Annotated in this window: 51 protein-coding genes and 1 other RNA gene (2 of these 52 only partly in view); 15 read left to right on the top strand and 37 right to left on the bottom strand. The window is 57.9% G+C overall.

Annotated elements, in window-relative coordinates; all coding sequences use genetic code 11:
• From thyA to rppH, 4 genes are all read right to left on the bottom strand, one after another.
• A protein-coding gene (gene thyA / locus B4M48_RS00890) for a thymidylate synthase (protein WP_039379962.1) crosses the window boundary here: on the bottom strand, nt 1-424 show its 5' portion. The gene continues 371 nt to the left of window position 1, outside the view; the window shows 424 of its 795 coding nt (coding positions 1-424); the start codon lies at nt 422-424; its stop codon lies beyond the left edge, outside the window.
• Nucleotides 421-1,302: a prolipoprotein diacylglyceryl transferase gene (gene lgt / locus B4M48_RS00885; protein ID WP_039379964.1), complete on the bottom strand. Its 882-nt coding sequence runs from the start codon at nt 1,300-1,302 to the stop codon at nt 421-423. The genes thyA and lgt overlap by 4 nt, the downstream gene beginning before the upstream one ends.
• A 112-nt stretch (nt 1,303-1,414) precedes the next feature.
• Nucleotides 1,415-3,661, bottom strand: coding sequence for a phosphoenolpyruvate--protein phosphotransferase (ptsP, locus tag B4M48_RS00880; protein WP_039379967.1), 2,247 nt, complete (start codon nt 3,659-3,661; stop codon nt 1,415-1,417).
• 12 nt (nt 3,662-3,673) lie between these two features.
• Complete coding sequence (rppH, locus tag B4M48_RS00875; RefSeq protein WP_039379969.1) at nt 3,674-4,204, bottom strand: RNA pyrophosphohydrolase; 531 nt, start codon at nt 4,202-4,204, stop codon at nt 3,674-3,676.
• Between the two features lie 685 nt (nt 4,205-4,889).
• On the opposite strand from rppH, the gene mutH reads away from it, so the two are divergent.
• From mutH to B4M48_RS00860, 3 genes are all read left to right on the top strand, one after another.
• Entirely contained in the window at nt 4,890-5,576 is a 687-nt protein-coding gene (gene mutH / locus B4M48_RS00870; protein ID WP_039379971.1) for a DNA mismatch repair endonuclease MutH, read from the top strand.
• 226 nt (nt 5,577-5,802) lie between these two features.
• The gene (locus B4M48_RS00865; protein ID WP_039379973.1) at nt 5,803-6,021 is read left to right on the top strand and encodes a YgdI/YgdR family lipoprotein; all 219 of its coding nucleotides are present in this window, start codon (nt 5,803-5,805) and stop codon (nt 6,019-6,021) included.
• Nucleotides 6,022-6,164: 143 nt separating this feature from the next.
• Nucleotides 6,165-7,205, top strand: coding sequence for an NADP(H)-dependent aldo-keto reductase (locus B4M48_RS00860; protein ID WP_039379975.1), 1,041 nt, complete (start codon nt 6,165-6,167; stop codon nt 7,203-7,205).
• A 221-nt stretch (nt 7,206-7,426) separates the two neighbouring features.
• Here B4M48_RS00860 and lplT read toward each other — a convergent pair whose 3' ends face one another.
• The 4 genes from lplT to B4M48_RS00840 form a co-directional block, all read right to left on the bottom strand.
• Entirely contained in the window at nt 7,427-8,626 is a 1,200-nt protein-coding gene (lplT, locus tag B4M48_RS00855) for a lysophospholipid transporter LplT (RefSeq protein WP_071668557.1), read from the bottom strand.
• On the bottom strand, nt 8,623-10,773 hold the full coding sequence (gene aas / locus B4M48_RS00850) for a bifunctional acyl-ACP--phospholipid O-acyltransferase/long-chain-fatty-acid--ACP ligase (RefSeq protein WP_039379979.1): 2,151 nt from the start codon (nt 10,771-10,773) through the stop codon (nt 8,623-8,625). Before aas ends, lplT begins: the two co-directional genes overlap by 4 nt.
• Before the next feature lie 346 nt (nt 10,774-11,119).
• Nucleotides 11,120-12,850, bottom strand: coding sequence for a penicillin-binding transpeptidase domain-containing protein (locus B4M48_RS00845; RefSeq protein WP_071668559.1), 1,731 nt, complete (start codon nt 12,848-12,850; stop codon nt 11,120-11,122).
• 274 nt (nt 12,851-13,124) lie between these two features.
• Nucleotides 13,125-15,398 (bottom strand): molybdopterin guanine dinucleotide-containing S/N-oxide reductase, encoded by a 2,274-nt coding sequence (locus B4M48_RS00840; protein ID WP_039379984.1) that lies wholly within the window; start codon nt 15,396-15,398, stop codon nt 13,125-13,127.
• Nucleotides 15,399-15,592: 194 nt separating this feature from the next.
• On the opposite strand from B4M48_RS00840, the gene galR reads away from it, so the two are divergent.
• Complete coding sequence (gene galR, locus B4M48_RS00835) at nt 15,593-16,594, top strand: HTH-type transcriptional regulator GalR (protein WP_039379986.1); 1,002 nt, start codon at nt 15,593-15,595, stop codon at nt 16,592-16,594.
• A gap of 627 nt (nt 16,595-17,221) precedes the next feature.
• On the opposite strand, the gene B4M48_RS00830 is transcribed toward galR, so the two are convergent.
• Both B4M48_RS00830 and lysA read right to left on the bottom strand, forming a co-directional pair.
• Nucleotides 17,222-17,674 carry a GNAT family N-acetyltransferase gene (locus B4M48_RS00830; RefSeq protein ID WP_175540455.1) on the bottom strand — a complete coding sequence of 151 codons (453 nt, stop codon included), beginning with the start codon at nt 17,672-17,674 and terminating at the stop codon, nt 17,222-17,224.
• Nucleotides 17,674-18,927, bottom strand: a complete 1,254-nt coding sequence (gene lysA / locus B4M48_RS00825) for a diaminopimelate decarboxylase (protein ID WP_039379991.1) — start codon at nt 18,925-18,927, stop codon at nt 17,674-17,676. The genes B4M48_RS00830 and lysA overlap by 1 nt, the downstream gene beginning before the upstream one ends.
• Nucleotides 18,928-19,036: 109 nt before the next feature.
• Between lysA and B4M48_RS00820 the strand changes: the two genes are divergently transcribed.
• Nucleotides 19,037-19,978, top strand: a complete 942-nt coding sequence (locus B4M48_RS00820; protein WP_094112156.1) for a LysR family transcriptional regulator — start codon at nt 19,037-19,039, stop codon at nt 19,976-19,978.
• Here B4M48_RS00820 and B4M48_RS00815 read toward each other — a convergent pair.
• A complete protein-coding gene (locus B4M48_RS00815; RefSeq protein ID WP_071668563.1) occupies nt 19,954-21,117 on the bottom strand; it encodes an MFS transporter in 1,164 nt (387 codons plus the stop codon). The genes B4M48_RS00820 and B4M48_RS00815 overlap by 25 nt on opposite strands.
• Before the next feature lie 291 nt (nt 21,118-21,408).
• On the opposite strand from B4M48_RS00815, the gene B4M48_RS00810 reads away from it, so the two are divergent.
• The gene (locus B4M48_RS00810; RefSeq protein WP_039379998.1) at nt 21,409-22,035 is read left to right on the top strand and encodes a hypothetical protein; all 627 of its coding nucleotides are present in this window, start codon (nt 21,409-21,411) and stop codon (nt 22,033-22,035) included.
• 51 nt (nt 22,036-22,086) lie between these two features.
• On the opposite strand, the gene lysS is transcribed toward B4M48_RS00810, so the two are convergent.
• The 5 genes from lysS to xerD all read right to left on the bottom strand — a co-directional run bounded on the left by lysS (nt 22,087) and on the right by xerD (nt 28,206).
• A complete protein-coding gene (lysS, locus tag B4M48_RS00805) occupies nt 22,087-23,607 on the bottom strand; it encodes a lysine--tRNA ligase (RefSeq protein ID WP_039380000.1) in 1,521 nt (506 codons plus the stop codon).
• A 9-nt stretch (nt 23,608-23,616) separates the two neighbouring features.
• Nucleotides 23,617-24,715 (bottom strand): peptide chain release factor 2 gene (gene prfB, locus B4M48_RS00800; RefSeq protein WP_104085475.1). Its coding sequence is split into 2 segments (ribosomal slippage): nt 23,617-24,639 and nt 24,641-24,715, totalling 1,098 coding nucleotides; the frame shifts between segments, so codons are not numbered across the junction.
• Nucleotides 24,716-24,809: 94 nt separating this feature from the next.
• Complete coding sequence (recJ, locus tag B4M48_RS00795) at nt 24,810-26,534, bottom strand: single-stranded-DNA-specific exonuclease RecJ (RefSeq protein WP_039380002.1); 1,725 nt, start codon at nt 26,532-26,534, stop codon at nt 24,810-24,812.
• 9 nt (nt 26,535-26,543) lie between these two features.
• The gene (gene dsbC, locus B4M48_RS00790; RefSeq protein ID WP_071668566.1) at nt 26,544-27,257 is read right to left on the bottom strand and encodes a bifunctional protein-disulfide isomerase/oxidoreductase DsbC; all 714 of its coding nucleotides are present in this window, start codon (nt 27,255-27,257) and stop codon (nt 26,544-26,546) included.
• Between the two features lie 22 nt (nt 27,258-27,279).
• A complete protein-coding gene (gene xerD / locus B4M48_RS00785) occupies nt 27,280-28,206 on the bottom strand; it encodes a site-specific tyrosine recombinase XerD (RefSeq protein ID WP_104085473.1) in 927 nt (308 codons plus the stop codon).
• A 68-nt stretch (nt 28,207-28,274) separates the two neighbouring features.
• On the opposite strand from xerD, the gene fldB reads away from it, so the two are divergent.
• Nucleotides 28,275-28,793 (top strand): flavodoxin FldB, encoded by a 519-nt coding sequence (gene fldB, locus B4M48_RS00780; RefSeq protein WP_071668567.1) that lies wholly within the window; start codon nt 28,275-28,277, stop codon nt 28,791-28,793.
• Here the strand turns inward: fldB and B4M48_RS00775 are convergent.
• Both B4M48_RS00775 and sdhE read right to left on the bottom strand, forming a co-directional pair.
• Nucleotides 28,790-29,206, bottom strand: coding sequence for a protein YgfX (locus B4M48_RS00775; RefSeq protein WP_288655760.1), 417 nt, complete (start codon nt 29,204-29,206; stop codon nt 28,790-28,792). The two genes, fldB and B4M48_RS00775, sit on opposite strands and share 4 nt — an antisense overlap.
• A complete protein-coding gene (gene sdhE, locus B4M48_RS00770; RefSeq protein WP_039380010.1) occupies nt 29,181-29,447 on the bottom strand; it encodes an FAD assembly factor SdhE in 267 nt (88 codons plus the stop codon). Before sdhE ends, B4M48_RS00775 begins: the two co-directional genes overlap by 26 nt.
• A gap of 226 nt (nt 29,448-29,673) precedes the next feature.
• Between sdhE and ygfZ the strand changes: the two genes are divergently transcribed.
• Nucleotides 29,674-30,657: a tRNA-modifying protein YgfZ gene (gene ygfZ / locus B4M48_RS00765; RefSeq protein WP_039380012.1), complete on the top strand. Its 984-nt coding sequence runs from the start codon at nt 29,674-29,676 to the stop codon at nt 30,655-30,657.
• A 55-nt stretch (nt 30,658-30,712) separates the two neighbouring features.
• Here ygfZ and trhA read toward each other — a convergent pair whose 3' ends face one another.
• Nucleotides 30,713-31,366 carry a PAQR family membrane homeostasis protein TrhA gene (gene trhA / locus B4M48_RS00760; RefSeq protein WP_104085471.1) on the bottom strand — a complete coding sequence of 218 codons (654 nt, stop codon included), beginning with the start codon at nt 31,364-31,366 and terminating at the stop codon, nt 30,713-30,715.
• 174 nt (nt 31,367-31,540) lie between these two features.
• Between trhA and B4M48_RS00755 the strand changes: the two genes are divergently transcribed.
• Nucleotides 31,541-32,272 (top strand): MurR/RpiR family transcriptional regulator, encoded by a 732-nt coding sequence (locus B4M48_RS00755; protein ID WP_039385630.1) that lies wholly within the window; start codon nt 31,541-31,543, stop codon nt 32,270-32,272.
• A 125-nt stretch (nt 32,273-32,397) separates the two neighbouring features.
• Nucleotides 32,398-33,837: a 6-phospho-beta-glucosidase gene (locus tag B4M48_RS00750; protein ID WP_108570040.1), complete on the top strand. Its 1,440-nt coding sequence runs from the start codon at nt 32,398-32,400 to the stop codon at nt 33,835-33,837.
• A 19-nt stretch (nt 33,838-33,856) separates the two neighbouring features.
• Here the strand turns inward: B4M48_RS00750 and B4M48_RS00745 are convergent, their stop codons facing one another.
• From B4M48_RS00745 to B4M48_RS00710, 8 genes are all read right to left on the bottom strand, one after another.
• Nucleotides 33,857-34,600, bottom strand: coding sequence for an SDR family oxidoreductase (locus B4M48_RS00745; RefSeq protein ID WP_250341156.1), 744 nt, complete (start codon nt 34,598-34,600; stop codon nt 33,857-33,859).
• A gap of 59 nt (nt 34,601-34,659) precedes the next feature.
• Nucleotides 34,660-37,533 (bottom strand): aminomethyl-transferring glycine dehydrogenase, encoded by a 2,874-nt coding sequence (gcvP, locus tag B4M48_RS00740; protein WP_104085468.1) that lies wholly within the window; start codon nt 37,531-37,533, stop codon nt 34,660-34,662.
• Between the two features lie 96 nt (nt 37,534-37,629).
• Nucleotides 37,630-38,016, bottom strand: coding sequence for a glycine cleavage system protein GcvH (gcvH, locus tag B4M48_RS00735; protein ID WP_039380024.1), 387 nt, complete (start codon nt 38,014-38,016; stop codon nt 37,630-37,632).
• 20 nt (nt 38,017-38,036) lie between these two features.
• Complete coding sequence (gene gcvT / locus B4M48_RS00730; protein WP_039380026.1) at nt 38,037-39,134, bottom strand: glycine cleavage system aminomethyltransferase GcvT; 1,098 nt, start codon at nt 39,132-39,134, stop codon at nt 38,037-38,039.
• 600 nt (nt 39,135-39,734) lie between these two features.
• On the bottom strand, nt 39,735-40,937 hold the full coding sequence (gene ubiI / locus B4M48_RS00725) for an FAD-dependent 2-octaprenylphenol hydroxylase (RefSeq protein WP_039380028.1): 1,203 nt from the start codon (nt 40,935-40,937) through the stop codon (nt 39,735-39,737).
• Nucleotides 40,938-40,950: 13 nt separating this feature from the next.
• On the bottom strand, nt 40,951-42,129 hold the full coding sequence (gene ubiH / locus B4M48_RS00720; protein ID WP_283341201.1) for a 2-octaprenyl-6-methoxyphenyl hydroxylase: 1,179 nt from the start codon (nt 42,127-42,129) through the stop codon (nt 40,951-40,953).
• The gene (gene pepP, locus B4M48_RS00715) at nt 42,126-43,448 is read right to left on the bottom strand and encodes a Xaa-Pro aminopeptidase (protein ID WP_082032641.1); all 1,323 of its coding nucleotides are present in this window, start codon (nt 43,446-43,448) and stop codon (nt 42,126-42,128) included. Before pepP ends, ubiH begins: the two co-directional genes overlap by 4 nt.
• A 51-nt stretch (nt 43,449-43,499) precedes the next feature.
• Nucleotides 43,500-44,081 carry a YecA family protein gene (locus B4M48_RS00710; protein ID WP_039380033.1) on the bottom strand — a complete coding sequence of 194 codons (582 nt, stop codon included), beginning with the start codon at nt 44,079-44,081 and terminating at the stop codon, nt 43,500-43,502.
• 169 nt (nt 44,082-44,250) lie between these two features.
• Here B4M48_RS00710 and zapA point away from each other — a divergent pair, with 169 nt between their 5' ends.
• The 3 genes from zapA (at nt 44,251) to B4M48_RS00695 (ending at nt 45,540) form a co-directional block, all read left to right on the top strand.
• On the top strand, nt 44,251-44,580 hold the full coding sequence (gene zapA, locus B4M48_RS00705) for a cell division protein ZapA (protein WP_034823204.1): 330 nt from the start codon (nt 44,251-44,253) through the stop codon (nt 44,578-44,580).
• A 39-nt stretch (nt 44,581-44,619) separates the two neighbouring features.
• Nucleotides 44,620-44,803, top strand: a non-coding RNA gene (gene ssrS / locus B4M48_RS00700) — 6S RNA.
• 134 nt (nt 44,804-44,937) lie between these two features.
• Nucleotides 44,938-45,540, top strand: coding sequence for a 5-formyltetrahydrofolate cyclo-ligase (locus B4M48_RS00695; protein WP_104085466.1), 603 nt, complete (start codon nt 44,938-44,940; stop codon nt 45,538-45,540).
• A 21-nt stretch (nt 45,541-45,561) separates the two neighbouring features.
• Here B4M48_RS00695 and serA read toward each other — a convergent pair whose 3' ends face one another.
• Both serA and rpiA read right to left on the bottom strand, forming a co-directional pair.
• Nucleotides 45,562-46,800, bottom strand: coding sequence for a phosphoglycerate dehydrogenase (gene serA, locus B4M48_RS00690; RefSeq protein WP_039380039.1), 1,239 nt, complete (start codon nt 46,798-46,800; stop codon nt 45,562-45,564).
• A gap of 278 nt (nt 46,801-47,078) precedes the next feature.
• Nucleotides 47,079-47,738, bottom strand: a complete 660-nt coding sequence (rpiA, locus tag B4M48_RS00685; RefSeq protein WP_039380041.1) for a ribose-5-phosphate isomerase RpiA — start codon at nt 47,736-47,738, stop codon at nt 47,079-47,081.
• A 182-nt stretch (nt 47,739-47,920) separates the two neighbouring features.
• Between rpiA and B4M48_RS00680 the strand changes: the two genes are divergently transcribed.
• Nucleotides 47,921-48,826 carry a LysR family transcriptional regulator ArgP gene (locus tag B4M48_RS00680; RefSeq protein ID WP_039380043.1) on the top strand — a complete coding sequence of 302 codons (906 nt, stop codon included), beginning with the start codon at nt 47,921-47,923 and terminating at the stop codon, nt 48,824-48,826.
• A 39-nt stretch (nt 48,827-48,865) separates the two neighbouring features.
• Here B4M48_RS00680 and B4M48_RS00675 read toward each other — a convergent pair whose 3' ends face one another.
• On the bottom strand, nt 48,866-49,600 hold the full coding sequence (locus tag B4M48_RS00675; RefSeq protein ID WP_039380044.1) for an oxidative stress defense protein: 735 nt from the start codon (nt 49,598-49,600) through the stop codon (nt 48,866-48,868).
• 214 nt (nt 49,601-49,814) lie between these two features.
• Here B4M48_RS00675 and B4M48_RS00670 point away from each other — a divergent pair, with 214 nt between their 5' ends.
• Nucleotides 49,815-51,128 (top strand): MFS transporter, encoded by a 1,314-nt coding sequence (locus tag B4M48_RS00670; protein ID WP_071668575.1) that lies wholly within the window; start codon nt 49,815-49,817, stop codon nt 51,126-51,128.
• Here the strand turns inward: B4M48_RS00670 and B4M48_RS00665 are convergent.
• From B4M48_RS00665 to tkt, 7 genes are all read right to left on the bottom strand, one after another.
• Nucleotides 51,112-51,810 (bottom strand): IclR family transcriptional regulator domain-containing protein, encoded by a 699-nt coding sequence (locus tag B4M48_RS00665; RefSeq protein WP_071668576.1) that lies wholly within the window; start codon nt 51,808-51,810, stop codon nt 51,112-51,114. The two genes, B4M48_RS00670 and B4M48_RS00665, sit on opposite strands and share 17 nt — an antisense overlap.
• A 77-nt stretch (nt 51,811-51,887) precedes the next feature.
• Complete coding sequence (gene argO, locus B4M48_RS00660; RefSeq protein ID WP_071668577.1) at nt 51,888-52,508, bottom strand: arginine exporter ArgO; 621 nt, start codon at nt 52,506-52,508, stop codon at nt 51,888-51,890.
• Between the two features lie 131 nt (nt 52,509-52,639).
• Nucleotides 52,640-53,521: a small-conductance mechanosensitive channel MscS gene (gene mscS / locus B4M48_RS00655; protein WP_039380053.1), complete on the bottom strand. Its 882-nt coding sequence runs from the start codon at nt 53,519-53,521 to the stop codon at nt 52,640-52,642.
• 308 nt (nt 53,522-53,829) lie between these two features.
• On the bottom strand, nt 53,830-54,909 hold the full coding sequence (fbaA, locus tag B4M48_RS00650; RefSeq protein ID WP_039380055.1) for a class II fructose-bisphosphate aldolase: 1,080 nt from the start codon (nt 54,907-54,909) through the stop codon (nt 53,830-53,832).
• Nucleotides 54,910-55,011: 102 nt separating this feature from the next.
• Complete coding sequence (pgk, locus tag B4M48_RS00645) at nt 55,012-56,175, bottom strand: phosphoglycerate kinase (RefSeq protein ID WP_039380057.1); 1,164 nt, start codon at nt 56,173-56,175, stop codon at nt 55,012-55,014.
• A 51-nt stretch (nt 56,176-56,226) separates the two neighbouring features.
• Nucleotides 56,227-57,246 (bottom strand): erythrose-4-phosphate dehydrogenase, encoded by a 1,020-nt coding sequence (gene epd / locus B4M48_RS00640; RefSeq protein ID WP_039380059.1) that lies wholly within the window; start codon nt 57,244-57,246, stop codon nt 56,227-56,229.
• A gap of 353 nt (nt 57,247-57,599) precedes the next feature.
• On the bottom strand, nt 57,600-57,671 hold the 3' end of the coding sequence (gene tkt / locus B4M48_RS00635) for a transketolase (protein WP_039380061.1). The gene runs 1,920 nt beyond the window's last position; 72 of the gene's 1,992 nt are visible here — the last part of the coding sequence; the start codon falls outside the window, past its right edge; the stop codon is at nt 57,600-57,602.

The raw sequence follows: 57,671 nt of genomic DNA, 5'->3' as shown, positions 1-57,671 counted from the left end.
CCATCTGATCCAGCTCGCCCACGTTCCAGGCTGAGACAATAATGCGGCGTGAGTCCGGATCGCGTTTCAGCTGCTCAATGACTCTGCTTATCTGATCGATCTCTGCGCCAGAGGCGCTGCCCCAGCTGCGCCACTGCTTGCCGTAGACCGGACCTAAATCTCCGTTTTCATCCGCCCACTCATCCCAGATGGTGACCTTGTTCTCTTTCAGATACTGAATGTTGGTTTCCCCTTTCAGGAACCACAGCAGCTCGTGAATGATAGAGCGCAGGTGCACTTTTTTGGTGGTGACCAGCGGGAAGCCTTCCTGCAGATTGAAACGCATCTGGTGGCCAAAAATGGAAAGCGTGCCGGTGCCGGTACGGTCGGCCTTTTCTGCGCCTTCATTCAGCACATGCTGCATCAGTTCCAGATACTGTTTCATTTTACCTCTCGGGTTTGTTGCTGCGGACGACGACGATACGCCCAGACCATCATGATAATGCCCGCCAGAATCATCGGCACAGAGAGGATCTGCCCCATGCTGATACCGCCTTCAAACAGCCCCAGCTGCGCATCCGGCTGACGGAAAAACTCGACAATAATGCGAAACGCGCCGTAACCAATCAGGAACAGTCCGGAGACACTGCCCATTGGACGCGGTTTGCGAATAAACAGGTTGAGAATAAGAAACAGCACCACGCCTTCCAGACACAGCTCATAGAGCTGGGAGGCGTGACGGGGCAGTACGCCATAGGTATTCAGCAGCTGCTGATACTGCGGGTTATTCACCGCCAGCGCGAGATCTTCACTGCGCGATCCCGGAAAGAGCATCGCGAATTTAAAATCGGGCGCCACGCGGCCCCACAGTTCGCCATTGATAAAGTTACCGAGGCGACCCGCGCCAAGACCAAACGGGATCAGCGGCGCAATGAAGTCAGACACCTGGAAGAAGGTACGTTTCGTGCGACGGGCAAAAATCAGCATGACCACAATCACGCCGATAAGGCCACCGTGGAAGGACATGCCGCCATCCCAGACCTTGAACAGGTAGAGCGGGTTTTCCAGAAACAGCGGCAGATTGTAAAACAGCACATAGCCGATACGACCACCGAGAAAGACGCCGAGGAATCCGGCATAAAGCAGGTTTTCCACTTCGTCTTTCGTCCAGCCGCTACCGGGCTTGTTGGCGCGGCGCACCGCAAGCCACATGGCAAAAACAAAGCCCACCAGATACATCAGGCCGTACCAGTGAAGCGAAATCGGTCCGATTGAGAAGATCACCGGATCGAATTGGGGAAATGAAATGTAGCCGTTATTCATTATTCACCATCGATTTTTCTGCCCAACGTGGGCGTGGCTAAAGGGCCAGACAATAAAAGGCTGCGCATCATAGCACAGCCGCTTTTCACAGTTTCCGCAGAAATGTAAACCGTTAACGACCGCCGCGAATCAGTCCACCCAGACCGCGACGCTCCATAAATGCCGCAACCAGATGACGCACTTCCGAGGCGGTATGCGCTGCAATGCCCTGCTGGCTTAGCTTCTGTACTTCCTCCCGATCCAGATGTCGCAACAGGTACTTCACCCGCGGAATATTTTTGCCGTTCATGCTGAGATGATGATAGCCAAGCCCGACCAGCAGCGCGACACACATGGGATCGCCCGCCATTTCACCACACAGGCAGAGCTCAAGTTTGGCTTCCCGGGCTTCACGCGCAATGGTATGCAGCGCGCGCAGCATGGCGGGATGCAGCGGATCGTAGAGGTTTGCGACCCGGGTGTTGTTGCGATCCACCGCCAGCAGATACTGCGTCAGATCGTTGGTGCCGACCGAGATAAAATCAACGCGGCTGGCCAGATGCGGGATCATAAACAGCATTGAGGGCACTTCGATCATAACGCCGATACGCGGCCGGGGAATGGGATAGCCCAGTACCTCCTCCACTTCACGTCCGGCGCGATCGATCAGCCGGCGCGCGTCATCGATCTCATCAATATGGCTGATCATCGGCAGCAGAATATTGAGGTTTCCGGAGGCGACGTTAGCGCGCAGCATGGCCCGCACCTGGACCAGGAAAATCTCCGGCTGATCGAGCGTCAGGCGAATACCGCGCCAGCCAAGACACGGATTCTCTTCGCTGATTGGCATATAGGGCAGCTGTTTGTCCGCGCCGACGTCCAGCGTGCGCAGCGTGACCGGCTTATCGTAAAACAGCTGCAGCATGCCCTGGTACTGCGCCACCTGCTCCTCTTCTGACGGGAAGCCGCTTTGCAGCATAAACGGGATCTCAGTACGATAAAGGCCGATGCCATCGACCCAGCTGTCCAGCGCCTGCTCATGCTCCGGGCTAAGACCGGCATTGAGCATGACCTGCACCCGCTCCCCGCTTTTCAACTCACCGGGCTGATCCACCACGCCTTCCGCCATTTTGCTCAGCGCGTTCTCTTCGCTGATCAAACGCTGATACTCCTGTACCAGCACCGGCTCAGGATCGATCAGGACTTCCCCGCGATAGCCATCAACGATCAGCTGCCGCTTGTTGAGCTGCACCGGCAGGATATCGGCACCCATCACGGTCGGGATCCCCATCGCCCGCGTCAGGATCGCCGCATGTGAGTTAGCGGCGCCGTCGCGCACGACCACGCCTGCCAGCCGCTCATGCGGCAGCTCGGCCAGCGTCGTGGCCGTCAGCTCATCGGCCACCAGCACAAAGCGCTCCGGCCAGGCGTTGGTTCCCACCAGCGTATCATCAAGATGAAACAGCAGCCGCTGCCCCAGCACCCGCAGATCGCCGGCCCGTTCGCGCAGATAGTGATCCTGCAGGCTGGCAAACTGCGCCGCAAACTTTTCGATCACGGTTTTCACCGCCCACTCAGCCACCGATCCGCGCTCGATCTCCGCAAACAGATCTTTTTTCAGCCGCGCATCGGTCAGCAGATGCGAGTAGAGATCGAAGATTGCCGCGCTCTCTTTCTGCACGCCGGCCGCAAAGCGTTTACTGAAACGGCGGAATTCATTGCCCGCTTCCCCCATCGCCACCACCAGCCGCTCGCGCTCGCGCTGGGGATCAAGGGTTGATGCGGCAGAAACCTGATCCAGCAGCGGCTGTGTTTCATCCACCCAGCCGATCGCCACCGCCACGCCCGGAGAGGCGGCAATCGCTTTAACACGGGTTTGCCGGAACTGGCCAAATAGCTGGCCGAGCTGTGACTGTGAGAGCAGCCCCGCCATTTGCGTGGCGAGCGTCACCAGAAATGACTCTTCACTCTCATCAAACTGACGGTGTTCGCGCTGCTGCACCACCAGCACGCCCAGTAGCTGGCGACGACTGATAATAGGTACACCAAGGAAAGAGCGATAACGCTCTTCTTTTACGGCAGGAATATATTTAAAGCTGGGGTGACTCTGCGCATCGGCCAGGTTAATGGGTTCAGCAAGCCGGCCAACCAGGCCGACAATGCCTTCATCAAACGCCAGTGCGATCGTACGGCCGCGCGGTTTTTTCAGACCGCGGGTCGCCATCAGGTAGTAGCAGTGTCGATCGTGATCGGCGAGGTAAACCGAGCAGACCTCGGTCTCCATCGCCAGGCAGATTTCGTTAACCAGAATGTCGAGTGCTTCATTCAGACGCGGTGCACCCGCCACTTTTTCTACTATTTCGCGCAACTGAGTGAGCATAAGGGGCGTGGCCTATCCTCTTTTACGACGGTGGGCAACAGGGTTATTGCGCTGCCCCACACTCTCCTGCATCGACATTACCACGCCAGCAAACTCTTTCATGACGCGCCGGTAAACATCGCGCTTGAAGGAGACCACCTGACGTACCGGATACCAGAAGCTCACCCAGCGCCAGCCATCAAACTCGGGTGTGCTGCTGTGTTGCACATTGATATCCGCGTCATTACACATCAACTGCAGAAGAAACCACTTCTGTTTCTGGCCGATACAGACCGGCTTTGTATCCCAACGCACCAAACGTTTAGGCAACTTGTAACGTAACCAGTTACGGGTTGAAGCAAGTATTCGAACATCTTTGCGGTGTAAACCCACTTCTTCGAACAGTTCGCGATACATCGCCTGCTCTGCGGTTTCACCCGGATTGATGCCTCCCTGAGGAAACTGCCAGGAGTGCTGTCCAAAGCGCCTGGCCCATAACACTTGCCCCTGCCTGTTGCAGATTACGATACCAACATTCGGGCGGTAGCCATCATCATCGATCACTGGACTACCTCAAAGCTTAATTTGAATGGTCTGATTGTTTCACACTCCTTACAGGCGGTAAACCACTGGATAAGCCGGACCTCCGCAGAATAAAAAAGAGTTAACCCACAGAGATGACTTAACTTATAAACAGTTACCCTGCCTGTTGTGCGATCTTATGCACTTTTTCTGTGGATAGCTTTGTGCAGAACGCGGTAATTAACTGCAGACAGTTTAACGCCAGCGCAAAACAGAGGATTCTTATCCTGATAAATATATGATTATAATTAATAGCTTAATTAAAAAAATGGTGTCAGTCCGAAAGGCTTTTTTTAGCGCGGGTCAGACAAAGAGAGACGTGTGATTAAAAAACAACCGCCGTTGTTTTTATCCACAAGGAATGCCCTAAACCTGGTCAGATGATGCAAAAAAATCGCGCATTGCGGTTCAGCAGGCCCTGTAAATAGAAACAGGGATCGGCTCAGGACGGGCTTATCCCATTTATCTGTGGATAACTTACACTGATATCCTGTTTATTGTGGCGGACAAATCGGGATAAACTGTCTCTCTGAACCGTACCTGCTGCTGCAGTCATTCAAAAAAGCAGTGTGAATCATGCTATTATGACGCCCGTTCAGAAAGAGGCGATGTGGACAACCTGCCTGCCCGCAAACTGATTATTTTTTAACCAACTCAGATATTGATCATGACATTTCACGATCCTTTGCCCGGTTCCCCGATAAGTGAAGAAGAGTTGCTGCAGCGTGCGCATCAGCTGGCCGGAGAGCGGCTGGAAACCCTGGCAGCCCGGCTTAACCTGCCGGTACCTGATAATCTTAAACGCGATAAAGGCTGGGTCGGCATGCTGCTGGAGCTGCACCTGGGTGCCAGCGCCGGCAGTAAAGCAGAGCAGGATTTTGCGCATTTGGGTATCGAGCTTAAAACCATTCCGGTTGATGCTCAGGGCAGGCCACTGGAGACCACCTTTGTCTGTGTGGCGCCGCTGACGGGTAACAGCGGCGTGACCTGGGCGTCAAGCCATGTGCGCCATAAGCTGGCGCGGGTATTGTGGATCCCGGTTGAGGGCGAGCGCACGATCCCACTGGCTGAGCGTCGGGTGGGTACGCCCCTGCTCTGGCAGCCAGACGCAGAAGAGGAGCAGCAGCTGCGCGCCGACTGGGAGGAGCTGATGGATATGATTGTGCTGGGGCAGGTCGAGCGTATTACCGCCCGCCACGGCGCCTGGCTGCAAATCCGTCCCAAAGCAGCCAACAACCGGGCGCTGACGGAAGCCGTAGGTGAGCATGGTGAACGCATTATGACGCTGCCGCGCGGCTTCTATCTTAAAAAGCACTTTACGGCTGCGCTGCTGGCGCGCCATTTTTTACTGTAATTCACTACACGCTCTCTTATACCGCACATTTTCCGACGTCTGGTTTTGCCAGCGTCCGCTAGCTAACGTTACACTCTTCAGGTGCTGAGCAACCAGCAGGAAACGTGCCTGCTTGTCAAGCTAATGCACGCTATCTCTCGCTTTTTTAAGAATCATGCGATTACTTCGTCAGGTAAAAGCATTTATTACTACACTTTTGCAGTTGGAGCAGCTCAGGGAGCGGATAATGAAAGGGTTAGCGGGTGTAGCGGGTTTACTGCTGGCAGCGTCAGTGCTGAGCGGTTGCAGTAGTGACTATGTGATGGCAACAAAAGATGGCCAGATGATTATGACCGAGGGCAAGCCCTCGATCGATAAAGAGACCGGCCTGGTTGAGTACACCGATCGGCAGGGTCACGTTATGCAGATCAACGGTGATGAAGTTTCCACCATCATTGAACGTTAAGTGCCAGATTACCCGGCCTGCACGGCGTTTTCCTCCGTGCAGGCGATTTCCCGGAGTTTCCCCTCTTCCTTCCTCTGTGTCAGACAGGCTATAGTCCGAAAGGACAGAACATTCCGTTTCATAATGAAAAAAGGAAGCCGGCAATGCATTATCACCGTATCCCCCATAGTACGCTGGAAGTCAGTCAACTGGGGCTAGGCACGATGACGTTTGGTGAGCAAAACAGCGAAGCCGACGCCCACGAACAACTCGATTACGCTGTGAGCCAGGGCATCAATCTGATCGATACCGCAGAGATGTACCCGGTTCCGCCGCGTCCTGAAACCCAGGGATTAACTGAACAATACATTGGCAGCTGGCTGAAAAAGCGCGGCAGCCGCGATAAAGTGATCCTCGCCAGCAAAGTCGCCGGGCCGGTTCGCGGCAGCGACGCGCTGATCCGCCCGCATCAGGCGCTCGATCGCAAAAACATTCGCGAAGCGCTGGATGCCAGCCTGAAGCGTCTGAATACCGACTACCTCGATCTTTATCAGCTGCACTGGCCGCAGCGCCAGACTAACTACTTTGGCAAGCTCGGCTACGAGTACAGCGAAAGTACCGCGACCGTGACCCTGCTGGAGACGCTGGAAGCGCTGACCGAACAGGTGCGCGCCGGTAAGATCCGCTACATTGGCGTTTCGAATGAGACCGCCTGGGGCGTAATGCGCTATCTGCAGCTGGCTGAAAAACATGAGCTGCCGCGGATTGTGACGATTCAGAACCCTTACAGTCTGCTGAACCGCAGCTTTGAGGTTGGGCTGGCCGAGATTAGTCAGCATGAAGGCGTGGAGCTGCTGGCTTACTCAAGCCTCGCATTTGGTACTCTGAGCGGCAAGTACCTGAATGGCGCGAAGCCCGCTGGCGCCCGCAACACGCTGTTCAGCCGCTTTACCCGTTACAGCAGTGAGCAGTCGCAACAGGCGATCGCCGCCTATGTCGACCTGGCAAAGCAGCATAATCTGGATCCATCGCAAATGGCCCTCGCCTATGTGCGCCAGCAGCCGTTCGTTGCCAGTACCCTGCTGGGCGCGACCACGCTGGAGCAGCTGAAAACGAATGTGGAGAGTTTTAATCTGACGCTGAACGCCGATGTGCTGGAAGCGCTGGAAACCATCCACCGGCAGTATACCTATCCCGCACCGTAATTTTTCAGGGTTATATGAATACGGCGGAGATTAACGCAAGGGCGTCATTAATGACGCCCTTTTTGATTGCGGTGAAATCGTATAAACGCAGGTGCATCGATACATACGCCAGGGTCGCATAAATGCGACCCCTACGGGAATGTTGAATCATGCGATGGGAATTCGTAGGGGCGTCATTAATGACACCCTTTGAATGCACCAGGGCCGCATAAATGCGGCCCCTACGGGGATACGGGACGCGCTTTCCACCACAGCAGCGCGATTGCGGCGGCAAATACTATGCCAAAGCCTGTGCCGGTGGCAATCGCCGGGGCACCGAGCTTAATCGCCAGGGTATAGAGACCCAGCATCAGCAGCATGGCGCTATTCTCGCCGAGGTTCTGCACGGCAATTGCATTACCTGAACCCACGCTCGCCTTACCGCGCTCCTGCAGCAGTGCGTTGAGCGGCACCACAAAAAAACCGCCCAGGGCGCCGATCGCCATCAGCAGGAGATAAGCGTTCAGCAGCGTGGTTTGCAGCGAAAACAGCACCACCATCACTCCTATCAGCACCCCTGCCGGCATACAGCGCCGCACCGTCTGCAGCGTCACCAGCTTAGCCGCCGCCGCCGCGCCCAGTACAATTCCTATCGCTACCATGGCGTTGAGGGTGGTGGGCGTTTTGTTATCGGTAATGCCTAAGGCCACCGGCACCCAGAGCACCAGCAGGAAACGCAGTGTGACCCCTGCTCCCCAGAACAGACTGGTACCCAGCAGGGAAAAACGCGTCTCGCCGTTATGCCACAGCTGGCGTGCTGCACCGCTGAAGCTGCGCAGCATCCTGAGCGCATGCCAGCTCTGACCGGGACGCGCCGCGCTGAGGCGGGGAATGAAGAGATTGGCGACGACCGCCAGCGCGTAGGTCAGCGCACAGGCGGCCAGCGCCATCAGCAGATGCCAGTCCGCCAGTATCCCGCCCGCTACCGAACCGAGCAGAATGGCCGCGATGGTCGATGCCTCCATCAGCCCGTTGGCTTTCACCAGACGTTCACCGCTGGTGATTTCCGTCAGAATGCCATACTTCGCCGGCGAGTAAGCGGCCGCGCCGATGCCCACCAGCGTATAGCCGAGAAACGGATTAAAGCCGAAACAGATGGTCAGCGCACCCAGCAGCTTCAGACTATTCGCCAGCATCATCACCCGTCCTTTGGCGAAGCTGTCGGCCATCTGCCCGACAAACGGCGCCAGCAGAATATAGGTGGCGACAAACAGCATCTGCAGGACCGGCTGGCTCCAGTCGGGGTAGAACTGATTTTTCAGCACTGCCAGCGTGGCAAACAGCAGCGCGTTATCACCAAAAGCGGAAAAAAACTGCGCCACGATCACGGCAATCATACCGCGCGACAGCAGCGGAGCGCGGGCCTCCCCATGCTGGCTCATGCTCTCTCCTCTTCCGCCAGCTGCTTCAGGCTGACGTAGTCTGGCTTACCGCTGCCGAGCATCGGCAGCTGTTTCATGACGCGGATATCGCGCGGCACCGCCAGCTCTGGCGCACCGGTTTCACGCGCCGCCTGCAGCAGCTGCTCGCGCGTCAGCTCGCTGTCGGTGGTAAACAGCACCAGCGCTTCGCCGCGATTACCGTCCGGACGCAGCGAGGCGGCATGCTGTTTTTCACCGGAGGCTTTCAGCGCAATCTGTTCAACGCTCTCCAGCGACACCATCTCACCGGCTATCTTGGCAAAGCGCTTCGCCCGGCCCTGAATCTGACAAAAACCGCCTTCATCGAAACTGACAATATCACCGGTATCATACCAGCCCGCCTCCATCACACCTTCGCCGTTGTCCGCCACGGGCGGTTCCAGCACGCCGGGCGCGTCAACACGCAGATAGCCATTCATGATATTCGGGCCGCGCAGCTGCAGCCGGCCACCCTGCTCAATGCCCGGCACTGAAATCAGACGGGAATCCATGCCGGGCAGCAGACGGCCAACGGTATGCGTGCGGGCAGCCATCGGCACGTTGATCGCCACAACCGGCGCGCACTCGGTGACGCCATAGCCCTCAAGAATACGAATACCGTATTTCTCCATATAGAGCTGGCGCGTGCCTTCCTGCAGCTTCTCCGCACCGGCTACCACGTAGCGCAAACGGGCAAAATCATAGGGGCTGGCGAAGCGCGCGTAGTTACCCAGAAACGTTGACGTACCGAACAGAACGGTGCAGTTGCGGTCATAAACCAGCTCCGGCACGATGCGATAGTGCAGCGGACTGGGATAGAGGAAAACCTGCGCCCCGGTGAGCAGCGGCGTGAAGAGGCCCACCGTCAGGCCGAAGGCGTGAAACAGCGGCAGCGCTGACATAAAGCGATCGCGCGGCGTAAAGTCGGCCACGGTGCGGATCTGCTCCACGTTAGCCAGCAGGCTCTTATGAGAATGCACCACCCCTTTAGGATGGCCTTCCGAACCAGAGGTAAACAGCACCATCGCCGCCTCTTCCGGCTGCTGCGCCAGCTGTGCCCGGCGCGGCAGCAGCAGATGGCCAAGGATCCATAGCTTATCCTGCAGCGTTACCGTCTCTTTAAGATCTTCGAGGTAAATCCATTCGACTTCAGTCAGCCCCTGCGGCAGATGCCACAGGTTGCCTTTTTCCAGAAACTGGCGTGAGGTAAACACGGTTTTTACCTGCGAGGCGGTCAGCGCGGCACGCATGCCGCTGACGCCAGCCGTATAGTTGAGCATGGCCGGGACGCGCCCGCGCATGGATGCACCGAGGATCGCTGCAGCAGTCACGGTAGCATTAGGCAGCAGCAGACCAATATATTCTCCCTGCCGGCTGTAGCGCTCAAGAATACGTCCCACCCCGAGCGCCTTTTTCAGCAGCCCGGTGTAGCTGTCCGGCTGAAAATTCACATCTTCAATACAGGCTTTGGTCAGTCCGTAGCGGGTACGCGCGCTGAGAAAAGCTTCGTAGAGCGTTTCGCGCGGGCGCACCGCCATGCGCGCTTCCATCATAATATGGTGCAGGTGTTCACCTGCCAGCACGCGCCGGTCGCGGGCGCGTTTCGCCTCCGGCATCGGAATATGGGTCGCTGGCAGCACGCTCAGCGTAATCCGGGGAAACAGGCGACGCTTAAATACCCCGCCAAGACGGCCAAACGGCGTGTACTCCGCTCCCTCAATGCGCATCGGCACCACCGTCGCGCCCGATTTCGCCGCCACAAAGCCGGCACCGCTGTAGATCTTCATCAGCGACCCGGTCACGGTGATACGACCTTCCGGGAAAATCACCACCGGGCGGCCGGTGTTAATCATGCGAACCAGATGTTTGATCGACATCGGCTTAGTGGGATCGAGCGGGACAAAGTCGATAATCGGTTTCAGCAGGCGCATATACCAGCGGGTGCTGATAGCAGAATAGACCGCAAATACCGGCCTGATCGGTAAAAACAGCGCAACCAGCACGCCATCCAGAAAGGACATATGATTAGGCGCGATCAGCACTTTCTCTTTATGCAGCGCCGTAAGATCGCCGCGCAGCTCCACGCGCCATAGCAGGCGACAGAGAGTGCGCAAAAGGGTAAATAGCATGCCAGCTCCTTAGCAAGGTCAAAAATGGTAATTACCTTGCAGGATTTGCCGGGCGGCGACAAGTACAGAGCAGAATTAAAGCGGAGTCCCTGACAAACAGCGATGCGGGGCCGCAAAAAAAAGATAAAAAAAACCCACGCGTCTGCGTGGGTCGGTGCAACCGAACAGGGTTATACCTGCAGTGCAGGTATCGCTGCCGCAGCAGCCGATCTTCACACCAATCATACCTCTGGGATCGCTATCGTCGCGCAGCAGCCTGCGAAATAACAGCGGCTAAACGCAACCGTATTCAGCGAAATGCAACCAGGTATGAACAGCACATCCTGCTGGTTACATTTTGATTTAGCTAGGATTTATCTGACGGTGGCTTGCTGTAAAGCGCATCCGGCGCAATGTTCATGTGCTTCAGCACCGGTCCCATAATATTGCCGAAGATGGGCGCGGCCACCGAGCCGCCGAAGTGATCGCCCGCGGTCGGATGGTTGATCATCACTACCAGCGCCACCTCCGGATGGCTGGCTGGCGCGATCCCGGCGGTATAGTTCACGTAACCGCCATCATATTTGCCGCTGCTGCCCATCTTCTCTGCGGTACCGGTTTTGGTCGCCAGGCGATAACCTGGTACCGCAGCCTTGATACCGGTGCCGCCCGGCAGCACGTCACTCTCCAGCATATGCACCACGGTCTGTACAATCTGCGGATTGGCTACCTGTTTGCCCAGCACCGGTGGCGTGACTTTGGTTATCGACAGCGGACGATAAACGCCAAACGAGCCCAGCGTGGCATATTCGCGCGCAATCTGCAGCGGCGTCACGCGCAGGCCGTAACCAAAGGAGAAGGTTGCACGTTCAATGTCCGCCCAGCGCTCGCGATGCAGCGGAAAGTAGCCCACGCTCTCACCGGTTAATCCCAGTCCGGTAGGCTTGCCGAGACCAAATGCCTGATAGGTGTTGACCAGCGCTTCCGCCGGCATCGCCAGCGCAATATGCGATACGCCGATATCACTCGATTTTTGCAAAATGCCGGTCATGGTGAGACGCGGCCAGTGGCCGACGTCGCGGATAAGATGGCCATTGACGCTGTAGGGGGTGGTATCAATCACCGAGTCAGGCCTCACCAGATGGCGCTCCAGACCCTCCATCACTACCAGCGGTTTGACCGTTGAGCCGGGTTCAAAGCTGTCATTGATGGCGACGTTACGCATCTGCGCGGGTGTCGCCTTGTCGAAATTATTCGGGTTGAATGAGGGATACGATGCCATTGCCAGAATTTCACCGGTATCGATCTTCACCAGCACCGCGGCGCCGGAGTCCGCTTTGTTCAGCAGCACGCCGTCGCGCAGCCTGCTGTAGAGGGTAAACTGATCAAACTTGTCGATGCTGAGCTGCACCGTGGGCGGCTGCTTCGGCGGCTCATAATCGATCATCGAAATGATATTGCCCTCGCCATCCTGGCGATAGACCTCTTTGCCTGGCTCGCCCTGCAGCACCCGATCAAACCCTTTCTCCAGCCCGTTAAGCCCGTTGCTGTCAGCTCCCACAATGCCAATCAGCGGCGCAGCCGCTTCACTCATCGGATAAAACCGGCTGTCGTTATAGACCGAGCTGATCCCTTTCAGGTGCAGTTTGGCGATATCTTTGGCGATCCCCAGCTCAATCTTACGTCCCAGATAGAGAAACCGCTTTTTCGGGTTAGCCGTAATCTGCGCCTGCAGATCTTCCGGCCGCATGCTGAGCGCCGCCGCCAGATAGCCCCACTTTGCGCTGCTGAAGTCGGGATTCGCCTCCAGCACTCGTTTAGGATCGGCAATGATGTCGCGCGACGGTACGCTCAGCGCCAGCGCCTGGCCGTCGCGATCCAGCAGCGTGCCGCGATTCGTGGGCAGCGTAACGGTGCGCAGCGAGCGCTGATCCGCTTCATGCTCCAGCATCGGATGGTTGATCAGCTGCAGATCGCCGACGCGGGCGAGCAGCAGTCCCATACAGGTCAGCACGCCCAGACAGATCAGACGAAAACGAAACGGGTTAAACGGGGCTTTAATCTGGTCTTTACCCAGAAATTTTTTAATCGGAGGCATAGCATTCCGCTGCGGTGAGAGTCGTTATCCAGACTGGTTATCGGCTGTTATAAAGAAAGGCCTGGCAAGTTGACAGGAAAACTGTGTTTCAGTTATTTGCAGAGATGACGGACAAAAAAAACCTGCGCATCTGCGCAGGTTGGTGTAATCAAGAAAACGTTTTGATGTTCACCCATCAATACCTCTGGGACCCTGACTGTAGCAAGCCAGCTGACAGCCCTGCACCTGCTTAAACGCAACAGTTGCCCGCAAAATGTAACCAGCGGTGAGATTGTTAGTGGTTTGTGCAACCGTGATGTTTTCTGACTTCGACCAGGCAGCTCATGGCGTTCGGTCCCTGCGTCAGGGAAGAGGTCCCGATATCCAGCGTCAGTACGTTCGGGTTGCCGGCGCGATCCCACGGCTGCCACGTGCCGCCAAAGCCGGGATCGAACCATGCACCGGTCGCGATAATCAGTACGCCCGGCGCGACGCCGTCGGTCAGGCGCACGCCGGCCAGCATACGGCCGCGCGCATTGCTTACCTCAACCACCTCCCCGTCGGCAATGCCGCGCTGCGCGGCATCCTGCGGATGCATCGACAGCGTCTCATGCCCGGCAGTTTTATTGGCCTGAACGGCAGGGGTTGCATCCAGCTGGCTGTGCAGCCGGTCGGCAGGCTGCACTGAGATCATATGCAGCGGATAGTCGCTGCTCAGCGGCGCACCCAGCCACTCCTGCGGCTCACACCAGGTGGGATGACCCGCGAAGTCATCCAGCTGATAGTCCGCAATGGTCTGGCAAAAGAGCTCAATTTTGCCGCTGGCGGTGGCGATGGGATGCGCCTGCGGATCGGCGCGAAACTCCTCCATAAAGATATAGGGTTTCCCGCCCTCGGGGATCTCCACAAACCCGCGCTCCCAGAACTCACTGAAGGCCGGGAAAGCGATACCGCGCCGCGCATGTGCCTGTGCGCACTGCTGATAAAGATGCTCAATCCACTGCATCTCGTTGCGCCCTTCCGTGAAGCGGTCGCGATAACCGAGGCGATCGGCGATGTCAGCAAAAATATCGAAGTCGTTGCGTGCCTGATGCTGTGGCCTGACTGCCTGGTGCATCGCCAGCACAAAGCGATCGCGCGACGATCCGCCAATATCGTTGCGCTCCAGCGTGGTTGTCACCGGCAGCACAATGTCCGCCATCTGCGCCGCAGGCGTCCAGACAATATCCTGCACAATCACCGTATCGGGTCGCTGCCAGCCGGCGACCAGCCGGTTAAGCTGCTGGTGATGATGAAACGGATTACCGCCCGCCCAGTGCACCAGATGGATATCAGGATAGTGCAGCGTCTCACCGCAGAAGTCGTAAGGTTCGCCTGGCTGCAGCAGCATGTCGCTGATGCGCGCTACCGGAATCGCCAGATTGGCCGGATTAGGCCCGGTGCTCATCATCGGCGCCGGTCCCTCCTGACGCGGATTGCCTACGCTGTTCATTGAGCCATGCCCGAATGAGAAGCCTGCGCCCGGCAGGCCCGGCTGACCCAGCATGCAGGAGAGCGCAATCATCATCCAGTAGGGCTGCTCACCGCGGTGGGCGCGCTGCACGGAGTAAGCGCTGGTCATAAAGCTGCGCCTGCCCGCCAGCTGCTGTGCCAGCTGTGCGATACGTGCGGCCGGAATAGCGGTAATGGCGCTCGCCCAGGCTGCGGTTTTTGCCACGCCGTCGCTTTCGCCCAGCAGGTAAGCGCGCAGCTGCGGCCAGCCGGTGCAGTGCGTAGCGAGGAAGGTGTCGTCAGTGGCGCCGTTGCGCAGGATCTCATAGCCCAGCGCCAGCATCAGCGCGACATCGGTATTGGGGCGAATCGGGATCCATTCGGCGTTTAGCCACGCCGGACAGTCATCGCGCTGCGGGCTGATGTTGATTACCGGAGTGCCCCTGGCGCGCAGCTGCTCCAGCGCCGGCTTCAGGCTGTGCTGCCCCGCTCCGCCGGACGCGACCTGCGCATTTTTCAGCGCCAGGCCACCAAAGGCGACAAAAATCTCCGCATGCTCCACCACCTGCGGCCAGTCGGTTACGCGCCCGGTCAGCGGCATGTAAGTGCCAATCACATAGGGCAGGAAGAACTGGGCGGCGCCCCAGCTGTAGTTGCCCTGCTGATCGACCCCGCCGCCGCCCTGAAAATAGAAACGCCGCACCAGCGTCCGCGCATGGTTCACCCGTCCGGCCGAGGACCAGCCGTAAGAGCCGGTAAAGATGCCGGCTGCCCCGTAGCGCTCGCGTACGCGGCGGTTCTCTTCTGCGACCAGATCGAGCGCGGTATCCCAGCTGACCGGCACAAAGTCTTCACGCCCGCGCAGGGTGCGATCGCTGTTCTCGCGCGATTTCAGCCACGAGCGGCGCACCATTGGCTGGCGGATACGCCTGTCGGAGTAAACCAGCTCGGGGATGGTGTGGATCATCGGTGAAGGATCGGTATCGGCAAAGAAAGGTTCGCAGCCTGTCAGGCGACCATCTTCCGTCACGGCGGTAAAAGCGCCCCAGTGCGCCAGGTGCGGCACGCGTGTTTTCATGAGAGTGTCCGGCAGATAAACAGAGAATGCGCGGCAGCATAGCATGAGGCAGCAGTCCGCCAGAAGCCTGCCTGTGAGCGGCTGATTTTCCGCGCTTTTGCGACAACGCTGGCATTCTGATCGCTTGCGGCCCAGGGGCTTTTCCGTAACACTGATGCGATGTGTAAACGTTTTCCCTGGATGTCGATAATTGCATGGCTACCATAAAGGATGTTGCCCGTATGGCCGGGGTGTCGGTTGCGACCGTTTCCCGTGTTATCAATAACTCTCCCAAAGCCAGCGAAGGTTCACGCCTCGCGGTAACCCAGGCGATGGAGCAGCTGCAGTATCACCCTAACGCCAATGCGCGCGCGCTGGCACAGCAATCTACTGAAACGCTGGGGCTGGTGGTGGGTGATGTATCCGACCCTTTTTTTGGCGCGATGGTAAAAGCGGTGGATGAAGTGGCAGGCGAGACCGGCAACTTTCTGCTGATTGGTAACGGTTACCATAATGAACAAAAAGAGCGGCAGGCGATTGAGCAGCTGATGCGCCATCGCTGCGCGGCGCTGGTGGTGCATGCCAAGAAAATCCCGGCAGACGATCTGGAGATGCTGATGCGTCAGGTGCCGGGTATGGTGCTGCTGAACCGGCTGATCCCGGGCTTTGAGTCACGCTGTATTGCGCTTGACGATCGCTATGGCGCCTGGCTCGCCACCCGGCATCTTATTCAGCAGGGCCATACGCACATCGCTTTTATCTGCTCCACGCACACCATTTCTGATGCAGAGGATCGCCTGCAGGGCTATTACGATGCGCTGCGGGAACACGGCCTGCCCTGTAACGACCGCCTGGTGGCCTGGGGTGAGCCTGATGAAACAGGCGGTGAGCAGGCGATGACGGAGCTGCTGGGCCGCGGCAAGTCTCTGACGGCCGTCGCCTGCTATAACGACTCGATGGCTGCTGGCGCGCTGGCGGTGCTAAGTGATAACGGCATCCGCGTACCAGAGGAGATGTCACTGATCGGGTTTGATGATGTGCTGGTGTCACGTTACGTGCGTCCGCGCCTTACTACCGTGCGCTACCCTATTGTCACTATGGCGCAGCAGGCGGCACAGCTGGCGCTGGCGCTGGCACACGGCAGCGAGCTGCCTGAAGTCACCAATATGTTCAGTCCGACGCTGGTGCGGCGTCACTCGGTGGGTGGGCCTGGATAAGTGATGCGCCGGGAGCTTTGCGCTAAGCAGCGCGCGGCACCGGAGGGGTTCCGCCCGCCAGGCTTCTGGCAGTTTCAGCGGCATCTCCGCACGCGGACGGGCTAAGGGGCGGGTGGGCGCGCCCCTTAGCAATCCGCGCCCGGCGCTGCGGATAGCGCCCCCCTCCCCGCCTGTAAATTCTTCATTTCTCTTTTTTAAATTTGGTGTGATGTGGTGTGAAGCTCTCCTGCAAGACTCACAGCTATAAAAAATCTAAGAGAAAGAAAAAAATCAGCAGCGGCGGGAAGCGCCAGCCGGGTCCGCCGAGGGAGGGCACGGTTCCGGGATGAGCCGACAGGACGTCGGCGAAAGGGCGCGGTGAGCAGGAGCGAATGGCGCCCGGTCTCAGGGAAGCGGGCGTGAGCGAGGGAACCGCGCAGCGGCGGACGGGGCTGGCGCAGGGCCGGGGAGTGCAGAGGGCGCGGCCAGGCGTCCTCTGCCCGGTCGCCGTGCCGGAGCACAGGCTGCTGCCGCCGCTGACGGCGAACGGAACCAGCCTCGGGGCCCCGTAGCGAACGGAACCAGCCCCCGGGCCCCGCAGCGAACGGAACCGGCGCTCGCGCCCGTGGCGAACGGAACCAGCTCCCGTCACAGATCCTGCTTATACACCCTCACCCGCTCGGCGGGAAACTCCAGCGCTTCGCAGACATACTCCCAGCCGTGCCGCTCGTAGTAGCCGGAAAACGTTGACCAGAGCCAGATACGCGCGTGGCCGCGATCGCGGGCGAAATCGATCACGTGCTGCTGCAGCGCCTCGCTCACGCCCTGACCGCGTGAGGCGGGATCGACATAGAGCGCTGCCGCCCACGGCCAGAGATCCTGGCGGCTGATCAGATCGCAGCGCCAGAAACCGATAGTGCCCAGCGGAATATCGTGCGCGTCCAGTGCGACAAACGTCACCGGCAGATCGGCACCGTTCAGGCTGCTGCGCACGACACTGTGATAAAACTCACGCGTTGTGCCATCGCCAAACGCCTGCCACAGCCAGTCAGTTATCTGACTGGCGTGATGCGGCACGCTGCTGAGCGGCAAAATACGCATCAGTTCAGCTCCAGCGCCAGCAGCTCCTGAATCGTCTGCGCGCGGCGGATCTCACGCACGCTGCCGTTTTCAAATAGCACTTCCGGGATCAGCGGGCGGCTATTGTAGTTAGAGGACATGGACGCGCCGTAAGCACCGGTGTCGTGAAACACCAGATAGTCGCCAGGCTGCACCGCAGGCAGCGCGCGGGTCTCTACCTTGCCGCCCTCCTGCTGGGTAAACACATCGCCTGATTCACACAGCGGCCCGGCCACCACGCTCTCCTGCGTGACTGCCTCCGGCGTGCTGCCATCGGCTGGCAGCACCGAAATATGGTGATAGCTGCCATACATAGCCGGACGCATCAGATCGCTGAAGCCTGCATCAACCAGCACAAAGTGGCGACTGCCCATCGCTTTAACCGCCCGTACCTGTGAAACCAGTACGCCCGATTCAGCCACCAGGAAGCGTCCCGGCTCAATTTCCAGCTTTACCGGATGCCCGAGGTGGTCGGCAATGCGATCGCGCGCGCGGCTCCAGAGGCCAAAGTAGTGATCGGTATCGATCGCTTCTTCACCAAAATGATAGGGAACGGAGAGACCGCCGCCGGCTGAGATGGCGCTGAGATCCTGACCAAACGCAATCACCTGATCGACCATGGCGTCACACACCTGCTGCAGATGCGCATAATCCACGCCGGAGCCGATATGCATGTGCAGCCCCACCAGCTGCAGACCGTGCTGCTGAATCGCAGCCAGCGCCAGCGGCAGATCGCCATACCAGATGCCGTGCTTGCTGTTTTCGCCGCCGGTATTGGTTTTCTGGCTGTGACCGTGACCAAAACCAGGATTGATACGCAGCCACACTTTATGGCCCGGCGAACGCGCGCCCAGCTGGTGCAGCATATCTACCGAACCGGCGTTTACCGGTACCTGCAGCTCAGCCACGCGCTGAAGCGTCGGCAGATCCAGCAGGTCCGCCGTAAACACAATGTCCTCACCGCCCGGTTCAAATCCCGCCGCCAGCGCGCGTTCAATTTCACCCAGCGAGACGGAATCGACTTTTACCCCGGCCTGACGCATCAGGCGCAGAATATGAATGTTTGAGCAGGCTTTCTGCGCAAAGCGCACCACATCAAACTGGCTGAGCTGCGCAATACGCTGCTGAATAATGGCGGCGTCATAGGCCCAGAACGGACCGCTGTAGCGCTGCGCCAGCGGCAGCAGATGGGTAGCGTTAAGCGCAGATTCGGTGGTGTCTAACGGACGTGGCATAACAATTCTCCTGTACTGTTGCCCTCATTTAGCCACACCACATCAATTCACAGAAATATCTGTTTTAGCGGCAGCTATGCAAATATGATATGCCTTTAATGGAGGAGCGATGGCGAACATCAACTGGCGGCATATTGAGATTTTCCATGCGGTGATGACCAGTGGCAATCTGACGCAGGCCGCCGCGCTGCTGCACACTTCGCAGCCCACCGTCAGCCGTGAGCTGGCGCGTCTGGAGCAGCAGCTGGGACTGACGCTGTTTGAGCGGGTGCGCGGTCGTCTGCAGCCCACGATGCAGGCGCTGAGTCTGTTTGAAGAGGTGCAGCGCTCCTGGTACGGACTGGACCGGATTCTCGATGCGGCGGAAGGATTACGGCAGTTCCGGCATGGCGAGCTGTCGGTGGCCTGCCTGCCGGTATTTTCCCAGTCGCTGCTGCCGCCTCTGCTGCAGCCCTTTATGCAGCGCTATCCGCAGGTGAATCTGAACATCATTCCGCAGGAGTCGCCGCTGCTGGAGGAGTGGCTGTCGGCGCAGCGCTACGATCTTGGCCTGACTGAGACACAGCATGCGCCATCCGGCACGGAACGCCTCTCGCTGCTGACCTGCGATGAAGTGTGCGTTTTGCCGCCGCAGCATCCGCTCTGTCAGCGTGATGTGCTGACACCTGCCGATTTCCATCAGCAGAATTTTGTCAGCCTGTCGCGGCATGACAGCTATCGTCAGCTGCTGGATGCGCTGTTTCTGGAACAGAAGGTTGAGCGACGGCTGGTGCTGGAGACGCACAGCGCCGCGTCGGTATGCGCGATGGTGCGCGCCGGGGTTGGCTTATCGATTGTAAATCCGCTCACCGCGCTGGATTACGCGGCGAGCGGCGTGGTGATGCGGCGTTTCAGTATCAGCGTGCCGTTTACCGTGAGCCTGATCCGCCCTCAGCACCGGCCCGCCTCTGCGCTGGTTGACCGCTTCTGCCACCACCTGCAGCAGCAGGTGGCAGCATTTCCGGGGCTTATCGCCGCGCAGCTTGATCAGACGCGGACCGTATCGCCCTGACCGTTAGCGTTGCGGAAGGTGATGACACACACCACCAGGCCGACAGCGGCGATGGCGGCAGCCGCAACCGGCACTGCCGTCAGGCCGTAGCCGCGCGCAATAACGGCGCCGCCTACCCAGGCACCCAGCGCGTTACCCACGTTAAAAGCAGCGATGTTGAGCGTGGAAACCAGGTTCGGTGCCTCTTTGCCGTGGCGCACCACGTTGATCTGCAGGCCGGGTACAGTGGCAAACGTCGCCATGGCCCACAGGAACAGCGTAATTTCAGCCAGCCAGAGCGCATGGCTGGTCCAGCTGAAGAGCAGTGAGAACAGCGCAATCAGTGAGAAGCTGAGGATCAGGCTGAAAGAGACTTTCCAGTCCGCCAGCTTGCCGCCAATGATATTACCTGCCGTCAGGCCGGCGCCAATCAGGAACAGCGTCCAGCTCACGCCGCGGTCGCTGATGCCGGTGACCTGAAGCAGCAGCGGCGCAATATAGCTGAACAGCGCAAACATCGCCGCGGCAAAGCAGACCGTCATCAGCAGCGACAGCCAGAGTCGTCCGTTGGCCAGCGCACTAATCTCACTGGCCAGATGAACCGGCTTCTCTTCTTTATTTGCCGGCAGGCTGACAATCAGGGCGATAAACGCCAGAATGCCGATAATCGCCACGCCCCAGAAGGTGGCACGCCAGCCAAACAGCTGACCAAACCAGGTGCCAAGCGGCACGCCAAGCACGTTTGCCAGCGTCAGCCCGGTAAACATCAGCGCCACCGCTGACGCCTGACGGCCGGGCGCCACCAGGCTTGCGGCCACTACCGATCCAATGCCAAAAAACGCGCCGTGGCAGAGTGCGGTGACCACACGCGCCAGCATCAGCAGGTTATAGCTATAGGCCAGCGCGCAGAGCACGTTACCGATAATAAAGATCACCATCAGCAGACTCAGCGTGCGTTTGCGCGGCAGGCTGGCGGTCAGCAGCGCCATAATCGGCGCGCCAATCGCCACGCCGAGCGCGTAACCGCTGATCAGCCAGCCGGCTGAAGGAATCGACACCTGCAGATCGCCTGCCACTTCCGGCAGCAACCCCATGATGACAAACTCCGTGGTGCCAATGGCGAACGCACTCAGCGCCAGCGCCAGTAATGCAACAGGCATAACACACTCTCCCAAGATAATTTTGCAGGCGGGCCGTACTGCGAACACAGCACGGTAAAACAGAACGCTTATTAATATTTGAACTGCGTCACGCTGCATTAAAACACAGCCCTGGCAGCGCAACCACCCTGTGCGCCGCAAGGCTATGTTGCCGGCGCAGCAATAATCAGCGCCGGTCCGGCTTGTGGCGCGGTGGCGGATAGTGATAGCGTTGCCCGGTTTTCAGCCGGCGGAAGCGGGTAACGGTCAGAACGCAGCGCGCAGGTGAGCGCCCCACAGGAGAAAAAAGAGATGCGCTGGATAATTGCGCTGGCGGCGTGCTGCCTCAGCGGCTGCTCGGTTGGACACTATGAATACAGTAAAGAAGCTGCGCGCCGGGTGGATATGACCGTTACCGGTATTCCCACCATTCTTGGGGTCGGCACGCTGGGCACGACTATCCCGCTCACCGCCGACTACAGCCTGACGGCGGCACACGTGGCGAAATACTCACTCTACCGGGTAAAAGCCTGGCACCCCGACTGCGATCTCGCCGTGGTTTACCATAAAAACCGGGCGGGCAACCTGCCGCCGGCGTTCCGTAACGGCCACATTGGCGATCGCGTAAATCTTTATGGCTATAGCTTTATCTCTGCCCTGCCGGTCGCCTCCAGCGGAGAGAACCTGGTGAATACCACGCTGGTAAACAGCTGGAACAAAGCAAACTGTGTGGTGGTGGCGGCCAGTGCTGGCGTAGTGAAAGGTATGTCAGGCGGCGCAGTCTATAACGCCAGTGATGACACGCTGGCTGGGGTGATCACAGGATACAGCCGGCGGATCGATGATAACCAAAGCGGAAAAAGGCTGTATAGCGATGTGGCACTCTACATACCCTATGCGCGCTTTCAGACGTGGCTGGCAGAGGCGATCGCGCCGTGATAACTGCTGCCCGACTCTCGCCAGCGGGAGAGAGACGGGCAGCGCCTGCCGTTACTTCGCCGTCGGGCGCAGCGCCGGGAACAGGATCACATCGCGAATGGTGTGGCTGTTGGTAAACAGCATCACCATACGGTCGATACCGATACCGAGGCCAGCCGTTGGCGGCAGTCCGTGCTCCAGCGCGGTTACGTAATCTTCATCGTAGAACATCGCTTCATCATCGCCGGCATCTTTTGCATTCACCTGCTGCAGGAAACGCTCTGCCTGATCTTCAGCGTCGTTCAGCTCTGAGAAGCCGTTACCGATCTCGCGACCACCAATAAAGAACTCAAAGCGATCGGTGATTTCCGGGTTCTCATCATTACGGCGCGCCAGCGGTGAAACCTCTGCCGGGTATTCGGTGATGAAGGTTGGCTGAATCAGATGGGCTTCCGCCGTCTCTTCAAAGATCTCCGTTACCACGCGGCCCAGACCCCAGCTTTTTTCCACTTTGATATGCAGCGCACTGGCGATCGCTACCGCTTTATCAAAATCTTCCAGGTCAGCCAGGTCCGTTTCCGGACGATATTTTTTGATCGCTTCACGCATCGTGAGCTTCTCAAAAGGCTTACCGAAGTCAAAGGTATGTTCGCCATAGGCCACTTCAGTGGTGCCCAGTACGTCCTGCGCCAGCGTGCGGAACAGGCTTTCGGTCAGCTCAATCAGATCTTTGTAATCTGCATACGCCATATAGAGTTCCATCATGGTGAACTCAGGATTATGGCGCGGCGAGATGCCTTCGTTACGGAAGTTACGGTTGATCTCAAACACGCGATCGAAGCCGCCTACAACCAGACGCTTCAGATAAAGCTCCGGCGCAATACGCAGATACATATCGATATCCAGCGCATTGTGATGGGTGATGAAAGGACGCGCAGAAGCGCCGCCCGGGATCACCTGCATCATTGGCGTTTCCACTTCCATAAAGTCGCGGTTTACCATGAACTGGCGAATACCCGCCATGATTTTCGAGCGTACCTGGAAGGTGTGGCGCGATTCATCGTTGGAGATGAGATCAAGATAGCGCTGACGATAGCGCGTCTCCTGGTCAGCCAGGCCGTGAAACTTGTCCGGCAGCGGACGCAGCGCTTTGGTCAGCAGGCGCAGTTCTGAGATATGGATTGAAAGCTCGCCGGTTTTGGTTTTGAACAGCTTACCGCGTGCACCCAGAATATCGCCCAGATCCCACTTCTTGAACTGCTCGTTATAGACGCCTTCCGGCAGATCGTCACGTGAAACGTAGATCTGGATCTGACCGCCAACATCCTGCAGCGTGGCAAACGACGCTTTACCCATGATGCGGCGCGTCATCATACGACCGGCAACGCTCACTTCCACGCCCAGCGCTTCCAGCTCTTCGTTGCTCTTGTCGTCATAGCTGGCGTGCAGCCGATCGGAGGTGGTGTCACGACGGAAATCGTTGGGAAACGCCACGCCCTTTTCACGCAGCGCGCTGAGTTTTTCGCGACGCGCTTTCAGTTCATTATTTAACTCAAGTGCGGCGTCAGCGTTCTGCGGTTGTTGTTCAGACATGTCGGTTCCTTATAGCCCTGCTTTTAAACTTGCTTCAATAAAACGATCCAGATCGCCATCCAGCACCGCCTGAGTATTGCGGGTCTCTACGCTGGTGCGCAGATCTTTGATGCGGGAGTCATCCAGCACGTAAGAACGAATCTGGCTGCCCCAGCCGATATCCGATTTGTTCTCTTCTGCGGCCTGCTTGTCAGCATTTTTCTTCTGCATCTCATATTCATAGAGCTTGGCGCGCAGCTGTTTGAAGGCCTGGTCTTTGTTCTTGTGCTGTGAACGGTCGTTCTGACACTGCACCACAATGTTGGTCGGCAGGTGGGTAATACGCACCGCAGACTCCGTTTTGTTAACGTGCTGACCGCCCGCACCTGATGCGCGGTAGACGTCAATGCGCAGATCGGCCGGGTTGATATCGATATCGATATTGTCATCCACTTCCGGATAGATAAACACCGAACTGAACGAGGTGTGACGACGGCCGCCGGAGTCAAACGGACTCTTGCGCACCAGGCGATGGACGCCGGTTTCCGTACGCAGCCAGCCGTAGGCGTAGTCACCAATCACCTTGATGGTGGCGGATTTGGTGCCCGCAACTTCGCCTTCCGACTCTTCAATGATCTCGGTTTTAAACCCTTTGGCTTCTGCCCAGCGCAGATACATGCGCAGCAGCATGCTGGCCCAGTCCTGCGCTTCCGTACCGCCGGAGCCTGCCTGAATATCCATGTAGCAGTCGGCGCTGTCATACTCGCCTGAGAACATGCGGCGGAATTCCAGCTCACCCAGCTTTACTTCCAGCGCGTCGAGCTCAACCACGGCTTCGTTGAAGGTTTCTTCATCGTCCGCTTCAACCGCCAGCTCCAGCAGTCCCTGCACATCTTCCAGGCCCTGGTGCATCTGATCGAGGGTTTCAACGACGGCTTCGAGCGACGCGCGCTCTTTGCCGAGCGCCTGCGCGCGTTCAGGTTCATTCCAGACGTCCGGCTGCTCCAGCTCGGCGTTTACTTCTTCAAGACGTTCTTTCTTGGCATCGTAGTCAAAGATACCCCCTAAGAACGCCGCTGCGCTCGCTAAGGTCCTGGATACGATTTTTGACCGGATTAATTTCAAACATGGCTTTTCAGTCTTTTTTGGCGATACGGTGAGAAAAGATAAAGTAACGCATGAGTTTACCCGAAAGCGCGCGCGGTTTGTAGCGGCGCGCGCGGTCAGAGCGGCCAGATATGATCGATTATCAGCTGCACGGAACGGTTACCGCGATACTCGTTGATATCCAGCTTATAGGCCAGCTCAACCTGCCGCACGCTGGTGTCCGGCCAGAGGCGGGTATCAACATTAAACGCGATACCGTCCAGCAACGGTCCGCCGCCGACCGGTTCCACCATCACCTTCAGGTGACGCTCGCCCACCAGCCGCTGCTGCAGCAGTTTAAATTTGCCGTCAAACACCGGTTCCGGGAATGCCTGTCCCCACGGCCCCGCCTCACGCAGCATTTCAGCGGTATGCAGGCTGAACTCCTGCGCGTGCAGCTCACCGTCAGACCAGACCACGCCCTGCAGCGCTTCTCCATCGAGCCACTCATCAATCAGCGCGGCAAAGCGCTCGCGAAACGCGTCATACTTATCCGTTTCCAGCGAGAGTCCCGCCGCCATCGCATGGCCGCCGAACTTGATAATCAGCCCCGGATAGAGCGTATCCAGCCGCTCCAGCGCGTCACGCAGGTGCAGTCCGGCGATTGAGCGACCCGATCCTTTTAGCGTGCCATCGCCCGCGGGCGCAAACGCAATGACCGGCCGGTGAAAACGCTCTTTCAGGCGCGATGCGAGGATCCCGACCACCCCCTGGTGCCATTCGGGGTGATAAAATGCCAGGCCCAGCGGCAGGTCGCTATGCTGACGCTCCAGCGCATCGCACAGCGCCAGCGCTTCGCTTTTCATGCCCTGTTCAATTTCTTTGCGCGTCTGGTTCAGCGCATCCAGCTCGCTGGCCAGCATGCGCGCCTGCGCAATATCCTCGGTCAGCAAGAGCGCCACGCCAACCGACATATCGTCAAGCCGCCCCGCCGCGTTAAGGCGCGGGCCAACGGCAAAGCCGAGATCGCTGGCTGCCAGCTGACGCGCATCGCGGTTTGCGATCTCCAGCAGCGCCCGAATACCGGCGCGGCATTTACCGGCGCGAATGCGGCTCAGCCCCTGCCACACCAGAATGCGATTGTTCGCATCCAGCGGCACCACGTCCGCTACGGTGCCGAGCGCGACCAGATCGAGCCACGCGGCCAGATTGGGTTCGCTGCGCTGGGGGGTAAACCAGCCCTGCTCGCGCAGATGCGCGCGCAGCGCCAGCATCAGGTAGAACGCCACGCCGACGCCTGCCAGCGCGCGCGACGGAAAAGCGCTGTCGCTGAGGTTAGGATTAACAATAGCGTCGGCGGCCGGCAGCGTTTCGCCCGGCAGATGGTGATCGGTGATCAGGACCGGGATGCCGTGCGCTGACGCCGTTTCGACGCCCGCGTGCGAGGAGATGCCGTTATCCACGGTGAGGATCATCTCCGCGCCGCGCGCACGCGCCTGCTCCACCACTTCCGGACTCAGGCCATAGCCATCGTCAAAGCGGTTAGGCACCAGGTAGTCCACGTTGCCGCCCATGCTGCGCAGCGCCAGCACGGTCAGTGCGGTGCTGGTCGCGCCGTCGGCGTCAAAATCGCCGACGACCATAATGCGCTGGCCGCCCGTAAGCATCCGGTGCAGCAGCGCAACCGCAGCCTCTATACCGCCGAGGCTCTGCCACGGCAGCAGATATTTTGCCCCGCGCTCCAGCTCTGCTGCGGTTTTAACGCCGCGATGCAGATAGAGACGGCGCAGCAGAGGCGGCAGGTCGTCAGGCAGGCTGGCATCAGCCGGCAGCGTGCGCCGACGCAGTTCTGTAGTGTGCATCACTGTGAATTAACCGCCCCGCTTCTGACCATCAAGCACCTGTTTCAGCTCCTGCGGACCCTGATAGCCCGGGATCATCATACCGCTGTCGGTAAGAATGGCGGGCGTACCCTGAATGCCGAACAAAATGCCGAGTTTGTAGTGCTTATCGAGATTGAGGCTGCAGGTCGCTGGCGCATCCATCTGCGGCGTATCGCCTTTCATCGCCTGATCGAACGCTTTGTTGCGATCGGCACTGCACCAGATCGCCTTCATCGCTTTCTCAACCTGACCGTTCAGCCCTTCGCGCGGGAAGGCGAGATAGCGCACCGTGATACCCAGCGCGTTGTAGTCCGCCATCTGCTCATGCAGCTTACGGCAGTAGCCGCAGGTGATATCGGTAAACACCGTAATGACGTGCTGCTCTTTCGGCGCTTTATAGACAATCATTTCCGGCGCCAGCGCGGCGACTTTTTTGTCCAGCAGCTGGTTGGTGACATTAACCGGCTGTGCGCCGCTGACGTCATACAGCGGGCCCTGAATCATATGTTTGCCATCTTCAGTAATGTAAATCACGCCGCTTTCCGTCAGCACGGTTTTCATGCCCGGCAGCGGCGAGGGCTGTATCTCAGCCTGCTGCAGACCCACTTTTTTCAGCGTCTGCTGAATAGCGCTGTCATCAGCCTGTGCCAGAGCGGAAAAGGCGCTGACCAGCAGCGCCAGAACGGTAAACTGTTTTTTCATCATAAATCCTTGTTGCCGCTGCTCAGGCGCGCGGATGGTGCTGTTGATGTAACTGACGCAGCCGCTCGGTGGCAACATGCGTATAAATCTGGGTGGTCGACAGGTCACTGTGGCCCAGTAGCATCTGTACGACGCGCAAATCAGCGCCGTGGTTCAGTAAATGTGTGGCAAATGCATGCCGCAGCACGTGCGGTGACAGTTTATCGCTGTCGATACCCGCCAGCGTCGCGTAGTGCTTGATGCGGTGCCAGAAGGTCTGACGCGTCATCTGCTGCGCGCGCTGGCTGGGAAACAGAACGTCCAGCGTCTGTCCGTTTAGCAGCCACGGCCGGCCATATTCCATATAGTGCTCTAACCAGTGGATCGCTTCTTCACCTAATGGCACCAGCCGCTCTTTATTACCTTTACCGATAACGCGCACCACTCCCTGCCGCAGGCTGACATCGCTGATGGTCAGCCCGACCAGCTCTGAGACGCGCAAACCGGTGGCATACAGCACCTCCAGCATCGCTTTATCGCGCAGCTCCAGCGGAATATCTGTGGCCGGCGCCTGCAGCAGCCGGTCTACCTGACTCTCGCTGAGATCTTTCGGCAGCCGCTGTGGCAGCTTAGGGGCGGAGAGCAGCGCGCTGGGATCGTCACTGCGCAGCTTTTCACGGTAGAGATACTGAAACAGCCGGCGCATGGCGCTCAGCGTGCGGGCTGAACTGGTGGCCTTATAGCCACCTTCAATACGCTCGGCAAGAAACTGCTGCAGATCCAGCGCCTGCAGCGTCAGCAGCGTCAGATTGTGATGCTGCAGCCATGCGGTGAGGGTTTGCAGATCCTGACGATAAGAGGCCAGCGTATTTTGCGCCAGATTACGCTCCAGCCAGAGCGCATCAAGAAACTGTTCAATCAGATCGCTATCCTGCACGTTATCCTCTCGCCAGTGTGAAATCGTGCTCATTATGCCTTAAAGCAGAGGGGTTCTGGTACAATTGCGCCAGAGTGAGTTTCATACAGAGCATTAACCGCATGAATATCGGACTTTTTTACGGTTCAAGTACCTGTTACACCGAGATGGCAGCGGAAAAAATCCGCGACTTTATTGGTGAAGAGCTGGTGACGCTGCACAACCTCAAAGATGATGACCCCTCGCTGATGGAGCAGTATGACCTGCTGATCCTCGGTATTCCAACCTGGGATTTTGGCGAGCTGCAGGAGGACTGGGAAGCGGTATGGCCGCAGCTGCCGGGACTTAACCTGCAGGGGAAAATTGTGGCGCTGTACGGTATGGGCGACCAGATTGAGTACAGCGAGTGGTTTCTTGATGCGCTGGGCATGCTGCACGAACTGCTGCTGCCGATGGGCGTGCAGTTTGTCGGCTACTGGCCGCTGGAGGGGTATACCTTTACCAGCCGCAAGCCGCTGACCGCTGACGGCACACAGTTTGTAGGTCTGGCGCTGGATGATGTTAACCAGTTTGAGCAGAGCGACGAGCGTATTGAGCAGTGGTGCGAGCAGATTCTCACGGAAACAGCTGACCGGCTTTAACGCTGGTCTGCCGCGCCACTGAGCGCGTCCTGCGCGCGCAGCTGCCGCCAGCTGCGCATCGTCATGGCGTCCTGCATCAGCCAGAAACGCCAGCGCTGGCCCTGCGCATTCTGCAGGGTCAGCAGCACGCCCCACGGCTGCCATTGCGCCGTCCGGGCGGTATACCAGCGGGTTCCCTGCCAGCCCCAGCTTCCCTGAACATCCCGCGTCAGCTCGCCGCAGCGTTGCCGTAAGCGTCGCTCAGTGCGCCAGCTTTCCGCCAGCACCGCGATGGAAAGCAGCGCCTGCAGCACATGCCACTCCGCAGGCCATACGAACAGCAGCAGCGTCACGCAGCTGAAACCCGCCGCCAGATTTGCCAGCCGGGCGCTGCGTGAAGGACGCAGGCTACATTGCCACCGGACCGCGTTCACGGTTGCGCTGCTGGATCAGTTTTACCATGCGCTTAAACTCGGGATCCGCGGGCTCGCCGTGGTCCATCATCCAGTTAAACAGATCCGGATCGTCACTCTTCAGTAAAGCAACAAACACCCGCTTATCTTCATCACTCAGCGAATCATACTCATAGTGAAAAAAAGGCATAATGGAGACATCAAGCTCAAGCATGCCCCGACGGCAGGCCCACTTAACGCGTGATTTATCATGAATATCCATGTGTCGTGTTCCACGGCTGTAAACAGTGGGGTCAGTGTACCTGCTTTTTTTACCTGCTGCAGGCTGAGTGCTGTTTCCTGCGCAGGATTACGCAAAGCGGCAGGCTGTGTTGCCGCATCATCACGCGATTTGTGCGCCCGGTTCCGTAAACAGTTTGCATTGCCCCGCTGCTCTTTTAACATTGAACAAACAACTCCGGACAAACTTGATTAATCAGGATGGACACATGCCGATTTTTACCCTCCCTCCCCGCCAGCCTGTCGCTGCGGCACGCCTGCCCCTGACGCTGATGTCGCTTGATGAGTGGGCGCTGGTGGCGGTACAGGGCAAAGACAGCACCAGCTATCTGCAGGGACAGCTGACGCTGGATGTCGCAACGCTGACCAGTGAGCAGCATCGTCAGGCTGCCCACTGCGACGCCAAAGGCAAAATGTGGAGCAACCTGCGTCTGTTTCATCGCGGCGAGGGATACGCTTATCTGGTGCGCCGCAGCCTGCGTGACCAGCAGATTGCTGAACTGAAAAAATATGCGGTGTTTGCCAAAGTGACCATCGAAGCTGACGATGAAGCTGTCGTACTGGGCGTTGCCGGCTTTCAGGCGCGTGCGGCACTGACGAATCTGTTTGCCACGCTGCCGGATGCCGCGCATGCGGTAGTGCAGCAGGATGAGAGCACGCTGCTGTGGCTGGATCAGCCTGCGGAACGTTTTGTCGTGATTACTACCCCCGCCAAAGCGGAAGCGATTAAAGCGGCACTGGAGGGTGAGGCGCAGTTCAACGACAGCAGGCAGTGGCTGGCGCTGGATATCGAAGCGGGTATTCCGGTTATCGATAGCGCTACCAGCGCCCAGCTGATCCCGCAGGCCACCAACCTGCAGGCGCTGGATGCAATCAGCTTTAAGAAAGGTTGCTATACCGGTCAGGAGATGGTCGCGCGGGCGAAGTTCCGCGGTGCCAACAAGCGTGCCCTGTTCTGGCTGGCGGGTAGCGCCGGTAAAGTACCGGAAGCGGGGAGTTCAATGGAGCTGCAGATGGGCGATCGCTGGCGGCGTACCGGCACGGTACTGTGTGCGGTACAGCTTGAGGATGGCAGCGTCTGGGTGCAGATGGTGATGAATAACGATCCGGAACCAGATGCGATCCTGCGTGCTGAAGGCGATGAAGGTGGTGAACTCACCATTCAGCCACTGCCTTACGCGCTGGACGCGTAAGAGGCACAGAGCGGGAGGCCGTCCGGCGTCCCGCTGCAATGCGCATAAAGCCCGTTTATTTCACATAAAAGTAGATGGCGCAGAAGTGCAGCACGCTGCCGCCGAGTACAAAGCCGTGCCAGATCGCATGGTTAAAGGGTATCCGGCGCGACACGTAAAAAATCACGCCCAGGGAGTAGACCACGCCTCCCGCCGCCAGCAGCCAGACGCCTCCGGCGGAAAGCCGCATCGCCAGCTGATAGATCACCACCAGCGACAGCCACCCCATGCTGAGATAGGTCACCAGCGACAGCACCTTAAAACGGTGCGCAATTGTCAGCTTAAAAATGATGCCCGCCAGCGCCAGACTCCAGATCACCACCATCAGTCCGTGTGCCAGCGGCGATTTCAGCCCGACCAGCAAAAACGGCGTATAGGTGCCGGCGATCAGCAGATAGATAGCGCAGTGATCAAATTTCTTCAGCCATGGCCGGGCGCGCTGATGCGGAATGGCGTGATAGAGCGTAGAGGCGAGATAGAGCAGAATCATGCTGCCGCCATAGAGGCTGTAGCTGGTGATAGCAGTGATGCTCGCCTGCGTTTCCACTGCCTGCGTCAGCAGCAGCACCAGACCGATAATACCAAACAGGCAGCCAACGCCATGGCTGACGCTGTTGGCTATCTCTTCGGCCAGCGAATAACCGGGCGTAATGAGTACGGGTTTTACCATGGTGCGGGATCCCTGAAGATAAAGGAGCGTGTTTTTTAACCCCTTCAGCCTAACCAGAAATATTTTCAGTGTACACATGTACGCTCAATTATTTCTGTGTCAGGGTGTGTCACCCGGCCTGCGGTGCAATCTGGTACACTGCAGGCTCCTTTTGCTGCCTGAGCGATGTTCCGCATGTTTGCACACCGCGATCTCTCCAGCCTGAACGATCTTGAGATGCAGGTTTACCATTTCATCATCAAACATCCGCAAAGCGTCAGCTATATGACCATTCGCGATCTGGCGGCGCAGGCGGGCGTCTCTACCACCACCGTACTGCGCTTTTGCCGCAAGCTGCACTGTGACGGCTGGTCAGAGTTTCGTATCCGCTTTCGCCTGGCTCAGGAGCAGACCCCGCCTGCAATCCCCTCATCGGGCGCTGGCGAAATGCTGAGTTTTTTCAAAAGTATTCACAATGCCGAGTTTGAGCAGCAGATTGCGCAGGCCGCGCAGATGATCCTGCAGGCCGGGCATATTTTCTTTATTGGTGCCGGCACGTCGGGCAGCCTCGGTAAATATGGCGCACGCTTCTTTTCCAACGTCGGCAAATTCAGCCACCATATTGACGACCCTTACTATCCGGTTATGCCCGGAGTCAGTGAAGGCGCGCTGGCGATTATTCTCTCCGTTTCCGGCGAGACCGAAGAGATCCTGCGCTTCGCCAGTCAGTTCAGCCTTAACCGCTGCAAAATAATCGCCATCACCAATCACGACACCAGCTCGCTGGCAAAAATGGCGGATTTTACCCTCTCCTATCACGTGCCGCAGATCACGCTGGCCGGGCAGCACGACATCACCACGCAGGTGCCGGTAATGTACATTATCGAAACGCTGGGACGCACGCTGGCGCATATGCTATCCCCCTGAAAACACCCTGTTTTTTAGCTGTGACAGGTTACATTCTGCACGCGGTGTTATAGCGTGACATTCACCGGCTGCTTGTTACACTGCGGGAAATTCTGTTTTCACCCGACGTATGATGAGGCTGAACAATGCGTGATGATTTGCAGTTACCACATGGGTTTCTCTGGGGCGGTGCAGTAGCCGCGCATCAGGTTGAAGGCGGCTGGGATCAGGGCGGCAAAGGCGTCAGTATCGCTGACGTGCTGACCGGTGGTGCACACGGCGTTGACCGCGTGATCACCGACGGCGTACAGCCGGGCAAACACTATCCTAATCACCAGGCGGTAGAGTTTTACTCACACTACAAACAGGACGTGGCGCTGTTTGCTGAGATGGGCTTTAAGTGCTTCCGCACCTCGATTGCCTGGACGCGCATCTTCCCCAACGGCGATGAAGCGCAGCCCAACGAGGCGGGCCTGCAGTTTTATGATGACCTGTTCGATGAGCTGCTGAAATATGGTATCGAACCGGTGATCACTCTCTCTCACTTTGAGATGCCTTATCATCTGGTAAAAGAGTATGGCGGCTGGGCTGACCGCCGGGTGGTCGATTTCTTTGTGCGCTTCAGCGATGTGGTGATGACGCGCTATCAGCACAAAGTGAAGTACTGGATGACTTTTAACGAGATCAACAACCAGCGCAACTGGCAATATCCGCTGTTTGGCTACTGCTGTTCCGGCGTGGTGTTTACTGAGCATGAGAAGCCAGAGCAGACGATGTATCAGGTTATGCATCACCAGTTTGTCGCCAGTGCAAAGGTGGTGAAACGCGGTCATGAGATCAATCCCGGTTTTCAGATCGGCTGCATGATCGCCATGGTGCCGGTCTATCCCTTCTCCTGTCATCCGGATGATGTCATGCGGGCGCAGGAGGCGATGCATCAGCGTTACGTTTTCAGCGACGTGCAGATGCGCGGCGCTTACCCCGCTTACACGCTGAAAGAGTGGGCGCGCAAAGGCTACCACATCGAGATGGCAGCAGATGATGCCGAAACCCTGCAGCAGGGCTGCTGCGACTACATCGGTTTCAGCTATTACATGAGCAACGCGGTCGATACCCGCGCCAGCGGCGTGGATGATCCGATCACCGGCTTTGACGGCGTGGTACCCAATCCGCACGTTAAAGCGTCAGACTGGGGCTGGCAGATCGATCCGGTGGGCCTGCGCTATGTGCTGAATTCACTCTATGAGCGCTATCAGAAGCCGCTGTTTATTGTGGAAAATGGCTTCGGCGCGATCGATAAACCTGATGCGGAGGGCTTTATCGCCGACGACTACCGCATTGACTACCTGCGGGCGCATATCGAAGAGATGAAAAAAGCGGTGGCGCTGGATGGTGTCGAGCTGCTGGGCTACACGCCGTGGGGCTGCATCGACTGCGTCTCGTTCACCACCGGTCAGTACAGCAAGCGCTATGGCTTTATCCACGTCGACAAAAACGACGACGGCAGCGGCACCTTTGCGCGTTCAAAGAAAAAGAGCTTCAGCTGGTATCAGCAGGTGATCGCCAGCAACGGCGCCACGCTCTGACCGGCGATGCGGGCGGATGTCAGAGTCCGCCCGTCACGTCCAGCATGCTGCCGGTGACATACGCGGCGGCATCGCTGCTCAGCCAGAGGATCGCGCGGGCGATCTCTTCCGGCTGCGCGCCGCGTCCCAGTGGAATACGCTGCGCCACCCGATCAACCCGATCCGGCTCGCCGCCATCCGCATGCATGTCGGTATACGTGGAGCCGGGACGCACACCGGTTACCCGGATCCCCTGGGCGGCCACTTCGCGCGCCAGCCCGCGGGTCAGCGTGTCCACCGCCGCTTTTGATGCTGCATAATCCACATATTCGTCCGGCGCGCCGCTGTGTACGGCACCTGATGAAACATTCACAATCACACCGCCCTCCCCGCCGTGCGCCCTGCTCATGCGTTTCACCGCTTCCCGGCAGCAGATAAAAGTCCCGGTGACGTTCGTCGCCAGCACCCGCTGAATCCGCTCAGCGCTCAGCGCCTCTACCCGGCACTGCGTAAACAGAATTCCGGCGTTGTTCACCACTATCCGTAGTGCGCCCGGCTGCTCATCCAGCTGCGCAAACAGCCTCACGACCTGCGCCTCATCAGCAATATCCGCCTGCAGCGCGCAGGCGCTGCCGCCCCGGCGAATAATCTCCCCGACCAGCTGCTCTGCGTCCGCAGCCCGCTGACGGTAGTTGATTACCACGCGGTAACCCGCCTGCGCCAGCAGCAGCGAGGTAGCGCGTCCGATGCCCCGGCTGCCGCCGGTAACCAGTGCCAGATCCATATGTGCCTCCAAAAGAAAAAGGACCGGCAGCCGGTCCTTAAAGGGTCAGTTCATCGCGCTTACTGATATTCGCTCATCGGCACGCAGGCGCAGAAAACGTTGCGATCGCCGAAGACGTCATCAAGACGTTTTACCGTTGGCCAGTACTTATTCGCACTGCCAGCCGGGAATACCGCCAGCTCCCGCGTATAGGGATGCTGCCACTCGCCCACAATTTCCATTTGCGTATGCGGTGCGTTGACCAGCGGATTGTCATCAGCAGGCCACTCACCGGCGGTAACGCGGTCAATCTCCATGCGGATCGCCAGCATCGCGTCGATAAAGCGATCCAGCTCTGCTTTGCCCTCTGATTCAGTCGGCTCCACCATCAGCGTGCCCGCTACCGGGAAGGACATGGTCGGAGCGTGAAAACCGTAATCGATCAGGCGTTTGGCAATATCCAGCTCGCTGATACCGCTCTGCTCTTTCAGCGGACGAATATCGAGAATACATTCGTGCGCCACGCGACCATCTCGTCCGGTATAGAGGATCGGATAGGCCGATTGCAGACGACGCGCAATGTAGTTGGCATTAAGGATCGCCACTGAGCTCGCCTGTTTCAGCCCTTCTGCACCCATCATACGGATATACATCCAGCTGATAGGCAAAATCGAGGCGCTGCCAAACGGTGCAGCCGACACGGCGCCCTGCTGCGTCAGTACGCCATCAATCTGCACCACGCTGTGCCCCGGCACAAACGGAGCCAGATGCGCTTTTACGCCAATCGGTCCCATGCCCGGTCCGCCGCCGCCGTGCGGAATGCAGAAGGTTTTATGCAGGTTAAGATGCGAGACGTCAGCACCGATATAGCCAGGCGTAGTAATGCCCACCTGGGCGTTCATGTTGGCGCCATCCAGATATACCTGACCGCCATACTGATGCACAATCTGGCACACTTCGCGGATGGTTTCTTCATAAACGCCGTGGGTAGAAGGATAGGTCACCATGATGCAGGAGAGCGCATCGCCCGCCTGAGCCGCTTTCTCACGCAGATCGCCGAGATCGATATTGCCCTGTTTATCGCAGGCAACCACAACCACCGACATGCCCGCCATCTGCGCCGAGGCTGGGTTGGTGCCGTGTGCCGACCCGGGGATCAGGCAGATGTTGCGCCGGCCTTCATTGCGGCTTTCGTGATAGCGGCGGATCGCCAGCAGGCCGGCATACTCTCCCTGCGCCCCGGAGTTAGGCTGCATGCAGAGCGCGTCATAGCCGGTGAGCTGTACCAGCCACTGCGACAGCTGCCCAATCATCTGCAGATAGCCGGTAGCCTGTTCAGCGGGGCAGAATGGATGCAGTTCAGAGAACTCCGGCCAGGTGATCGGGATCATCTCTGCGGCGGCATTCAGCTTCATGGTGCAGGAGCCAAGCGGGATCATTGCCTGATTCAGCGCCAGATCTTTTTTCTCCAGGCTGTGCATGTAGCGCATCATTTCTGTTTCGCTGTGGTAGCGGTTAAATACCGGATGCGTCAGATATTCACTGCGGCGCTGCTGGCCTGCCGGAATAGCCGCACTCTCCGCCGATACGGCGGCATCAAGCTTATCAATATCCAGCCCGTGCGTGTCGCCCAGAAAAATGGCAAACAGCGCCTGTACATCTTCACGGCTGGTGGTTTCATCCAGCGTGATACCTACGGCGTCAGGCATATCGCTGCGCAGGTTTACGCCAAAACTCAGCGCGCGATTCAGCACGCCGGCCTTGTCAGCAACCTCAACGGTCAGCGTGTCAAACCAGCTGCCGTGGCGCAGCGTCAATCCGCCTTTCTGCAGGCCGGTTGCCAGAATGCTGGTCAGGCGATGAATGCGCGAGGCGATACGTTGCAAACCCTGCGGACCGTGCCAGACCGCATAGAGGCCGGCGATATTGGCCAGCAGAACCTGTGAGGTACAGATATTGGAGTTCGCCTTTTCACGACGGATATGCTGCTCGCGCGTCTGCATCGCCATGCGCAGCGCGGTGTTGCCCGCCGCATCGCGTGAGACGCCGATAATCCGGCCCGGCATTGAGCGTTTGTGCTCATCGCGGCTGGCAAAAAAGGCCGCGTGCGGTCCGCCATAGCCCATTGGCACGCCAAAGCGCTGAGCGGAACCAAACACAATGTCAGCACCCTGTTTGCCGGGCGCCTCCAGCAGCAGCAGCGCCATGAAATCAGCGGCCACGCTCACGACAACTTTGCGGCTCTTCAGCTCTGCTATCAGATCGTGATAGTCATGTACTTCCCCACTGGTGCCCACCTGCTGCAGAAGAACACCAAACAGATCCTCATGATCGCGTGCTTTCTCTGCCCGATCGATAATCAGATCAAAGCCAAATGTTTCGGCGCGGGTGCGTACGACATCCAGCGTCTGCGGATGAATATCATCGGCGATAAAGAAGCGGGTGGCGCTCTTCAGCTTGCTGACGCGTTTCGCCATCGCCATCGCTTCAGCCGCCGCGGTGGCTTCATCCAGCAGCGACGCAGAGGCGATATCCATACCGGTCAGATCCAGCGTCAGCGTCTGGAAATTCAGTAGCGCCTCCAGACGCCCCTGTGACACCTCAGGCTGATACGGCGTATAGGCGGTATACCAGCCAGGGTTTTCCAGCATATTACGCAGGATCACCGGCGGAGTGATTACTGCACTGTAGCCCATGCCGATCCAGGATTTGTAGCGCTGATTCTGACTGGCCATCGCTTTCAGCTCTGCCAGCGCCTGCTGCTCGGTCGCGGCGTCACCCGTGGCCGGCGGCCCGGGCAGCTGAATATCCGCCGGTACGATGGTGCTGATGAGTTCGTTTAGCGAACCGGCACCAATCGCTTCCAGCATGCTGGCCTGCTGGGCGTCGGTGGGACCAATATGGCGCTCGATAAATGCACCGTTATGTTCAAGCTGGCTGAGAGTCTGGGTCATTACAGTCGATCCTGCATCGGGCTGGGTTACACAAAGGACTTACAACAGGCAGATAAAGAAGAGGTGCCGCACTGCGACACCTTCAGAGGCTACCGGTTACTCATCGATACTGGCTTTATAGGCGTCAGCATCAAGCATGCTGTCGAGTTCAGCTTCATCGCTGGCTTGCAGGCGGAACAACCAGCCATCGCCATAAGGCGCGCTGTTCACCAGCTCGGGTGAGTCGGTCAGCGCCTCATTCACCGCTACAATTTCACCGCTCAGCGGTGCATAGATGTCGGAAGCAGCTTTAACCGACTCCGCGACGGCGCAGTCGTCGCCCGCGCTAAACGTAGCGCCAACGTCTGGCAGATCGACAAACACCATATCACCGAGCAGCTCCTGCGCATGCTCGGTGATCCCCACGGTGTAAGAGCCATCTTCTTCTTTACGCACCCACTCGTGGCTGTCACGGTATTTCAACGTATTTGGCACATTGCTCATCGCCATTTCTCCTGAAAAATTTACTGAGCGACCGGCTTACCGGCGCGTACAAAAACGGGTTTAGTCACTTTTACCGGCATTTCGCGATTGCGGATCTCCACAATGGCCTGCCCGCCAATACCGGCAGGTACGCGCGCCAGGGCGATGCTGCAGCCCAGCGTCGGCGAGAAGGAACCACTGGTAATCATACCCTGCTGCGGTACGCCCTGCTCATCGGTAAAGCGCACCGTCTGACCACCGCGCAGTACGCCTTTTTCCGTCATGACCAGCCCCACCAGTTTTTCAGTGCCCTGCTCGCGCTGCGCTTCCAGCGCTTCACGTCCGATAAAATCACGATCGGCCGGTTCCCGGCTGATGGTCCAGCCCATATTCGCGGCCAGCGGCGAAACGCCTTCATCCATCTCCTGGCCATAGAGATTCATACCGGCTTCCAGACGCAGCGTGTCGCGCGCGCCTAAGCCGGCGGGTTTTACGCCCGCGGCCAGTAGCTGCTGCCAGAACATTTCCGCCTGGTCAGCGGGCAGCGCAATTTCATAGCCTGCCTCGCCGGTGTAGCCGGTGGTGGCAATGAACAGGTCGCCTGACTGCACGCCATAAAAAGGCTTCATGCCGGCAACGGCGGCACGCTGGCTCTCATCAAACAGCGTCTGTGCTTTCTGCTGCGCATTCGGACCCTGCACGGCAATCAGCGCCAGGTCATGACGCTCGGTCAGCGTCACGCCAAACGGTGCGGCGTGCTGCGTTATCCACGCGAGATCTTTCTCTCGCGTGGCGGAGTTGACCACCAGGCGGAAAAAATCCTCCTGCATGAAGTAGACAATCAGATCGTCTATCACGCCGCCCGATGCGTTAAGCATGCCGCTGTAGAGCGCTTTGCCAGGTTGAGTCAGTTTTGCGACATCATTTGCCAGCAGATAACGCAGAAACTCGCGGGTCCGTGCGCCGTGCAGATCAACGATAGTCATGTGCGATACATCAAACATGCCGGCGTCGCTGCGCACTGCGTGGTGCTCATCGATTTGCGAGCCGTAGTGCAGCGGCATCATCCAGCCGTGGAAGTCCACCATGCGTGCACCGTCCTGCTGGTGCTGCTTAAACAGAGGCGTTTGCTGAGTCATAACCATCCTGTGAAAACCAATAAGCGGGGCTCGCCTGCGCGGTAATAAACGCCGACGCAAACGTTCTCTTTCAGCTGACGTTACCACTGAAAAACAGATTTAACCATAAGCAAAACGAAGTCGAAGCCGGGCCTCATCTTTGCAGTGCATCCCATAGCATGCAGCATAATCCGCTGCCTTTGTGTGATTAAACGCGCAGATTATGCAACTCCGGGGCGATATCTCAGTAAATAAAACACGCCACCGCGGGTGAGGAGCTAAATGGCACGGCTGTGCGATTAATCCTGCATGAAAATAACTAATGCGAATCTGGCGGTAAAATTAGAATAAATCAAACGAGGCATCATTATGGCGCAGAGCGCTCTGTTTTAGTGCGAACAGGGAGTCAGGAGGAGGTTTTTGCCGGGGCGCATAAATGCGCCCCCTACCATAGGGCGGGTGCGAAATGTAACGTCCGGGGGATGGGGTTGCCGGGGCGCATTAATGCGCCCCCTACGCCAGGGCGATGCGAAACGATGACGTCCGGTATTGAGCCACCGTAGGGGCGCCATTTATGGCGCCCGGGTTGATGCGGGTACGAAACGACAACGTCCTGGTTAGCTAGCGGATCCACTCTGGCAGGTCGTTCAGCCCCATCGCCTGCTTCAGCAGACGCGGCTTCACGCCTGGCAGCGTATCGGCCAGCTTTAGCCCGACGTCACGCAGCAGCTTTTTCGCCGGATGCGTGCCGGCGAACAGCTCGCGGAATCCCTGCATGCCGGCCAGCATCAGCGCTGCGCTGTGCTTGCGGCTGCGTTCGTAGCGACGCAGTGAGAGATGCTCACCGATATCACGACCCGCCTGATGCAGGCGGCGGATCTCACCAATCAGCTCAGCCGCATCCATAAAGCCTAAATTCACGCCCTGCCCGGCCAGCGGATGAATGGTGTGCGCCGCATCGCCGACCAGCGCCAGACGATGAGCTGCAAAATTGCGCGCATAGCGTGCCGTTAGCGGGAACGTTTTACGTTCGCTCTCAACGCTGCATAATCCCAGCCGCATATCAAAGGCTACAGAGAGTTGCTGATTAAACAGCGCTGCCGGCATCGACTGCATGCGCGCTGCTTCCTGTGGAGCCAGCGACCAGACGATTGAGCACAGGTGCGGATCCTGCATCGGCAGAAAGGCGAGAATACCTTCGCCGTGAAATACCTGACGCGCGATAGCATCATGCGGCATATCAGTACGCACGTTCGCGACCAGCGCATGATGCTCATAATCCCAGAACGTCAGCGGGATATCCGCTTTTTCGCGCAGCCAGGAGCCGGCGCCGTCGGCGGCTATCATCAGCCGGGCGCTCATCATGGTGCCATCTTCCAGCGTGATAAAGGCTTCATTATCACCAAACGCGACCTGCTGCAGGCGGGCCGGTGCAAACAGCGTAACATCTTTACACTGGCTGGCACGCTGCCACAGCGCACTGTGAATCACTTCATTTTCAACAATATAACCAAGATGCGACAGCCCCTGCTGCTCATCATCAAAGCTGACAGATCCAAAGCTGTCCTGATCCCACACTTCCATACCGTGATACGCGCTGGCGCGCAGGGCGAGAATAGATGACCAGACGTCGAGTTTCTGTAGCAGACGTTCACTGGCTGCATTAATTGCGGATACCCGAATCGACGCGGCGGCTGCCGGATCGAACTGCGGTTCCGCCGCTTTCTCCAGTACTGCAACGCGCAGACCACTTCCCTGCAAACCGCAGGCCACTGCCAGACCGACCATGCCGCCACCGGCAATCACCACATCAAATGTTTGCATTGCTGCCTCTTTATTAACGCTTTACCCAGCCGAGCGTACGCGCGGCCAGCGGATGTTGCAGCCAGGGGAGGTGATCCATAGCCACCAGCCCGAGATTTCGTCCTGCAACCAGCGGTGCATAACGGTTAGCGAACAGGCGCACCAGGCCGTCAGTCACGCCGATTGTCGCCGCGCGGTCAGCCTGACGCCGGGCGGCAAAATGCTGCAGCACCGCATAACTGCCAGGATCCTGCTGCTGGCGCCAGGCGCCGGCCAGCGTTTCCGCCAGCGACATGACATCGCGCAGGCCAAGGTTAAAGCCCTGTCCGGCGATCGGATGCAGCGTCTGGGCAGCATTGCCGACCAGCGCCAGCCGGTGCGTCACCTGACGATCGGCGGTTTGCAGCGCCAGCGGGTAAATTTCACGCTGACCGGCATGGGTAAAGCGACCCAGCCGCCAGCCAAATGCGCGCTGCAGTTCGCGCCGGAATGTCTCTTCATCCCACGCCCGCACCCGGGATTCTGCGGCTGCCGGATGGCACCACACCAGCGACATACGATTGCCGGACATCGGCAGCAGCGCCAGCGGCCCGTGCGGCGTAAAACGCTCAAACGCCTGCCCCTGATGCGGCAGCTGAGTGGACACGTTGGCAATCACCGCCAGCTGCTGATAATCCTCGCGCTGCCACTGAATACCGCATGATGCCGCCAGCGATGAGCGCGACCCATCTGCAGCCACCAGCAGCGTACCCTCCAGCGTTTCGCCGCTGTTAAGCGTCACCTGCGCATGCGCTTTATCACGCGTGACCTGCGTGACGTAATCGGGGCAGCGCAATGTTACGCCGGGCGCCTGCCGGAGACGCTCAAACAGGCGCTGTCCGACATCGAATAGCTCCACCACCTGCCCCAGCGCAGCCAGCTGATACGCCTCTGCGCTGAGCTGCACAAAGCCGCTGTGACCGCGATCGGAGACGTGAATGCGGGTGATCGGCGTGGCGCAGCCCGCCAGCGAACGCCAGAGGTCGATTGCTGCCAGCTGCTGGCAGGTGCCAGCGGCCAGCGCAATCGCCCGGCCATCAAAACCGGGGTGCGCACGGCTGGCCGGCTCGCTGCGCTCAATGAGCGTGACCGGTAGCCTGCCCTGCGTCAGATGCGATATCGCCAGCGCCAGCGTGGCGCCGGTCATGCCCCCGCCTGCAATCAGAATGGTCATACGCCGCGCGCCGCTGCCATCAGGGCTTCAATCGCATCCGGATCTTTCACCACGCTATCAGTAAGATTCTCATGGCCTGTCGCCGTAATCACAATATCATCCTCAATGCGCACGCCTATGCCGCGGTACTGCGGCGGCACGCTGGCATCAGGTGCAATATAGAGGCCCGGCTCTACCGTAAGCACCATGCCCGGCTCCAGCACGCGGTCGCGGCTCGGCGTACCGTAATCGCCGACGTCATGCACATCCAGGCCCAGCCAGTGGCCGAGGCCGTGCATGAAGAAAGGGCGATGCGCCTGCGCTTCAAATAGTTCGTCGATATTGCCGTCAAGAATACCGAGATCAACGAGGCCGGTGATCATGATGTGCACAACTTCATCATTCACTTCATGAATGCTGACGCCGGGCCGGAACATCGACAGCGCTTTATGCAGCGAAGCCAGCACAATGTCGTAGATTTCCCGCTGCGGCGGTGTAAACCTGCCGTTTACCGGAAAGGTACGGGTAATATCACCCGCATAACCGTGAAACTCACAGCCGGCGTCGATTAGCACCAGATCGCCGTCGCGCATTGCGCTTTCATTTTCGGTGTAGTGCAAAATGCAGCCGTTTTCGCCACTTCCGACAATGGTGTTGTAGGAAGGAAAGCGCGCGCCGTGGCGGGAGAATTCATGGTGGATCTCCCCTTCAAGCTGATACTCATACATGCCGGGGCGGCACTGCTGCATGGCGCGGGTATGCGCCAGCGCGCTGATTTTTCCCGCCTGACGCAGTATCTCAATCTCTTCTGCGCTTTTAAACAGCCGCATCTCATGCACCCAGGGACGCCAGTCGGTCACGCTGGCTGGTGCGCTAAGATTCTGCCGGAAACCGCGACGTAATTTTTCCAGTGCGCTAAACAGCAGCTGGTCAGCGTAACCATATTCGCCCTGCGCGTGATACACCACGTCAAGCCCGTTCAGCAGCAAGTGCAGCTGTTCGCCAATATCATCCCACGGCAGTGCGCGATCAACACCCAGCTTCGCCGGCGCAGCCTCCTGCCCGAGGCGACGGCCAGACCACACCTCGGCAGTCAGATCGCGTATGCGGTTAAACAGCACGCTGTGATTGTGATGTTCATCGCTTTTGATCAGCACCAGCAGCGCCTGCGGCTCGTTAAACCCGGTGAAATACCAGAAGTCGCTGTTTTGGCGGTAGCTATATTCGGTGTCGTTGCTGCGCGTGACTTCAGGTGCTGCAAAAATCAGCGCCGCGCTGCCGGGGGCCATCTGCGTAATCAGCGCCTGACGACGCTGCCGGAACTGTTCCAGTGTGATCATAGTTGCACTCCCTGTTGATAACGGGCAGCAGCGCTGCCCGCAATGACGCGCTTAGTGTAGCGTAGGTTTCTGCACTTCCGGTGCGGTTGGCGTATGCGGGCGTGTGAAGGTGTCGTGACACAGCAGCGCCGCGACGCGCACATACTCAATCACCTCTTCCAGCGACTGCTCCAGCTCTTCCTGATCTTCATCTTCTTCATAGCCAAGCTGAGCAATGGTACGCAGATCGTCAATCGCCTCGCCGGTTTCACCGGTGACTTTATCCAGTTTAGGCTGCGTAACGCCCAGGCCAAGCAGGAAGTGATTAACCCAGCCCGCCAGCGCATCAGCCCGGTCAAACACGGTAATATCATCTTCATCCGGCAGCATCAGCTGAAACAGAAAGCCATCCTCTTCCAGGGTCGTAGTCAGGCTGTCATGCAGCGCCTGCAGCGGCTGCGCCAGGCTCTGCGAGAAGGCCATGCCTTCATTAGCCAGATCGTGCACCAGCGTCTTCCAGCTGGCGTCCTGATTACCGCCACACAGGATGCCACACAGCAGTCCATGCATTTCGGCAGGCGTCATGCCCACACCCTGCTGAGAGAGGGCTGCGGCCAGCGCGTTGTAAGTGGGTGTTGCGTTCTGTAAAGACATAAGCTTTGGTCGTCGTTGGCAGAATAAGTTCGTGATATGCTACCACCAGGTGCCTCAGGGTTTCCAGAAAAGGGGTTGTATCTTCTTACCCGCGTCTATATAGTTGCGCACCTTCCGGGCCAGTGGCGAGCCGGGTGGAGCGAACGAAGTAATCAGTCAGGATGGTGGCATGTCTGCACAACCGGTAGATATACAAATTTTTGGTCGTTCTTTGAGAGTAAATTGTCCGCCTGAACAGCAGGATGCACTAAATCTTGCCGCAGAGGACCTCAATCAACGGTTGCAAGATTTAAAAGTTCGCACTAGAGTCACAAATACAGAGCAACTGGTGTTCATCGCCGCGTTAAATATCTGCCACGAGCTGGCGCAAGAGAAAGGTAAAACGCGAGACTACGCAGCAAACATGGAACAACGTATCCGCATGCTGCAGCAGACGATTGAACAGGCTTTAGTTGAGCAGGGTCGCATTACCGACCGCCAGGGCCCTAAATTCGAATAATACTTCATGGTTCTCATGCCAGAGCAACGATGAAGTCCTGTTTCTCTGAGATGTTTGCAAGCGGGCCAGTCCCCTGAGCCGATATTTCATACCAACAGAGTGTGACGCTCTGTAGCCTGTGAGCATGCTCGGTTCGTCCGAGAAGCCTGATGGTTGCGACGGCATACTCACCTTGAACCAAGGGTTCAAGGGTTACAGCCTGCGGCGGCATCTCGGAGATCTCTTTTCTGTTTTATCCGGCATCATTTCAGGTAGTAGCGTCAGCCGAGGCTGCGGCTGCTACCTGAAGCCAGTCCCCCTCCCCTTCTTTTGCATGTTATAGTCAGCGCAAGCTAACCCACTCTTTAGGGGGATCCTGTGTCCGCTATCGATTATTCCGAACGCCAGCTGCTGCGTCAGCATATCCGCCATCTGCGCCGGCATCTGACGCCTGAACAGCAGAGTGAAGCGGCCGAACAGCTGGCTGAGCACGCGATTAACCTGGCACCTGTCTCAGCGGCACAAAGCATTGCGCTGTTTCTCTCTACCGACGGTGAAATCAATACCCGCCCGCTGATTGCCCGTCTCTGGCAGCAAAAAAAAGCGGTTTATCTGCCGGTACTGCATCCGTTTGCGCCAGGCAACCTGCTGTTTTTGCGTTATACCCCTGAGACGCAGCTGGTCATGAATAAGCTGCGCATTCCGGAGCCGCCACTGGATATTACGCAGATGACGACGCTGGATCGACTGGATGTCATGCTGGTTCCGCTGGTGGCGTTTGATGAAAGTGGACAACGGCTGGGGATGGGCGGCGGCTTTTACGATCGCACGCTGCAGAACTGGCAGCGCCACGGCTGTCTGCCGATTGGCATTGCCCACGACTGCCAGCGCGTTGAGGCGCTGCCGGCAGCCGCATGGGACATCCCGCTACCCGCCGTGCTGACGCCGGCAAAGCTGTGGCAGTGGGATGCTTCGTTCTGACGGGCATATGCCCGTCACCAATCAGTAAAGCAGGCGCGCGCGCATAGTGCCCGGAATAGCGCGCATGAGCTGCAGCGCTTTATCCGCCACATCTTTTTCCGCATCGATATCAATCACCACGTAACCAAGCTGTGGCGAGGTCTGCAGGAACTGCGCCGCGATATTGATATTCTGCTCAGCGAAAATCTGGTTGATGGCGGTAAGAATGCCCGGACGGTTTTCGTGAATGTGCAGCAGACGGCTGGCGCTGGCACCGTGCATCGGCAGTGATACCTCCGGAAAATTAACCGCAGAGAGCGTCGAGCCGTTGTCGGAGTATTTTGCCAGCTTACCCGAGACTTCCAGGCCGATATTCTCCTGCGCTTCCTGCGTTGAACCGCCAATGTGCGGCGTCAGAATAACGTTATCAAACTCGCACAGCGGTGAATTAAACGGATCGCTGTTGGTTGCCGGTTCGGTCGGGAAGACGTCAATAGCCGCACCCGCCAGATGTTTGCTGGAGAGCGCATGGCACAGCGCCGGAATATCAATAACGGTGCCGCGTGCGGCGTTGATCAGCAGCGCGCCCGGCTTCATCAGCGCCAGCTCTTCCGCGCCAATCATGTTCTGGGTTGAAGCGGTCTCCGGCACATGCAGGCTGACCACATCACTCATATTGAGCAGATCCGACAGGTGACGTACCTGCGTGGCGTTCCCCAGCGGCAGCTTGTTTTCAATATCGTAAAAGAAAACGTGCATCCCCAGGCCTTCAGCCAGCACGCCGAGCTGCATGCCGATATGACCATAACCAATGATACCCAGCTTTTTGCCGCGCGCTTCATAGGAGCCGGTTGCCACTTTGTTCCAGATACCGCGATGCGCTTTGGCGTTCGCTTCCGGAATGCCGCGCAGCATCAGCAGCATCTCGCCAATCACCAGTTCAGCCACGGAGCGGGTGTTGGAGAAAGGCGCGTTAAAGACCGGAATACCGCGCCGGGCGGCGGCGTTGAGATCGACCTGATTGGTGCCGATACAGAAGCAGCCGACCGCGACCAGTTTTTCCGCTGCGGCGAAGATCTCTTCCGTGAGCTGGGTGCGGGAGCGGATACCGATAAAGTGCGCATCACGGACAGAGGCTTTCAGCGACTCCGCATCCAGCGCCCCTTTGTGAAACTCAATGTTGGTATAGCCTGCCGCGCGCAGATTCTCCAGCGCGCTCTGATGCACGCCCTCCACCAGCAGAAATTTAATTTTGTCTTTATCCAGTGATACCTTTGCCATTTCCCGACCCTATTCAGAATTCAACGTGGAGTGCCATAAGATTACCTTCTGCCAAAATAACAAATTCTGGCAATGCGGCAATACAAACGATTGCGACCACGGCAGCACGCCCCGGCTTTCAGGCAGCACAAATCCATACAAAATCGCAGGATGCCGGGAGCAGAGAGCAGGAATCGGCTCTCTATGCTCTGTTTGTGACATAAGTCACCAAATTCAGGCTGATAAAGAAAAGCAGAATTAGCCGGGGGAAAAACGGCGCGTCAGGCGCGCCGAAGAGATCATTTGAGAATGGTTTTGACGCCATCCGGCGTGCCAATCAGCGCGACATCAGCGCCGCGCGTGGCAAACAGGCCGACCGTGACCACGCCCGCCAGCGCGTTGATGTTTTTTTCCATCGCGACAGGATCGAGGATCTGCAGATTGTGCACGTCGAGGATGATATTGCCATTATCGGTCACCACCTGCTGCCGATACTCCGGCTGGCCACCAAGCTTAACCAGCTCGCGCGCGACATAGGCACGCGCCATCGGGATCACCTCAACCGGAAGCGGGAAACGGCCAAGGATATCAACTTCTTTGGACGCATCCGCGATACAGATAAACTTCCGTGCGACCGCCGCCACAATCTTCTCGCGCGTCAGCGCCGCGCCGCCGCCCTTGATCATCTGCATATGCGGGTTGATCTCATCGGCACCATCGACATAGACCGCGATATCATCCACGTCGTTAAGATCGAAAACCGGTATGCCCAGCGATTTCAGCTTCAGGGTGGAGGCTTCAGAGCTGGAGACCGCCCCCTCAATCTGGTGCTTCATGGTGGCCAGCGCGTCGATAAAATGCGCGGCCGTTGAGCCGGTGCCTACGCCAACAATGGTGCCTGGCTGCACATACTGCAGCGCCGCCCACCCTACCGCTTTTTTCAGTTCATCCTGGGTCATGGTATGTTTAAAACCTGTGCGACATCAAAGTGCGCGTAGTATAAAACAACGCGCTGTAAAAGTGCGCGACTCACGCACCACCGATTTTTACCTTTGGAAGCCAGTCCGCAAAAATGCACCCGCCGCACAGCGCGGCCATTTTGTGGCATAGTACTTTCCACCCTGAACGAGAGAGAACAATAATGAAACGCCCGGATTACCGTACGCTTCAGGCGCTGGATGCAGTGATTCGCGAGCGCGGCTTTGAACGCGCCGCACAGAAGCTTTGTATTACCCAGTCAGCCGTATCGCAGCGTATCAAACAGCTGGAAAACCTGTTTGGTCAGCCGCTGCTGGTGCGCACCGTTCCGCCCCGCCCGACTGAGCAGGGGCAGAAGCTGCTGGCGCTGCTGCATCAGGTAGAGCTGCTGGAGGAGGAGTGGCTGGGTGACGATCAGAGCGGGACCACGCCGCTGCTGCTCTCGCTGGCGGTCAACGCCGACAGCCTTGCTACCTGGCTGCTGCCGGCGCTGAAAGATGTGCTGGCGGACTCCCCGGTGCGGCTGAATCTGCAGGTAGAAGATGAAACGCGTACGCAGGAACGTCTGCGCCGCGGTGAAGTGGTGGGCGCCGTGAGTATCCAGCCGCAGCCGCTGCCGAGCTGCCTGGTCGATCAGCTGGGAGCGCTCGACTACCTGTTCTGCGCCTCACCCGATTTTGCCGCCCGCTATTTCCCCAACGGCGTGACGCGATCTGCTTTGCTGAAAGCGCCGGCGGTGGCGTTTGACCATCTGGATGATATGCATCAGGCGTTTTTGCAGCAGAATTTTGATCTGTCACCGGGCAGCGTACCCTGCCATATCGTTAACTCGTCAGAGGCGTTTGTGCAGCTGGCGCGGCAGGGATCGGTCTGCTGTATGATCCCGCATCTGCAGATTGAGCGCGAACTGGCGCAGGGAGAGCTGGTGGATCTGACGCCGGGGCTCTATCAGCGCCGGATGCTCTACTGGCACCGCTTTGCGCCTGAGAGTCGTTTGATGCGCAGCGTCACCGACGCGCTGATTGCTCACGGGCATCGGGTACTGCGTCAGGATGAGGTCACGGCCTGAGCATAGCGCAGCGGCAGATGCCGCTGCGGCCGTCAGCTATCAGGGCGTCGCGGCGTTTGGTTTGATTTCAAACACCACATCGACCTGATCGTCAAAGTGAATACTCTGCTGTTCATACGTCTGCTGCGCGGTGGTATCCGCCGGCGCGGCGGCAGCTTTATACATGCGCGCCATCGGCATCGGCTGATAGTTGGCTACGTGATAGCGAACGCTGTAGACCGGTCCCAGCTTCGCGTTAAAGCCTTCTGCCAGCGCGCTGGCCTGCTGCGTCGCGTTAGCAATTGCGGCTTTACGCGCCTGCTCTTTATAGCTTTCTGCGTCTGCCACACCCAGCTCAACGGTGCGGATTTCGTTCAGACCCGACTTCAGCGCGCCATCCAGCAGATCGTTCAGCTTATCCAGCTGACGCAGCGTCACTTCCACCTGGCGTACCGCGCGGTAGCCTTTCAGTACCGACTTACCCTCTTTGGTGTAGTCATATTCTGGCTGGGTGCTCAGATTAGCCGCATCGATATCTTTCTTTTCGATACCGCTCTTTTGCAGAAAATCAAAATATTGCGCAACGCGCGCGTCAGCCTGTTTTTTAGCATCGGCGGCTTCTTTGGAGGCGACGCTGACCATAATTGAGAGCGTCGCCATATCCGGACGCGCATCAACGCTTGCCTGACCGGAAGTGACCACGTGCGGTCCTTCAGGCACTTCTCCGGCCTGTACCATGCCCGACAGTGCGCCAGTGCTCATTGCGGCGACCAGCGCCAGTGCTTTCAGTTTCACAAACTCCTCCTTGGAAATCGGGTTACCGGCTGCCACTATGGCGAAACCGCTACCGCTTTACTATGCGTGATGCTCTGAGTTTACGCAGACAGAAAAGTTCGTTCGCGCTGCGTTTTAACCTGCTGCTGGCTGCAAACTTATCACTACAGGGTTGCTAAAAACAGCATTGTGCGTTTCGCTTGATGGATACTCTCTGTTTCCAGGAACCCTGCCCATGGCGCACGATCCCTCAAGCCCTGGCGCGCCTGCTGCTGACGTGCGCGTCGGGCGCACGCGTTTTCTGATGCTGGCGCTGGTGTTTGTGAACATCATTATCAACTATATGGATCGCGCTAATCTGGCCGTGGCGGCACCAGCGCTGAGCGCTGAGTTACAGCTCACGCCGCTGCAGATGGGGCTGATTTTTTCTGCGTTCGGCTGGATCTACGCCGCGCTGCAGATCCCGGGCGGCTGGCTGATTGATCGACTTGGTGCGCGTATGGTGTATGGCGTGGCGATGATCGGCTGGTCGCTTATCACCCTGCTGCACGTCTGCGCCAGCAGCGTGGCGGCGCTGGTCGGACTGCGGCTTGGCGTCGGCGCGCTTGAAGCGCCGGTGATGCCGGCGAATAACCGTATTATTTCCGGCTGGTTTCCCCTGCATGAGCGCGCCAGCGCCATTGGCATTTACTCTTCGGCGCAGTTTGCTGGTCTCGCCTGCGTCACGCCGCTGCTGTTTCATATTGAAGCCGCATTTGGCTGGCGCGGGCTGTTCGCTATCACCGGCCTGACCGGCATTCTGTGGGCGGGCGTCTGGTTTGCGCTCTATCGCGAGCCTGGCGAGCATAAACGGGTGTCAGCCGCAGAGCGCGCCTGGCTGCTGGAGAATGGCGCGCTGCCCGACAGCGCATCCGCCGGGCGCACATCGCTACGCCTGAGCGACGTGCAGCAGATGCTGTGCAACCGCAGACTGCTGGGCATCTGTCTGGGCCAGTTTTCTATTTCCGCTACGTTCTGGTTCTTTCTGACATGGTTTCCGACCTATCTGGTCCGGTACCGGCATATGGATTTCATCAAAAGCGGTTATGTCGCCTCGCTGCCTTATCTGGCGGCGTTTTGTGGCGTGCTGCTGGCGGGGTTTATCTCCGATTATCTGATGCGGCGCGGCGTTTCAGCGAGCGTAGCGCGCAAGCTGCCGGTTCTGCTCGGGCTGACGATGACGCTGTTTATTCTCGGCGCCAACTACACGGATAACACCACGCTGATCGTGCTATTTATGTCGCTGGCTTTTTTCGGCAACGGTCTGGCAACCATAACCTGGGTTTTTGTCACCACGCTGGCGCCGCGTCATCTGGTCGGGCTGGCAGGCGGGATGTTTAACTTTACCGGTGCGCTCTCCGCGATTGTGGTGCCGATTGCAATTGGCGCGCTGATCGACGGCAGTGATTTTGCTCCGGCGCTGATATTTATCGCCGCCCTGGCGCTGGTGGGGATCGGCAGCTATCTGTTTATCGTTGGCCGCCCCGATGAGATTACTGCTCGCCGGTGATCTTCTGCGCCAGCTTTTTCAGCTGCGCCACCCGCTGCGCCAGATGCTCGTCATCCCTCTGCCAGATTTTAGCGAACGCCAGCGCTGCGCGATTATGATTGATCGGCAGCGCCATACCAATCTCACCATCATCACGCTGCCAGATGAGATGATCGCTCTGGCGCTTGCGCGCCAGCAGAGGCGCCATCTGCGTCCACTGCGCCGCGGCAAAACGCGGCTGCAGCTGCACATCGGGCTCTGCGGCCAGCAGCGCCATGCCAATCACCGACTGCCACGCCGGCAGCATGCGAAATCCGGCCAGCGCCTGACTGGTGCGGGTGCGTTCACCGGGTTCTGAGTGCCAGATATAGATGACCTGATCTTCCCACAGCACGCCTAGCGCCACCACGATATCGTGCGGTGCATAGAGCTCCAGCTGCGGCAGCGCCTGCGCAAACAGCGAGGAACCCCGAATCGCCTGCGCCGCCAGGGCGTGAACCCCCGGTCCTGGCAGATAGCGACGCTGCTCATCCTGAACGGTGAGGCCGATCGACGCCATCGTCATCAGCAGGCGGTTAACGCGCGTGCTGTTCATACCCATCTGACGCGCCAGCTCACGCCCGCCAATGGCTCTGTCGCTGGAGACCAGATACTGCAGGCAGCGGATACCGTCAATCAGGCTCTGGTTAGGTTGAGAAGACATCGGTCACCTCCTGGCGCTAAAAACTCAATCTTAGCAGCCTCGTCGCGTCAATAATGCCCCCTGCGCGTTTTACTTTTTTAATCCGTCAGCGCCTGATGCGCCAGCTGGAAAGCGATAAGCCACATGACGCTGCCGACCAGCAGGTTGATGATGCGCTGCGCGCGCGCGGTGCGCAGCCGGGGCGACAGCCAGGCCGCCAGCAGCGCCAGACCATAAAACCAGATTACGGAGGCGCTGACGGTGCCCAGCGCGAACCAGCGGCGGGCATCGGCGGAGGGCAGCTGACTGCCGAGGCTGCCCAGCACCACAAACGTATCCAGATAGACATGCGGATTGAGCCAGGTCACCGCCAGCATCGTGGCGACGATGCGCCAGCGCCCCTGTTTCAGCGCGCTGTCCTGCTCCAGCGCAATACCGCCGCGCCATGCGCTGCGTAACGCTCCCCAGCCATACCAGAGCAGAAACGCAACGCCAGCCCAGGTGATCAGCGTCAGCAGCAGCGGTGACTGATGCAGCAGCGCGCTGCCGCCAAATATGCCGCCGCAGATCAGCGCAATATCGCTCAGGGTACAGAGCGTGGCGGTCATCAGATGATAGTGGCGCTTGATGCCCTGATTCATAACAAAGGCGTTTTGCGGGCCCAGCGGCAAAATCAGTGCAGCGCCCAGCGCCAGCCCCTGCAGATAAATTGATAACACGTTGAATAACCTGAAAAGAGAAGAGGATGGACGCAGTATATCGGCCGGAGGGTATTAGCGGAAATTGAAAGATTTAATCGGTCATTAGCGTTGTTAATAAGAAAGGCACCCGCAGGTGCCTTACGCTAACGTTATTTAGTCAGGTTAACCGGCTGCTCCTGCGCCTCACCCTTAACCTGGTGCAGATGCACATCCATCTGCGGATAAGGGATGCCGATGCCGTGCGCATCCAGGGTACGCTTAAAGTTTTTCATCAGATCCCAGTAAACGTTCTGCAGGTCGCCGCTTTTGCTCCAGCAGCGCACGACAAAGTTCAGTGACGAAGCCGCCAGCTCGTTCAGGCCAATCTGAATACCCATATCTTTCAGCACGCGCTCATCCGCTTCCACAACTTCGCGCAGCAGATCGATTACCTGATCGACATCCGCGTCGTAGGCCACGCCGATAATAAATTCGTTGCGGCGGATCGGCTCACGGGAGAAGTTAACGATATTGCTGGCGATAATTTTACCGTTCGGCACCACCACCATTTTACCGTCCGCGCTTTTCAGCGTGGTTGAGAAGATCTGCACATTCTGCACGGTCCCCATCACGCCACCGAGGTCAACAAATTCGCCGGTGCGGAATGGACGGAAAGTCACCAGCAGTACCCCTGCGGCAAGGTTAGAGAGCGAGCCCTGCAGTGCCAGGCCTACGGCCAGACCCGCTGCACCCAGCACGGCGATAACTGACGCGGTCTGTACACCCACCCGCCCCAGCGCTGCGATGATAGTAAATGCGATAACGCCATAGCGGACTAAGGCTGAGAGAAAATCTGCCACGGTCGCATCGATGTGGCGTGCCACCAGCAGACGATTCACGCCGTTTGAAACAATACGCGCGATAATCATACCCACGATAATAATCGCAATTGCTGCCACGATATTGACCGCATAGCTCAGGATCAGCGCCTGGTTACGCACCAGCCATCCACCTGCACTGTTAATGCCATTTACGACATTTAAATCTTCCATTTGTCAGCCCTGTTGTTGAGTTTCCCGCAGGAAATTACAAAAACGGCCAGATTGACTCCGGCACTCCAGGCTTCAAGGTTAAACAAAAACAGCATGAAGCGCCAAAATTAAGCTGATTTAACATTGTATTGAGGGAAAAACGTACCGGAATTGATGCAGATTAGCGCAGCACAGACCTGCAGGTTGCTGGTACGTATGCGGCAAAGTATGGCGGGCTGGCGTGTGGTTTTGTCGGGAAGAGAGTACGGTGCCGCATCGTGAAAAGCACATAAAAAAGGCCCCAATGGGGCCTTTTTACTGCAGCGGACTTACAGTACGTCGACTGCGTTCAGCTCTTTGAACGCCTGCTCTAAGCGCACAACCATTGAAGATTGTGCTGCACGCAGCCAGACGCGTGGATCGTAGTATTTCTTGTTCGGGCTATCCGGGCCGTTCGGGTTGCCCAGCTGCGACTGCAGGTACGCTTCGTTAGATTTGTAGTACTGCAGAATACCGTCCCAGGTTGCCCACTGGGTATCGGTATCGATGTTCATTTTGATCACACCGTAGCTGATTGACTCTTCAATCTCTGCTGCGGAAGAGCCGGAGCCGCCGTGGAACACGAAGTCCAGCGCGTTATGTTCCAGACCATGCTTCTCACACACATATTTCTGTGAGTCGCGCAGGATGGTTGGGGTCAGCTTCACGTTGCCTGGCTTGTACACGCCGTGCACGTTGCCGAAAGAGGCCGCGATAGTGAAACGCGGGCTGATTTTGCTCAGCTCGGTGTAGGCGTAATCCACATCTTCAGGCTGGGTGTAGAGGGCTGAAGCGTCCATATGACTGTTGTCCACGCCATCTTCTTCACCGCCGGTGCAGCCGAGTTCAATTTCCAGCGTCATGTCGATTTTCGCCATACGCGCCAGATATTTGCTGGAGATTTCGATATTCTCTTCCAGCGACTCTTCAGAGAGGTCGATCATGTGTGAAGAGAACAGCGGCTTACCGGTTTTTTTGAAGTGCTCTTCACCGGCATCCAGCAGACCGTCGATCCACGGCAGCAGTTTTTTCGCACAGTGGTCAGTGTGCAGAATGACCGGCACACCATACTGCTCAGCCATCAGATGCACATGGTGCGCACCGGCGATAGCGCCGAAAATTGCCGCGCCCTGTGGTTTGTCGGTTTTGAAACCTTTACCGGCGATAAATGCAGCACCGCCGTTAGAGAACTGAACGATGACCGGCGCTTTAACTTTGGCAGCAGCTTCCAGTACCGCGTTGATGGAGTCCGTGCCGACGCAGTTAACTGCAGGCAGAGCGAATTTGTGCTCCTTCGCTACCTTGAAGACTTTCTGAACGTCATCACCAGTGACAACGCCGGGTTTTACGAAATCAAAAATTTTAGACATGGTTGTGTCCCGTTTCGTTACCGTTCATTCCCGAAGGGAATGGGATTTATTTGCCCCGCTCGGGGCCAGTTTTAAGGCAGCGCCGGAGCGCTGCCCCCAGAATTACTGCTTAGCGCGCTCTTCCAGCATCGCCACCGCAGGCAGCTTTTTGCCTTCCACGAACTCCAGGAATGCACCGCCACCGGTTGAGATGTAAGAGATCTTCTCTTCGATACCGAACAGATCGATAGCCGCCAGCGTGTCGCCGCCGCCTGCTACAGAGAACGCGTCGCTTTCGGCAATTGCATTGGCCACAATTTCGGTGCCTTTACGGAAGTTAGGGAACTCAAAGACGCCTACCGGGCCGTTCCACAGAATGGTTTTGGCCTCTTTCAGGATCTTCGCCATGTTCTGTGCGGTTTCATCACCGAAGTCCATAATCTCTTCGTTATCCTGCACTTCTGAAACCTTTTTCACGGTAGAAGGTGCAGTTTCAGAGAATTCCGTGCCTACGCGGGAATCGGTCGGCACCGGAATACCATACTGGTCACGCAGTGTTTTAGCCGCTTCAACGAAGTCCGGCTCATAGAGTGATTTACCGACCTTGTTGTCGATAGCCACAAAGGTGTTAGCGATGCCGCCGCCCACAATCACGGTATCCGCAATTTTTACCAGCGACTGCAGCACATCAAATTTAGTCGATACTTTTGAACCGCCGACTACGGCAACCAGCGGACGCTCCGGGTTGCTCATGACTTTACCCAGCGCTTCCAGCTCAGCAGAGAGCAGCGGGCCTGCGCAGGCGACTGGCGCAAACTTGCCCACGCCGTGAGTCGAAGCCTGCGCGCGGTGCGCGGTACCAAACGCATCCATTACAAAGATGTCACACAGCGCGGCATACTTCTTCGCCAGCGTCTCGTCATCTTTCTTTTCGCCTTTGTTGAAGCGCACGTTTTCCAGCACGACCAGCTCGCCCGCGCCGACTTCCACGCCGTCAAGATACTCTTTCGCCAGCGTAACCTGGGTACCGTTCAGTTTTTCTTTCAGATAGTTAACAACCGGCAGCAGCGAGAACTCTTCGTTATATTCACCTTCGGTCGGACGACCAAGGTGAGAGGTAACCATCACTTTCGCGCCCTGTTTCAGTGCCGCTTCGATGGTTGGCAGGGAAGCTCGGATACGTGCGTCAGATGTCACTTTTCCTTCTTTCACTGGCACGTTCAGATCGGCACGGATCAGAACACGCTTACCAGCAAGGTCCAGATCGGTCATCTTAATTACAGACATGGTGAATCCTCTCGTTGATTCTCGTAAGTTTTGCCAGACGCCATCCGCGTCTTACCTGAAACCGCTTGCGGCCATTGCTAACGTAGTATCGATCATCCGGTTAGCAAAGCCCCATTCGTTGTCACACCAGACCAGCGTCTTGATCAGGTGATGACCGCTGACCCGCGTCTGCGTACCATCAACGATGGCACTGTGCGGATCGTGGTTAAAATCTACTGAGACTAACGGTAATTCCGTATAGTCAACTATACCACGAAATGCCCCTGCTGATGCGTTTTGCAGCAGCGCATTGACCTCACACGCCTTTACCGCCGCCCGTACCGAGACGCTCAGATCAATCGCCGTCACGTTGATAGTGGGTACGCGCACCGCTATCGCTTCGAAGCGATCGTTGAATTTCGGAAAAATGCGGGTGATGCCGGCAGCCAGCCGCGTATCGACCGGAATGATCGACTGGCTCGCTGCACGGGTGCGGCGCAGATCGCTGTGATAGGCGTCGATCACCTGCTGATCGTGCATCGCTGAGTGGATCGTGGTCACGGTGCCGGACTCGATCCCGAAGGCATCATCCAGCAGCTTGATCACCGGAATAATGCAGTTGGTGGTACAGGATGCGTTAGACACAATGCGGTCAGTTTGTTTAAGAGCCTGTTCGTTTACGCCGAACACCACGGTTGCATCCAGATCGTTGCCGCCCGGATGCGAAAACAGGACTTTTCTGGCGCCCGCCTGCAGATGCGCCTCACCGTCGGCGCGGCTGCCGTAAACGCCGGTGCAATCCAGCACCACATCAACGTCCAGCTGCTGCCACGGCAGCGTGCCGATCTCAGCCTGATGCAGGATGCGGATAGTGTCCTCCCCTACCCACAGCAGATCGCGCTCCTGCCGCACGTCGAAGGCGAAGCGACCGTGGCTGGTATCATACTTCAGCAGATGCGCCATACCGGCGGCGTCTGCCAGCTCGTTAATCGCCACAACCGTAATTTCCGCCCGGCGTCCCGTTTCATAGAGCGCACGCAACACATTGCGCCCGATACGACCAAAGCCATTGATAGCAATACGAATGGTCATCGCTTTTCCTGCAACTGCACCTCTGAAATGTGCCAGATACCTTGAGCGTTTCATGCCATTTTGTACAGGGAATTCTTACGCAGCGCCTGGAGCATTGCTGAGAGATATCCTGCTAACTGAAACGGTTCAGCCAGAATAAAGCATGCGAGGAATAACCGGAATGATTGCGATCAAGGATGGTGATGATTATTGGATCTGCGTCACAAAAATGCAGCGATTAATCGATTACTGCAGGAATAATTGAAACGTTTCAGGTGGAGAAGGCGAAGAAAATAAAACAGGGCGCGCATCAATGCGCACCCTGTGGTTCACAATATCTGATCTGGTAACCCGCCCTTTAAGGCGACTCCGGATTACAGAATAGATTTTGCGGTATTAACCACATTCTCAACGGTAAAGCCGAACTCTTTAAACAGCAGCTCTGC

The sequence above is a fragment of the Pantoea sp. UBA6567 genome (genome assembly GCF_002434165.1).
Taxonomy (GTDB): Bacteria; Pseudomonadota; Gammaproteobacteria; order Enterobacterales; family Enterobacteriaceae; genus Pantoea; species Pantoea eucrina.
This window is presented reverse-complemented; position numbering and strand designations above follow the sequence as displayed.

What these genes read in the sequence shown, in the direction of transcription:
- lgt (WP_039379964.1), bottom strand. Translation starts at nt 1,302, where the DNA reads ATGAATAACGGCTACATTTCATTTCCCCAATTCGATCCGGTGATCTTC.
- ptsP (WP_039379967.1), bottom strand. Translation starts at nt 3,661, where the DNA reads ATGCTCACTCAGTTGCGCGAAATAGTAGAAAAAGTGGCGGGTGCACCG.
- mutH (WP_039379971.1), top strand. Translation starts at nt 4,890, where the DNA reads ATGACATTTCACGATCCTTTGCCCGGTTCCCCGATAAGTGAAGAAGAG.
- B4M48_RS00865 (WP_039379973.1), top strand. Translation starts at nt 5,803, where the DNA reads ATGAAAGGGTTAGCGGGTGTAGCGGGTTTACTGCTGGCAGCGTCAGTG.
- B4M48_RS00860 (WP_039379975.1), top strand. Translation starts at nt 6,165, where the DNA reads ATGCATTATCACCGTATCCCCCATAGTACGCTGGAAGTCAGTCAACTG.
- lplT (WP_071668557.1), bottom strand. Translation starts at nt 8,626, where the DNA reads ATGAGCCAGCATGGGGAGGCCCGCGCTCCGCTGCTGTCGCGCGGTATG.
- aas (WP_039379979.1), bottom strand. Translation starts at nt 10,773, where the DNA reads ATGCTATTTACCCTTTTGCGCACTCTCTGTCGCCTGCTATGGCGCGTG.
- B4M48_RS00845 (WP_071668559.1), bottom strand. Translation starts at nt 12,850, where the DNA reads ATGCCTCCGATTAAAAAATTTCTGGGTAAAGACCAGATTAAAGCCCCG.
- B4M48_RS00840 (WP_039379984.1), bottom strand. Translation starts at nt 15,398, where the DNA reads ATGAAAACACGCGTGCCGCACCTGGCGCACTGGGGCGCTTTTACCGCC.
- galR (WP_039379986.1), top strand. Translation starts at nt 15,593, where the DNA reads ATGGCTACCATAAAGGATGTTGCCCGTATGGCCGGGGTGTCGGTTGCG.
- B4M48_RS00830 (WP_175540455.1), bottom strand. Translation starts at nt 17,674, where the DNA reads ATGCGTATTTTGCCGCTCAGCAGCGTGCCGCATCACGCCAGTCAGATA.
- lysA (WP_039379991.1), bottom strand. Translation starts at nt 18,927, where the DNA reads ATGCCACGTCCGTTAGACACCACCGAATCTGCGCTTAACGCTACCCAT.
- B4M48_RS00820 (WP_094112156.1), top strand. Translation starts at nt 19,037, where the DNA reads ATGGCGAACATCAACTGGCGGCATATTGAGATTTTCCATGCGGTGATG.
- B4M48_RS00815 (WP_071668563.1), bottom strand. Translation starts at nt 21,117, where the DNA reads ATGCCTGTTGCATTACTGGCGCTGGCGCTGAGTGCGTTCGCCATTGGC.
- B4M48_RS00810 (WP_039379998.1), top strand. Translation starts at nt 21,409, where the DNA reads ATGCGCTGGATAATTGCGCTGGCGGCGTGCTGCCTCAGCGGCTGCTCG.
- lysS (WP_039380000.1), bottom strand. Translation starts at nt 23,607, where the DNA reads ATGTCTGAACAACAACCGCAGAACGCTGACGCCGCACTTGAGTTAAAT.
- recJ (WP_039380002.1), bottom strand. Translation starts at nt 26,534, where the DNA reads ATGCACACTACAGAACTGCGTCGGCGCACGCTGCCGGCTGATGCCAGC.
- dsbC (WP_071668566.1), bottom strand. Translation starts at nt 27,257, where the DNA reads ATGAAAAAACAGTTTACCGTTCTGGCGCTGCTGGTCAGCGCCTTTTCC.
- xerD (WP_104085473.1), bottom strand. Translation starts at nt 28,206, where the DNA reads ATGAGCACGATTTCACACTGGCGAGAGGATAACGTGCAGGATAGCGAT.
- fldB (WP_071668567.1), top strand. Translation starts at nt 28,275, where the DNA reads ATGAATATCGGACTTTTTTACGGTTCAAGTACCTGTTACACCGAGATG.
- sdhE (WP_039380010.1), bottom strand. Translation starts at nt 29,447, where the DNA reads ATGGATATTCATGATAAATCACGCGTTAAGTGGGCCTGCCGTCGGGGC.
- ygfZ (WP_039380012.1), top strand. Translation starts at nt 29,674, where the DNA reads ATGCCGATTTTTACCCTCCCTCCCCGCCAGCCTGTCGCTGCGGCACGC.
- trhA (WP_104085471.1), bottom strand. Translation starts at nt 31,366, where the DNA reads ATGGTAAAACCCGTACTCATTACGCCCGGTTATTCGCTGGCCGAAGAG.
- B4M48_RS00755 (WP_039385630.1), top strand. Translation starts at nt 31,541, where the DNA reads ATGTTTGCACACCGCGATCTCTCCAGCCTGAACGATCTTGAGATGCAG.
- B4M48_RS00750 (WP_108570040.1), top strand. Translation starts at nt 32,398, where the DNA reads ATGCGTGATGATTTGCAGTTACCACATGGGTTTCTCTGGGGCGGTGCA.
- B4M48_RS00745 (WP_250341156.1), bottom strand. Translation starts at nt 34,600, where the DNA reads ATGGATCTGGCACTGGTTACCGGCGGCAGCCGGGGCATCGGACGCGCT.
- gcvP (WP_104085468.1), bottom strand. Translation starts at nt 37,533, where the DNA reads ATGACCCAGACTCTCAGCCAGCTTGAACATAACGGTGCATTTATCGAG.
- gcvH (WP_039380024.1), bottom strand. Translation starts at nt 38,016, where the DNA reads ATGAGCAATGTGCCAAATACGTTGAAATACCGTGACAGCCACGAGTGG.
- gcvT (WP_039380026.1), bottom strand. Translation starts at nt 39,134, where the DNA reads ATGACTCAGCAAACGCCTCTGTTTAAGCAGCACCAGCAGGACGGTGCA.
- ubiI (WP_039380028.1), bottom strand. Translation starts at nt 40,937, where the DNA reads ATGCAAACATTTGATGTGGTGATTGCCGGTGGCGGCATGGTCGGTCTG.
- ubiH (WP_283341201.1), bottom strand. Translation starts at nt 42,129, where the DNA reads ATGACCATTCTGATTGCAGGCGGGGGCATGACCGGCGCCACGCTGGCG.
- pepP (WP_082032641.1), bottom strand. Translation starts at nt 43,448, where the DNA reads ATGATCACACTGGAACAGTTCCGGCAGCGTCGTCAGGCGCTGATTACG.
- B4M48_RS00710 (WP_039380033.1), bottom strand. Translation starts at nt 44,081, where the DNA reads ATGTCTTTACAGAACGCAACACCCACTTACAACGCGCTGGCCGCAGCC.
- zapA (WP_034823204.1), top strand. Translation starts at nt 44,251, where the DNA reads ATGTCTGCACAACCGGTAGATATACAAATTTTTGGTCGTTCTTTGAGA.
- serA (WP_039380039.1), bottom strand. Translation starts at nt 46,800, where the DNA reads ATGGCAAAGGTATCACTGGATAAAGACAAAATTAAATTTCTGCTGGTG.
- rpiA (WP_039380041.1), bottom strand. Translation starts at nt 47,738, where the DNA reads ATGACCCAGGATGAACTGAAAAAAGCGGTAGGGTGGGCGGCGCTGCAG.
- B4M48_RS00680 (WP_039380043.1), top strand. Translation starts at nt 47,921, where the DNA reads ATGAAACGCCCGGATTACCGTACGCTTCAGGCGCTGGATGCAGTGATT.
- B4M48_RS00670 (WP_071668575.1), top strand. Translation starts at nt 49,815, where the DNA reads ATGGCGCACGATCCCTCAAGCCCTGGCGCGCCTGCTGCTGACGTGCGC.
- B4M48_RS00665 (WP_071668576.1), bottom strand. Translation starts at nt 51,810, where the DNA reads ATGTCTTCTCAACCTAACCAGAGCCTGATTGACGGTATCCGCTGCCTG.
- mscS (WP_039380053.1), bottom strand. Translation starts at nt 53,521, where the DNA reads ATGGAAGATTTAAATGTCGTAAATGGCATTAACAGTGCAGGTGGATGG.
- fbaA (WP_039380055.1), bottom strand. Translation starts at nt 54,909, where the DNA reads ATGTCTAAAATTTTTGATTTCGTAAAACCCGGCGTTGTCACTGGTGAT.
- pgk (WP_039380057.1), bottom strand. Translation starts at nt 56,175, where the DNA reads ATGTCTGTAATTAAGATGACCGATCTGGACCTTGCTGGTAAGCGTGTT.
- epd (WP_039380059.1), bottom strand. Translation starts at nt 57,246, where the DNA reads ATGACCATTCGTATTGCTATCAATGGCTTTGGTCGTATCGGGCGCAAT.